At 51.3% G+C, this 43,455-nt stretch carries 30 protein-coding genes (1 of these 30 running past the window's edge); 23 read left to right on the top strand and 7 right to left on the bottom strand.

Annotated elements, in window-relative coordinates; all coding sequences use genetic code 11:
• The first annotated feature begins 120 nt into the window (after nt 1-120).
• The 3 genes from SV7mr_RS09125 (at nt 121) to SV7mr_RS09115 (ending at nt 4,002) form a co-directional block, all read left to right on the top strand.
• Nucleotides 121-1,449: a hypothetical protein gene (locus tag SV7mr_RS09125; RefSeq protein ID WP_145271274.1), complete on the top strand. Its 1,329-nt coding sequence runs from the start codon at nt 121-123 to the stop codon at nt 1,447-1,449.
• Nucleotides 1,450-2,254: 805 nt separating this feature from the next.
• A complete protein-coding gene (locus SV7mr_RS09120) occupies nt 2,255-2,953 on the top strand; it encodes a ParB N-terminal domain-containing protein (protein WP_145271272.1) in 699 nt (232 codons plus the stop codon).
• The gene (locus SV7mr_RS09115) at nt 2,926-4,002 is read left to right on the top strand and encodes an IS256 family transposase (protein ID WP_473163681.1); all 1,077 of its coding nucleotides are present in this window, start codon (nt 2,926-2,928) and stop codon (nt 4,000-4,002) included. The genes SV7mr_RS09120 and SV7mr_RS09115 overlap by 28 nt, the downstream gene beginning before the upstream one ends.
• Nucleotides 4,003-4,396: 394 nt before the next feature.
• On the opposite strand, the gene SV7mr_RS09110 is transcribed toward SV7mr_RS09115, so the two are convergent.
• Nucleotides 4,397-5,155: a phosphoenolpyruvate carboxykinase (ATP) gene (locus tag SV7mr_RS09110; protein ID WP_145271267.1), complete on the bottom strand. Its 759-nt coding sequence runs from the start codon at nt 5,153-5,155 to the stop codon at nt 4,397-4,399.
• A gap of 471 nt (nt 5,156-5,626) precedes the next feature.
• Entirely contained in the window at nt 5,627-7,441 is a 1,815-nt protein-coding gene (locus tag SV7mr_RS09105; protein WP_419188302.1) for an ABC transporter ATP-binding protein, read from the bottom strand.
• Nucleotides 7,442-8,176: 735 nt separating this feature from the next.
• Between SV7mr_RS09105 and SV7mr_RS09100 the strand changes: the two genes are divergently transcribed.
• The 3 genes from SV7mr_RS09100 (at nt 8,177) to SV7mr_RS09090 (ending at nt 12,884) form a co-directional block, all read left to right on the top strand.
• Nucleotides 8,177-9,736: an NAD(P)/FAD-dependent oxidoreductase gene (locus SV7mr_RS09100; protein WP_419188301.1), complete on the top strand. Its 1,560-nt coding sequence runs from the start codon at nt 8,177-8,179 to the stop codon at nt 9,734-9,736.
• 92 nt (nt 9,737-9,828) lie between these two features.
• A complete protein-coding gene (locus tag SV7mr_RS09095) occupies nt 9,829-11,004 on the top strand; it encodes a glycosyltransferase family 2 protein (RefSeq protein WP_145271263.1) in 1,176 nt (391 codons plus the stop codon).
• The gene (locus tag SV7mr_RS09090; protein ID WP_145271261.1) at nt 11,001-12,884 is read left to right on the top strand and encodes an ArnT family glycosyltransferase; all 1,884 of its coding nucleotides are present in this window, start codon (nt 11,001-11,003) and stop codon (nt 12,882-12,884) included. Before SV7mr_RS09095 ends, SV7mr_RS09090 begins: the two co-directional genes overlap by 4 nt.
• 216 nt (nt 12,885-13,100) lie before the next feature.
• On the opposite strand, the gene SV7mr_RS09085 is transcribed toward SV7mr_RS09090, so the two are convergent.
• Nucleotides 13,101-13,967, bottom strand: a complete 867-nt coding sequence (locus tag SV7mr_RS09085; protein ID WP_419188300.1) for a hypothetical protein — start codon at nt 13,965-13,967, stop codon at nt 13,101-13,103.
• A gap of 601 nt (nt 13,968-14,568) precedes the next feature.
• Here SV7mr_RS09085 and SV7mr_RS09080 point away from each other — a divergent pair.
• From SV7mr_RS09080 to SV7mr_RS09065, 4 genes are all read left to right on the top strand, one after another.
• The gene (locus SV7mr_RS09080; RefSeq protein WP_145271257.1) at nt 14,569-15,687 is read left to right on the top strand and encodes a nucleotidyltransferase domain-containing protein; all 1,119 of its coding nucleotides are present in this window, start codon (nt 14,569-14,571) and stop codon (nt 15,685-15,687) included.
• A gap of 316 nt (nt 15,688-16,003) precedes the next feature.
• Complete coding sequence (locus tag SV7mr_RS09075) at nt 16,004-16,618, top strand: putative nucleotide-diphospho-sugar transferase (protein WP_145271255.1); 615 nt, start codon at nt 16,004-16,006, stop codon at nt 16,616-16,618.
• Between the two features lie 128 nt (nt 16,619-16,746).
• Nucleotides 16,747-17,601, top strand: coding sequence for a polysaccharide biosynthesis protein (locus tag SV7mr_RS09070; RefSeq protein WP_419188299.1), 855 nt, complete (start codon nt 16,747-16,749; stop codon nt 17,599-17,601).
• A gap of 556 nt (nt 17,602-18,157) precedes the next feature.
• Nucleotides 18,158-18,838 carry a glycosyltransferase family 25 protein gene (locus tag SV7mr_RS09065; protein ID WP_145271251.1) on the top strand — a complete coding sequence of 227 codons (681 nt, stop codon included), beginning with the start codon at nt 18,158-18,160 and terminating at the stop codon, nt 18,836-18,838.
• Nucleotides 18,839-18,875: 37 nt separating this feature from the next.
• Here SV7mr_RS09065 and SV7mr_RS09060 read toward each other — a convergent pair whose 3' ends face one another.
• A complete protein-coding gene (locus SV7mr_RS09060) occupies nt 18,876-20,234 on the bottom strand; it encodes a hypothetical protein (RefSeq protein WP_419188298.1) in 1,359 nt (452 codons plus the stop codon).
• Between the two features lie 801 nt (nt 20,235-21,035).
• On the opposite strand from SV7mr_RS09060, the gene SV7mr_RS09055 reads away from it, so the two are divergent.
• Complete coding sequence (locus SV7mr_RS09055) at nt 21,036-22,583, top strand: 4-alpha-glucanotransferase (RefSeq protein WP_145271247.1); 1,548 nt, start codon at nt 21,036-21,038, stop codon at nt 22,581-22,583.
• A gap of 780 nt (nt 22,584-23,363) precedes the next feature.
• Here SV7mr_RS09055 and SV7mr_RS09050 read toward each other — a convergent pair.
• Entirely contained in the window at nt 23,364-24,278 is a 915-nt protein-coding gene (locus SV7mr_RS09050; protein WP_145277861.1) for an IS3 family transposase, read from the bottom strand.
• A gap of 47 nt (nt 24,279-24,325) precedes the next feature.
• A complete protein-coding gene (locus SV7mr_RS09045) occupies nt 24,326-24,640 on the bottom strand; it encodes a transposase (RefSeq protein ID WP_145271091.1) in 315 nt (104 codons plus the stop codon).
• On the opposite strand from SV7mr_RS09045, the gene SV7mr_RS09040 reads away from it, so the two are divergent.
• The 9 genes from SV7mr_RS09040 (at nt 24,634) to SV7mr_RS09000 (ending at nt 35,936) form a co-directional block, all read left to right on the top strand.
• A complete protein-coding gene (locus SV7mr_RS09040) occupies nt 24,634-25,182 on the top strand; it encodes a hypothetical protein (protein ID WP_145271243.1) in 549 nt (182 codons plus the stop codon). The genes SV7mr_RS09045 and SV7mr_RS09040 overlap by 7 nt on opposite strands.
• Entirely contained in the window at nt 25,179-27,878 is a 2,700-nt protein-coding gene (locus SV7mr_RS09035; RefSeq protein WP_145271241.1) for a GAP1-N2 domain-containing protein, read from the top strand. The genes SV7mr_RS09040 and SV7mr_RS09035 overlap by 4 nt, the downstream gene beginning before the upstream one ends.
• Nucleotides 27,875-30,778: a hypothetical protein gene (locus SV7mr_RS09030; RefSeq protein WP_145271239.1), complete on the top strand. Its 2,904-nt coding sequence runs from the start codon at nt 27,875-27,877 to the stop codon at nt 30,776-30,778. Before SV7mr_RS09035 ends, SV7mr_RS09030 begins: the two co-directional genes overlap by 4 nt.
• Nucleotides 30,775-31,707 (top strand): DUF4339 domain-containing protein, encoded by a 933-nt coding sequence (locus SV7mr_RS09025; protein WP_145271236.1) that lies wholly within the window; start codon nt 30,775-30,777, stop codon nt 31,705-31,707. Before SV7mr_RS09030 ends, SV7mr_RS09025 begins: the two co-directional genes overlap by 4 nt.
• Before the next feature lie 8 nt (nt 31,708-31,715).
• Nucleotides 31,716-32,597 carry a MotA/TolQ/ExbB proton channel family protein gene (locus tag SV7mr_RS09020; RefSeq protein WP_419188297.1) on the top strand — a complete coding sequence of 294 codons (882 nt, stop codon included), beginning with the start codon at nt 31,716-31,718 and terminating at the stop codon, nt 32,595-32,597.
• Nucleotides 32,598-33,428: a hypothetical protein gene (locus SV7mr_RS09015; protein WP_145271232.1), complete on the top strand. Its 831-nt coding sequence runs from the start codon at nt 32,598-32,600 to the stop codon at nt 33,426-33,428.
• Complete coding sequence (locus SV7mr_RS09010) at nt 33,425-34,330, top strand: hypothetical protein (protein WP_145271230.1); 906 nt, start codon at nt 33,425-33,427, stop codon at nt 34,328-34,330. The genes SV7mr_RS09015 and SV7mr_RS09010 overlap by 4 nt, the downstream gene beginning before the upstream one ends.
• Before the next feature lie 397 nt (nt 34,331-34,727).
• Nucleotides 34,728-35,279: a vWA domain-containing protein gene (locus tag SV7mr_RS09005; protein ID WP_419188296.1), complete on the top strand. Its 552-nt coding sequence runs from the start codon at nt 34,728-34,730 to the stop codon at nt 35,277-35,279.
• A gap of 435 nt (nt 35,280-35,714) precedes the next feature.
• Nucleotides 35,715-35,936, top strand: coding sequence for a hypothetical protein (locus SV7mr_RS09000; protein ID WP_419188295.1), 222 nt, complete (start codon nt 35,715-35,717; stop codon nt 35,934-35,936).
• A 399-nt stretch (nt 35,937-36,335) separates the two neighbouring features.
• Here SV7mr_RS09000 and SV7mr_RS08995 read toward each other — a convergent pair whose 3' ends face one another.
• The gene (locus SV7mr_RS08995) at nt 36,336-37,115 is read right to left on the bottom strand and encodes a hypothetical protein (RefSeq protein ID WP_145271224.1); all 780 of its coding nucleotides are present in this window, start codon (nt 37,113-37,115) and stop codon (nt 36,336-36,338) included.
• A gap of 1,482 nt (nt 37,116-38,597) precedes the next feature.
• Here SV7mr_RS08995 and SV7mr_RS08990 point away from each other — a divergent pair.
• The 3 genes from SV7mr_RS08990 to SV7mr_RS08980 all read left to right on the top strand — a co-directional run.
• Complete coding sequence (locus tag SV7mr_RS08990) at nt 38,598-39,146, top strand: sigma-70 family RNA polymerase sigma factor (RefSeq protein WP_145271222.1); 549 nt, start codon at nt 38,598-38,600, stop codon at nt 39,144-39,146.
• Entirely contained in the window at nt 39,143-40,696 is a 1,554-nt protein-coding gene (locus SV7mr_RS08985; RefSeq protein WP_145271220.1) for a FecR domain-containing protein, read from the top strand. The genes SV7mr_RS08990 and SV7mr_RS08985 overlap by 4 nt, the downstream gene beginning before the upstream one ends.
• Nucleotides 40,697-41,371: 675 nt before the next feature.
• A protein-coding gene (locus SV7mr_RS08980) for a 3-keto-alpha-glucoside-1,2-lyase-like domain-containing protein (RefSeq protein ID WP_145271218.1) crosses the window boundary here: on the top strand, nt 41,372-43,455 show its 5' portion. It continues 1,144 nt past the right edge of the window; only the first 2,084 of its 3,228 coding nucleotides appear in the window; its start codon is at nt 41,372-41,374; its stop codon lies beyond the right edge, outside the window.

Raw genomic sequence — 43,455 nt, 5'->3', positions numbered from 1 at the left:
CTTCGATGTTTCCACAATGCGAAAAACCTTCGGGCAGGATGCCTGATCTTCACGGCAGGAAGCCGCCATCCTGTACTACTCGCCGGTTAGCAAATTCCAATTCCCGTTGAACCAAGACACGTGGTGATCCGCAATGAGAACATCGACCCCGTGCTCTCTTCTGCCGAGCTTACAGGCTTACTCAATCAGCACGTCGAGTTTAAGTACATCTCGCACGAGGGAGCCGAATACAAGCCTCTGTCGCCTATCTACGCAAACACTTGGCTTAATAATGCTACGCAGCGTGAAAGGCTGCCCACGGTAAAGCTATACAGCCACAGCCCGATCTACACCGACGATTGGAGACTACTTAAGCCAGGTTACGATGAAGAGTCCGGATTCTATTACGCTGGACCGGAAATCAAACCCATCGAAGGCACGAAGCATTTGGATAAATTGCTGCTGGATTTTTGTTGGAAGGAGCCTGCAGACCGCACCAATTACATCGGGATCCTACTCACTGGTCTTCTGGTATCACGCTTCTTGGGTTCCAAGCCAGCCGCCTTATTCAATGGCAATCAGCCGGAGTTAGGGAAATCCATTCTCGCACAGATCCTTGCTATCTTGCGTGATGGACAGCCCGTTGAAACAGCATCTTATAACGCTAACGATGAAGAATTTGAAAAGCGTCTTGGGGCTATCGTGCGCCGCGGTGTGACCACGATTGTGATTGACAATGCAAAAGCCCGTGGCAAACGCAACAAGATCGACTCCGCTTGTCTCGAGCGATCCATTACCGACCCGATTCTATCGTTTCGGCTTCTTGGCTTTTCACAAGAAATCAGAGCAGAGAATTCACATCAGTTCTGCATTACAGCCAACTCTCCTGACGTAAGCCGAGACCTGATCACTCGCTCGGTCATCATCAATCTTCATCACGAAGGCGATCCAAGACGTCGTGCATTCTCGATGAATGATCCCGAAGGCTATGTCCAGGAGCATCGCGTTCAGATTCTCGGTGAACTCGTCAACATGGTCGAACGCTGGAAGTTGTCTGGCATGCCGCTTGCCGAAGTGCACACCCGTTTCAATAAGCGTGGCTGGGGCAACATCGTCGGTGGAATACTATGTGCCAATAACAATCCCGACTTTATGGAAAACGCCGAGGAGGCAGCTACAGAGATGGATGACACCCGTCGTGAATTCGATGAGCTTGTGACTATCCTTGCAGACCATCCACAAGGGTTGTGGACGTCTTCTGAATTAGTGGATCTGGCGATCTCAGAAGGGTTACTACGCGAAGATATTGGTGAGGGCACACCGAGGTCAAGGAGCACACGTATGGGCATCCTGGCGGGCCGATTTGTCAATGATCGATTCAATATCGGCGAACACAGAACTGCCAGCTTCAGACGCCAATCAGACGGCCGTTTGACCTCTTATCGAGTAGCTATTGAAGACGCTCCATAGTCGCAAACACGTCTGCGCACCTTGGATACCAAGGTCTGCAACGTCTGCAGATTTCTGGGCTTTAAATGACCGTCTTCCACACCCTTTTTACTTGTTGAGTCACCTGACGAAAGAATATGAGACTGTACACTAACTTTCACGAAAATAGTTTGCAGACGTTGAGCATGCATGCGAACGTTTGCGGACGTTGGACTCCCAAACGTCCGCGGCGGTTTCAGCCCGTTATTTCCAGTATTTTATTGCTTGCTACAGACGTTGCAGACGTTAAATGGTTATCGTTGACAACCAGAGGGTATCTGTCACACATTTACCCCTATAAGGATCTACTAGGACAAACGTACGCAACGTTCACAACGTCCGCACAAGGTCAGTTAGATCCCGTCGAATTTGACTGGCTCGCTACCCATCAATCGGGGGCACCCAGCAGCTGTGCATTCGGCGGTGATGGATGCAACGGCAGCAACCAACCTGTGGACAAAGCCAGGGCAGCATCAACGGTTATCCCATTGCCAAAGCAATGGCGCAAATCACGCCATCTACCTGGCTCATGGGCGTCAATCGCGCCAATGCAAGTTAGTGGAAGATTTCGCGCCAACCATGGGCCCTACCGACGCAAATGTCGCCTTTATGGGCACACGGAACGGCCACCTTGTTACTCAGAGTTTGTTTTAGTCCGTGGGGCACAATCACACACGCAGCGTGGGCCTCCAGAGACCACGGAGAAGTCTTTCAGTTGGAGACACGCAGCCCGCATCGAAGCCATCTCTTTTTGAACAAGCCCTACAGTTCTATCACGGAAGAAACCATGCAAACGGAATTACGCTCCATCGCTAACGTCCATCCTTACGACGCCAATCCGCGTACCAATGACAAAGCTGTGGACTCGGTAGCTTTATCGATCACCGAATATGGTTTTCGACAGCCGCTGGTTGTTGATGTCGAGGGTGTCATCATCTGTGGACATACGCGGTACAAGGCAGCGGTGAAGCTGGGACTCGAGAAAGTACCTGTTCATGTCGCGAAGGACCTCAGTGATCAGCAGATCAAAGCCTATCGCATTGCGGATAACAAAACTGGCGAGCTTTCAGAATGGGACTTTGACTTACTGCCCATTGAGCTTGGTGGCTTGCAGTCGGATGGTTACGACATTGAGCTTCTGGGGTTCAATGCAAACGAACTAGCTAAACTGCTCGACCCGGAGCTCCAGGCAGGTCTAACCGATCCTGAGGATGTGCCTGAGCCGCCAGACGATCCGGTAACGCAGCCCGGTGACTTATGGATTCTTGGTGAGCATCGCTTGCTGTGCGGTGACTCGTCAAACGCTGAGGACGTGGACCGGCTTCTTGATGGCGCGAAGATCCATCTTGTGAATACAGATCCGCCTTATAATGTGAAGGTTGAGCCTCGCAGCAAAAATGCGATCGCCGCGGGAAACAGTTCTTTTGCCAGCAATGGCAAGAAGGAATGGCCAACGCGATGCAAATTCTCTTCAACGAAGCCATGAAGATTGAACGCACCGAGCACCTCGGCGCTGAACCCTACGAGCGAACCGACCAACGTCGTACCTATTCCAATGGATTCAAGGCGAAAACCGTTGAATCGCGACTCGGCAAGCTTGAGCTGAAAGTTCCTCAAACCCGAGATGGAGATTTCTATCCATCTGCTCTGGAACGCGGAGAACGAAGTGAAAAAGCTCTGAAACTTGCCGTCGCAGAAATGTATGTCCAAGGCGTTTCCACGCGAAAAGTCGCCAAAATCACATCCGAGCTGTGTGGCCTGGACGTGACCAGCACCCAGGTCAGCCGCGCCGCAAAGTTGCTTGATGAAGAACTCGAAATCTGGCGAAATCGCCCTCTCGATAAGATCGAATATCTCATCGTCGATGCTCGCTACGAGAAAGTCCGCGTGGCAGGAAGTGTACGCGACTGTGCAGTGTTGATCGCGATCGGTATCCAACCAAGTGGCCATCGCAGCGTTTTGGGCGTGAGTGTGTCACTCTCCGAAGCAGAAGTGCATTGGCGTGAGTTTCTTACATCACTCAAGCAGCGCGGCCTGCACGGAGTAAAGCTGATCGTTAGTGATGCACACGAAGGACTTAAGGCAGCTCGCCAAGCGACTTTCTCAGGTGTTCCCTGGCAGCGTTGTCAGTTTCACCTGGCCCAAAACGCGATGCATCACACCCCCAAAGTCGAAATGCGAAAGCGAGTCGCTGATGATATTCGGAACATTTTCAGTGCAACCGACCCGCACCACGCAGCGGAAGAACTGACTCGCTTCGTCGGTCGCTACCAACTAAAAGCGCCAAAGCTTGCTTCGTGGGCAGAAGCAAATATTCCTGAGGGCCTAGCGGTCTTCGGCATCCCAAGCGAGCACCGCAAACGGATGCGAACAACCAACATGCTTGAACGACAAACCAGGGAACTGAAACGTCGCACTCGAGTCGCGACACTGTTCCCCAATGAATCTTCCCTGCTAAGACTCGTCACCGCTGTTCTCGTAGAACTCAGTGACGATTGGGAAACCGGAATGAGATACCTCACATTCCAAAACTAAACCGGAACCGACTGGACGAATTTACAGAAAGACTGTTGCTCTATCAAAAAAACGAAGCGGCCAAATTATTAAAGTACGAGTTTGCGTGTGGCTTTCATGATTCGCTGTTACGCAGCAGGCTGGTTGTAAATCTGCTCGGCAAATAGCCCCCCTCAAGAAAACGTAACTAATCGTGAAGTCGGGGGGCGAACCGACTCGGACGCAGACAAATCAGCTCTTTCGATCCTTTTGATGCAAGTGCAAAGTACCACACACAACTAGTTCAAACTGTCACCGAAAACCGTCGGAACCACATGCGCGGGTTCGGCATCCGGTCCGATTCATCGGCGTGGATGCTGGGCATCGGTAGCGCTGCTAGACGATGATTGACTAAGTCTTGGCTAAGGAATCTTCTTCATTCAGTTTTCGGTGGAATCTGCTTTAGAAATGTTTCAAGCGTATTCGCGGTTTGCTCAATATCAGTGCCCATCTCAAAGCGGTAGACGTCCGCACGCCGCAGGACGCCAAGGCTGTTCCGCAAACGCGCGAACGCGAGTCTGCCCTTGCCGAGCAGTTCCAGTGCAGAACTTTGAAGGACAAATTCGACGCCTTGGTACAGCCCCAAGCCGACAACGGCATCCGAGATCAGCGGTCTTAACGCTTTGTGGCGGCTCACTTTCATGATGCGTGATTCACCGGACGAAAAACGTGTTCCCAAGAGGATTGCGCAAATTGGCACAGGTCCCGAAATCCTGTCGTGAAAGGCTTCGATGTCGATCAGTTTCTTTGGGCCAAATTCCATACGCTCAATGTCCAGTTGAAGAGCGGACGGGATGTCGGGAACTGCTGTCCCCGGTCGCACACCAATACGAATTGGGAATGGCTCAATTACGCCATTTCGCGTCATGAGTGGGGAGTCTTCAGAAAGGAGCCTGACGCCATCCACTTGCAGCATCTTGAGTGCCATTGTTGTTTTTCCGCCCGAGCTAGGGAGCATTAGCAGAACTGCTTGCCCGCCGGTTTCAAGGCCTAACGCATGGACTCGAGTCCGCCCCGTGCGGTCAAAGTATTCACCCGTGTATGAGAGGATCGTTAGGTAAACAGCTTCGTGTGCTAAGTGGCGGTCGTCTGAGTAGACGTCAATTTGACTTCCCCTGTTTGAAATCTTTGCCAAGGCGCGTCCACTGTAGTCAAGGTAAGAAGTCGCATCGTCACGGTAGACGACATTTCGCGGGGTGTGTTGCGACGCAGGGAGTCTCGGTAACTGGGGACGGCTTGAAAAATTGTGAAAATGTATCTCTAGATCGGGCTTCGTCGATTCAGGCGTTTCTGGAATGTGAAAGTGGGAAAAGTCAGTTCGGACATCCGAGATCCGTTGTGCATTGTCCGAGCAGAGTCGCACATGATACCCATGAAAGGAGAAATCAGAGCATTTGCATCGCGGATGAAGGTTCATTTGGGAATTTGGGTGGTAACGGCGGTGAGGTTAGTGCAGGGGACTCGACGGGCTGCGTGCTCGTAACGTGACCGTGTTCTCGAAGGGTGTGCGTTAGTGGGCTAAAAGGCGTGAACAATGTTTGTACTCTTCGATCCCCTGTCAGGAGAAAAGCCCCCAAACAGAAGTACAGCTGAGATCAAGCCTGTTTTAGAAGGGTAGGGCATTTTCTGAATTTTGAGCTTGGACCAACTTTTTGTAATGGCTTTGGTATGCCATCAATTCCATGTGAGTTCCCTGTTCCACAATCTTTCCGTGTGACAGTACGACGATGTTGTCCGCATCACGAACGGTTGAGAGACGATGAGCAGATATGACAGCGGTACGGCCCTCTGAATACAGATCGACAGATTTCTGTATTAATTGCTCCGTCTCTGAATCCAATGCACTGGTTGCCTCATCCATGATCAGAAGTTTTGGGTCCGCAATAAGTGCACGGGCAATTGCCAGGCGTTGACGCTGGCCGCCGGAAAGAAGAATGCCTTGATCCCCGATCACGGTGTGATAGCCCTTGGGCAAGTGTTCTACGAAATCATGGATCTGAGCAAGTTTCGCGGCAGCATATGCTTCTTCATCACTCGCGTCGGGGCGTGTGTACTTGAGATTGTCCATGATGCTGCTGTGAAAAAGCAGGTTTTCTTGGCTGATAACGGCGGTGTCTCGCCGCCAAGAGGCTAAGTCCAGTTCTCGCAGGTCGAGCGTGTCAACGCTGATCAAACCCTCGTCCGGATCATAGAGGCGAGAGATCAGGTTAATGATGGTTGACTTACCAGATCCTGAAGCACCGACGATTGCAGTTTTCTTACCGTAAGGTATCTCAAACGAAAGGTTCCGCAGTGCCGCTTCGTTTTGCTCAGGATACCAAAACGAAACATTCTCGAACTGAATTCCACTTTCCATGTTTTCGAGTTTGATACTTCCGCTTTTTATGTATGGTTTGTTCTCACGTTCAAGGAACTGTTGTATGGAGAGAAAGGACGGGAAGAAGTTTGCAAATTGCGCGTGGCTCCGATTCAGTTGCGTTGCAGGATCGAGCAGCCGAAATACGATTAATAGGAAAATCGAAGTGTTGGCTAACCATGAGTCATTGTCGTTCTCCGCAAAAAAACTCGCTGCGATTAAAAGCGACACCAAGCCAAGCACCGCAAAGACACTCATCAGAGGTTTCATTCGGCATATGTTTTGCTCGCCAACGTACCATTCATGCAAATAGTCGTCGGTTGCCTGTTTTATCTTTCCTTTGTTGTGTTCTTCCAATGAATGCAGATGAGCAAGTTTAATTGTCGCAATACTCTCGGCTGCGGTCGCGTGCAAGCGTTTCTGGCTGTCAACGATCTTCCCGCCAGTACTGTGTAATTTTGAGGTGGGGATGAGGAGGCGACTGGGGTAAGAAAAAACGATGAGAAGAAAGCCAGCGAGTAACGTCAACTTCCAAGACAAAGCCAGCATGATAATCGTGTACATCACAAGGATTGCTAGCGATGATCCCATGTGCGCAAGTTGACACAGTAGCTGGGCGGATCGCGCTGTCTCGGTCAGTAATAACGAGGTCAGGTGAGCCGCGGGCTGACGGTTGATGTATCGAAGTGAGACGTCGTAAATCTGGTCGGTCAATGCCAATTTTAGGCCCGCATTAACTCGCACTGCGAGGCGGAGAGCGAGGATTTCCCTCGCGTATCGAAGCGTCGCCTCTGCAATAACGATACCGAGCAGAACCGACGCAATGAGTCGTACTCGGTGGGTTAGTGTTAACGCGTTTACCTTCTGTCGCAACTCGCCGATAATTGGAAGGCTGTCAGCAAAGCCACCCTCACCCCATGCATCCAGCATGGAAACGACCGCTCCCACGCCTAAGCCCTCGATTGCCAGTGAGCCAAGAGTAACAGTAATGAAGAAGGCTACGATCCGGTAGTGTTGCCGAAGAACGGGCAACAATAAAAAGTAAGGGTGCGAGGGATCGGCCATTTTTGGGCATTTCATATCAAACTAATGTCAGGCGCCACGGAGTCTCACTCTAATGACCAAATAGCTTGTGAGAAGGTGCGAAGGCATAGATTTTTTAATTTGTGTTGCCGGCCCTTACCTAGGCAACGGCACCTTTGCGCAAACTTCGGCATGATTGTGCAGGCAAGCTCGGGCGGCTGGTGGAAGTATCGGGCAAGGGACATGCTCGTGTACGCAAAGACACTTTGAGTTTGCCCAGTTGCGAGATGTGACGAGGCTGCTGAGTGGTGCTTGTGTTTCGTGTCCCTGAGCGGACTGTAAGTGGAGGCTGATGGCCCTTAAGTTGGTGCTTGGGCACCAATGGTCTGCCAGAAAGCTTCAGTAGGAGGCAGTGGGTCAGTTTCTTACAGTGTCGCTTGCGACCCTTTGTCTCAGGTTGGTGCTTCGTTTTTTAGCAGAGTGGTTAGGTCTTGATTGTCGAGCAACACGATGAAAAGAACTGCAAATAGCGAAGGAATTGCTTCCAAAGGCCGGTTTGCGGAATAGACTGACAGCAGGGCTCTTACGGGTAAATGCGACTGCAATTGTCTTTGCGCCCTCGGGGGCTTTACGGGGCTTTACGTCCTTGTAGGATTGCGCGCGGGTCTAGGCCTGAGCTCCATGGTTCAACGTTTGCGTGAGCTAGGATCTGTAAACAAACGCTGAGATGTCGTCGAAAAGGATGAGAGATGTTTTATCTGATGGTCATGAGAGTTGATGAGCAAGATAGCTAATATGGATTCTGCGGATACGAAAGAGGTAGTTGTTGTCGGTGGTGGGCCGTCGGGATTGACTGCCGCTTTTCTACTGGCTGACGCTGACATAGAGGTGACAGTGCTTGAAAAACACTCGATCGTTGGAGGCATTGCGCGAACTGAGTCGTATAAAGGTTTTTTGTTTGATATGGGAGGGCATCGTTTCTTCTCCAAGTCGGACGCCGTGAATGAATTTTGGGAGAAGTTGCTTGCCGATCGGTTCCTTGTTCGACAGCGGAAGTCACGTATCTACTACCGCCGCAAATTCTTTGATTATCCCCTGCGAGCGTTAAACGCTTTTCGCAAACTCGGGGTGATCGAATCTTGCACGATTATGGCAAGTTGCCTGCGTTGGAAGGCATTTCCCTACAAGGAAGAAAAGACGTTCGAGCAATGGGTCACAAATCGGTTCGGCAAACGACTTTTTAAAATTTTCTTTGAGTCTTACACGGAAAAGGTGTGGGGGATCAGTTGCAGTGAATTGAGTGCCGACTGGGCTGCGCAGCGAATTAAAGGCCTATCGCTCAAGACGGCTGTGTTAACCGCTTTGGGAAAGAAAGATAAGGGCATCAAGACCCTGATCGAATCATTCAAGTATCCCGAAAAAGGTCCCGGAATGATGTGGGAGACTGTAGCATCGGAGGTCACAAGTAGGGGAAGTAAAGTCTGCCTAAACTCCGATGTAACGCGAATTAATAGGAGTGGAACCAAGATCGAAAGTGTTGAGACGCTGAGTGAGCCATCTGCCCATATCGCTAGGTTTGATGGATCTCATTTCATCTCGAGCATGCCATTGCCGGATCTCGTCCTGAGGCTAGACCCGCCGGCACCGGAGAGCGTGCGGCAAGCCGCCCAAAAACTGCGTTACCGAGATTTTCTTACCGTTTGTCTGATCATTGATGTTGCGGAACTCTTTGACGACAACTGGATCTACATTCATGACGCGAACGTGAAAGTTGGACGAATACAGAATTATAAAAACTGGAGTTCGGAAATGGTTCCCGAGAAAGGGAAAAGTAGTCTGGGGCTGGAATACTTCTGTAATGAAGGAGACGCGATCTGGAATATGGAAGACGATGAGCTTGTCGAACTTGCAAAGCAGGAAATGAAGGAGTTGGGATTGTTGCAGGTTGATGACGTCATTGATGGTTGTGTGTTCCGTGTTGAAAAATCTTACCCTGTGTACGACGCCACTTATCGTGAACACTTACAAGTGCTGCGGGAGTTCGTTGAGGGTTTTGAGAATTTGCAAACAATCGGACGCAATGGGTTGCATCGATACAACAATCAAGACCATGCAATGCTCACTGGTATCATTGCAGCAGGAAATGTGATTAACGATACAAATAATGATGTTTGGAGCGTTAACGAAGATAAGCGATACCACGAAGAAATCTCCAGTGAAGAGCGGGCCAGTGAATTCAGCAGCATTGCGAATGCAACAACGGGCAAGGTGCGGCTTAGCCAAAGCGACGAGAAGTCTTCGAGCCAAGCGGAAGATAATGCATGCAAAGTTGGGTAGCCAGTTTTTGAGGTCATCCGTCAGTACGTTGTAGGCCTGTTCCGGTTTGCACTCTGTTCATTGATCATCTGCTTTGTATTCAAAAATGCTCCATGTCCGATTTGAGCGAGAAAATTAAACATTCGCCCTCTCCCGATGTTTCTGTTGTTGTTCCGGTGCGGAACGGCGAAAATGACATTGAGGAGTGCTTGCGCCGAATCAAGCGTTCTGTTGGGTGTAGCTTTGAAATTGTGGTGGTAAACGATGCATCCACGGATCGAACTAGGGATATCGCGGAGGGGCTTGGCGTACGCGTGATCACATTGCAGGAACGAAGCGGACCTGCAGTCGCGAGAAACCGAGCGGTCAGGGAGTGCGAGGGCGAAGTTGTTGTATTCGTCGATTGCGATGTGATGATTCGCGGGGATACGCTCCTGCAGTTGAAAAGTAAGCTCGCGGAGAATCAGTGGACGGCTGTGTTCGGATCGTATGACCGACATCCAAAGGCAGGCAATCTCGTGTCTGTTTACAAGAACTTGATGCACCACTTTTATCATCAGGGATCGAGTCGGGAAGCACAGACTTTCTGGAGCGGTTGTGGAGCAGTGAGAAGAGACGTGTTTGACAAATTCGGGGGATTCAATGAGGCGTTTGTAATGCCGAGCATCGAGGACATTGAGTTTGGAATGCGAATTTCAGAGGCAGGTTACGTCGTTGGCTCAGTGCCGGAAGTTCAGGTGCAGCACACCAAGCAGTGGACCCTCAAAAGTTTGTTATACACGGATGTTTTCCTTCGCGGAATTCCTTGGACGCGTTTGATGTTGCAAGCTGGGAACATTCCAGATGATCTGAATGTTGGTCGTGCCCAGCGTGTCAGCGTAAGCATCGCCGGCCTGATAGTTTGCGTCTTCACTGTGCTCGTGTGCTTGCAGCCTGCGTTGTTACTCCTGCCACTCTGTGCGCTTGGGTTGCTGTTTGTGACCGATGTTGCAACGGTTCGTCAAACAGGTAGACAGTTGATTCTTTGGATCGGTGCTTTTTTGTTATTGGGCCTTGTCGTGTTCGCTCTCGTGTTGCAGCCTCTTCTTGCGATAGTGTTTCTGGGCGTAGCGTGTATCGGTATTATTAGCCACAAGAGCCTGCGGTTTTTATCAGCGGTGGGTGGGGTTCCGTTTGCAATTTTGTGTCTTGCACTGCACGTCACCTACTTTCTTTATTGTGGTTTTTCCTTTGCTGCGGGCACTGTGCTTCACTCATTGGGGATTCCATTCTTTCGCGAGAGTACGTGAATAAGGGGGCGGATGGCAAAAAATTGAAGTCTTGGGGATGCGTAATCATCCGTGTTTGTTCATTTGCAAGGAATGAAATTCGATGGCAGCGATTAGGCTATAAAAAAGTTGGATTCTGCTTCGAGGAAACTGACAGAGTTAGGCACATGTATTTCAGGTCCAATGAAAGAGCGGAAAGTGAGTCAGTTGCCAAAGAAATTCGTCCGGCTGCTGCGATGATTCAGTCTCTAAGGTTTCAGTTTGTTTTGCTCCTTGGGCTGTGGGCAATTCCTCTTTGGTTGCATTGGGGTAACGACGGTATCTGGTTTCAGGGGGACTCTCCTAGGCATGCACTGAATGCTGTTTTCTATTTGGACTTGGTAAAGGAGGGCTTGCCCAATCCAGTTGAGTACGCCCACCAATACTACGTGCGGTATCCTGCGATTTCACCGCAACGTTATCCACCGCTGTTCCATTTGCTGCTTGCCGGAGCATTCGCGGTTTTTGGTGTGAGTGGTTTTCTTGCCAAGACTATCGTGCAGCTCTTTGCCCTTGTTTTGGGCGTCTATACTCTGCTGGGGCTCCGGCGTTGGGTTTCAAGTGATGCTGGAATTGTGGCTGGGCTGGTTCTTCTGATGCCAGGCATCATGAAGTGGTCTGGTGCCGTCATGCTAAATGTTCCTGCATTGGCATTGGGAGTCGCTTGTCTTTTTCACCTGCGATGTGTCCTCGAGCGGCCCGATAGCAGCAGCGATTACAAGCAGCTTTGCTTAGCCCTGGTTTTCGCGGCTTTGAGTATTTGCATACACCCCACTGTCGGTGTTGTGATTCCTATTGCTGGCTTATGGCTGCTATTAGACAGACGCTGGCGTTGCCTCTTGAATCCACGAGTATTGGCTGTGGTGGTCGCATGCGTGGTTACATGCGGCTTGCTCTATTGGTTGCTGTTCCGAATGAGTTCCGCACAGTTTTCGCAAGCAGCGGTGAGCAATCAGGGGTTGGAATCGGTTCTTTGGCCACGTTTCTACTTGCATGCCATCCCCAACTTGATTGGCTGGTGGAGTATTCCGGCGGTGGTTGTTGGAGTGATGTGGTTACTGATGATGCCCCGAACTAGGAAGGATGCGATTCGGATTGTTCTTGCTTCATTGCTTACGCTCGGCTTGTTGCAGAGCATTTGGGCCAAGGACGAGAGATACTTGTTGTGGGCATGTCCCGCGGCGACCTGGTTGATCGCTTGCGCGTTAGTTGCATTGAGCGGTAGTCGGTTATTTGGTGGGTTTAGGAAGAAGGTTTGGGCGATACCTGTTGTGGGCTTGATCATCTATTCCACTTACTACGTTGCGATAACAAAAGATAAGTTGATCAAAACTGTGAACGGTTTCACAAGGGTTGCCGAACACGTGATCAGGGTCGCGCCGGGAGAGCCTGTTCTTTATCATGGAACGTATGATGGCACTGTTGCGTTTTATCTTCGTTGTTTAGACGATGACCTACGCCAGCAATTGGTAATGGTTCGAAAGCTGCAGCTTCAACCCGATCGGCCTGCTGGCAAGCCTAGTTTGCAGTGGTTGGCCGACAAGTCTCGGGAAAGGCAGCAAGAAATTTCACGAAATCAGAAATGGATAGCTGCTGAACTCCGTCGAACGGGCTGTAACTGGTTGCTGCTCGAAGAACCATCAGGAGGCAAGGGTGAAGCCTTAGCGGATCTACTAGTGACTTTGGCCGAGTCTCAGAAGTACGAGTTATTAGAGGTGTTTAATGTCGATATGAAATCTCGGACTAGGCGAGTCATGCTCTACCGAATTCGTTATCAAGAGGCTCAGGGCCAGGGTGGGACAAAGCGTTCTTTGCCAATGCAGCTTGAGGGGCGGACCTATTGGCCGGTAAGCTCGCGATGACACCGGTGTTTGCATAGTGACTTCATTTCGGGGGTTTGTAATTGCGGCGAAAAGAATTTCACTAAGTTTGGCTCTGATTGACGCTGGAAAGCGTCGCTCTCACACGGTAGACGGCTGGTGAGGGTGGAGGAGTTGTTGGCCTACTCTCGGGTGTTGTGGGAGTGATTAGTGCATGGATTGGTTCCTTGTTCGTTATTCGGCCGAGCAATTTGTCGTCTAATTCATCTTGCGTTTTATCTGGCGTAGTGGTGCGATTCCCCACTTGTGCCAGTGACGATACCAGTTTCGATTGAACTGCCGAGTACGTTCCACGCTAACGCTGAAATCTGGTTGCAGTCCTGCTATTTGATGATCAAAACGTTGTTCCGCGTATTCATATAAACTCCTGTCGAGCTTATTCCTTTCGTCTATCAGTTGGCTGGTTGCGACTGAACTTTCGCTTTTGTTCTGGGTTTTGGGAGCGACGTTCCAAGGCATGTAACCTTTGCGGGGCCAACCGAATGTAATGCGGAGAAGTTCGACAGTCTCGTCAAATCGCTCGGTCAAACCGACTACAGCGAAGTCCTCGTTGAGATTGTGTTTGGCTATCTCAAGATGTTCTTGCGTCAGGGGCCCGATGTTGGGTGGTAGACCTGCGATTCGGCGTACTTGTCCATTTTCAAGTTCCGGAATTGCACGTTCTTTGAGTGCATCATGCAGTGACATATTTATTGCGGTGGAGTGGTATCCGTTTTTCGGATCTCGCCTCATGTTGTTGTATGCCGAGATGACGCGTGCACTGGGGAGTCGGAGCATGGAAAACACGCGGGGGGTGAACGGGAGATTTTCTAGTATTGCATAACTGCAGTGTCCACTGATGAAAGAAATGGGGCGGTCCCGGCGATTGGCTATCGCTTGTGCGATCGCGTCCGCGTCGTCAAATTCGTGCCAATTTAATGGTAATTTGAATATGCGTGGATCAATACGCCCGGGGATCCGCCCATAGACCTTTGCCGCGAGCGCAAATAACGCGGTGCCTGCCGTTTTTGGGATGTGCACAAACAAAACAGGGTTGGCTGCAGAATGCTGTTGGTAGAGTTGCACGGCGGCTATTGGGGGCGGTCCACTGAAATGTTAACGGCCGCGCTTCGGTGAGCATCGGCCTCCTACAAGCCACCATAGCACAAACATATAAAACTTCTCCCGGGTATCCGCAGTTGTTGTGGGGAATTTAAATGCGTCCGTGGTTGTACCGGTTTCGGTAGCGTTTAACATGTTGCGATGCGATGCGATTTGTGTGGCTAACTAAAAATGGGCATGATCGTCTGAGAGCGCTGAGCATGTGAGTGCACTGAGTACACTCAGTACATGAGTGCACTGCCCAGATGTGCATGCTGATTACTTTGCAAAGCGAGGCATGCTAATCAAGCCTGAACAGTTTTAGCGAGTCGTGTCCGAATTCTCTGTTGGAGGCATCTAGTCAAAATTCCGGTGCATCCTACGGTGCATGATTGAAAGCAAGTAGACTGCTCTGAATGAGGCAGTTAGCTGACGCAGTTACTTGCGGAACTCTGTTCACCCTCAATGTGGTTGGATGGATAGTAAGTACTTTTGTGAGTTGGAATTGAGTGAAGAAGTGACAGTGACGTCACTTCGACATTGTCGCCCTTGGTTTTATCTTTTTGATCTTAGGTTTTTGTGAATAATGCTACAGGAGTTTGTGCAAGCTACGCATCGGGTGCCGTTCCTGTCGCACGGTTATCGTATTTTCTACGCTGCTGTGCTAAATCGTTTCATTGCGATGGTCCGCAAGCATGCTGCAGTAGAAACAGTGATGCTCAAAGGTTCGTACGCTCGGAATGAGCATGTTCCGGGAATGAGCGATATTGATCTGGCAATTGTCATTCGTGACAACACGACCTTTGATGAGATGTGTGAGATAGCGAACTCGATCTGTTCGTTCAAGCAAGGGAAGGTGCTGTCTAAGTGTCCCATTGTGGGTGAAATTGAAATTTTTACCCGTGCGGATGTGACGAGTCGGATGTTTCAGGCGTATGGAAGACGCTTTTCTTGGCGCGTTGTTTCAGGGCAGCCAGTCGCGATCACAAACTGTTCATCAGATGCAGTGGAAAAGGTTTGGGCTCAGTTTGGGAAATTTGCTTTCTTTCATACGGTTGCGCGTAGTATTGCCGGGCCCAAGTCGCTGTTGCACCGAGATTCAGGGCTTGCCAATGCGTTAGGTGTTCGCGAAGTTTCGAATGATCACCTGCAGGCGTATATCAGTTTAGTGAGGCGGTTTGAAGAGTTGCTCGCGCCGTTTGTGTCGGCGGATGATCCGTATCCAAAAGAGTTCGTTGCTGATCATGTTGGGCCATTCACTGGTTGCGGAGACATGATCAAGAAGCAGTATATTCTCGTCGAAGATTTTGAGATTCCGGAAAATGCTACGGAGATTGTGCTCGACGCTGCTTGGAGTGAATGTTGGTTTCTCCCGCCATCATTTGTCGGCCCTAATGCGATGCGTTTTGTGATCGGGCCATTTGGCGACCGAGGAAATCGAATGTGGTCGGAGATGAATCTGCAGACGGTGCGATATCAATGGCGAGGTGGTTTCCTGAACAATGTCACCTCTGAGGGTTTTCTGTCTCGGTATGCCTACAACGACCTCGTTCGCCTAATGCGAACTCTCTCACTAAATTCTTTAATGCCGGATTGTGATTTTGAGGTCCCGGCAATGGTGCGGGTTGGCGAGAAAGTTGATCGGGCAGGATTTCAAGAACTATACGAGGTACTTGCCTCGGTGCAATATCCTGAGGAGCAGTGATGACACTGCGCCGCCGTAAAGTTGCAGTGGTTCGTTATATACCCGGTGCTCTCGTGATACTCCGGTTTTGGGTGGTTGAATTGACAGAGTGTTTCGCTTAACTCAGCATCGTTTTTATTGGGCTTTTTTACGCTTCGTAGCTATACTTTTGGTCGGCGCAATTCCGGAAGAAATAGAAAGTGCTTGCAGAAAGTTGTGCGGAGATTCGGAAGCGATTGTGATTAGTGTGGTCAAAGTGAAATAGGTCGGATCCCGGTGGCAAGTAGTCCAATGTTGTTCACGAAAACAGTGCGTAAGTTATTTTGGAAACGAGAGAATGAGAGTCTACACATTATTCACACCTTCTCATAAAGGGTTGTACGAAGATTATTTTCTAAAGACTCTTCCGGATGAGTTTGAATTGCACGCCACTGAGTTGTTCGAACAAGAGTGTCCCACGGGAAGTTTTTATCACGAGGGCTGGGACAAAATTTGTTACAGAAAAGTCGAGTTGTTCGTGGCTGCGTGTGAAGAGAGCATGGGCGAGCATTTTTTCTACTGTGACGTTGACGTTCAGTTTTTTGGAAATGTGGTTGATCTGCTTGTAAGGGAAATAGGTGATTTCGATATCGCGTGCCAAGATGATGTGACCGCGTATTGTTCCGGCGTTTTTGTATGCAAAGCAAGCCACACTACGTTGGCAATGTTCAAAGCAATGAAGCGTAACTACAATAGAGAAGATCAGACAACGCTGAATGAACATCTGCATATGTGTCAGCACAAAAAACTATCACCGGCGTTTTTTACGTATGGCCGCGTTGCAGCACGACCCTGGTCTGGTGAAAGGTTCCGTGTGCCAGAGAACGTACTTCTTCACCACGCAAATTTTGTGATCGGCGTGGAAAACAAAAAACAGATAATGGATTACACGCGAGAGAAAAATTTTTCCTAGCGATGGTGTTGTATTGCACGCGGCTTCTCTTTGATGTGAGCAGAGTTGGCCATTGGCGTTACCTGCCCAAGGTGGATCCTGCATATTTCCAGGAACGCATCGGTTGGTAAGGACGAGGAGATGGGATTGTGAAAGTATTTATAACGGGAGTGTCTGGTTTCCTGGGGCGTCATTTATCTCGCTACCTTGAATCCAAAGGGCATCAGGTTGCCGGTGTTGACATCAACGTGAAGACAATTGCGGAGCTTGATAGAACCAACCCTTCTATACCCGTCCTGCATGGGTCCATTTGTGACTCGGGCATAATCGAGGAAATAAAGAGCTTGTTGGAGCGTGAGTGCATCACGCACGTCGTTCATGCTGCAGCCAATAAGTACATCGATAGGAATGAGGAAGACCCACTCGAAGCGATTGGGGTCAACGTTACAGGCAGCGCTAACGTTGCAAGGATTTGCAAAGATCTGGGGTTGCCCGTTCTAGGCATTAGTACTGATAAGGCTGAAAATCCCAGTTCGATTTATGGGTACACTAAACTACTGATGGAGCAATTGTTTGTGGGGATGGGGTACGGTTGCTATCGGGGGGTGAATTTTTTTGGCAGTGACGGCAGTGTCGTACCAGTTTGGTGTGCTCAGGTACAAGCATCGCAGTCGTTGTCTGTTAGGGATCTAAATTGCATTCGATATTTCACACCGATTCAGCAGGTTGCTCGCGAGATTGTTTCGTTGCTTGAGCAGGAGGAACCGACTGGCTCGCTAAGCTATCCTGAAAGTGTACATTTGTTGTCGTTGGGAGACTTGCTCGAATCTTTTATATCGTTTTACGACTACCATGACTATGAAGTGGGAAAGATGCTGGAGTGCGAGAAGATTGAGGAAGCAATCAGCAAAGAGATTCAGGTCTCTACTGCGACAAAGGCCACTGTTCACGCATGGTTGTCTGGCATGAACGAGTTTGATTTGTTGCAGCATAGGATGTGCTAAGAAATTTGGTGTTGGTCGGACAAAAGGAATTGGTGGGCAAGCTTGCCAATTCGTTTCTGATGGCGATTCTTTTCAAGTAGAAGATTTGTCATTGCTGAATTGTCGCGGGTGGATTCTCGCGTGCACTCTTTTCGCGGTAACTTGTCGCGTAGGGCTTTGTATTTGATCGTTCGTAGCCTGCCAATGATGTCGTTTGATGCATGTTTGTGAACCGTTTTCTTTTTGGTTTGGAGGATTTGTGCGGATACGGCGGAAAGGCTGGGGGCTTGAACACGCTCGGAACTTCAGATTTGTGTTGCTGAGATGAGTGCTTTGTTTCTACGTTCGTTTCAATGGGAAATTATTTACTCATGCAATTGACCCGTTAGAATTGGCGTGTTTAATAGGACTCGGTGTCATCGTCAGTTGTTAGACGGTCATCTTCAGGATTTCAATCATACGGAAACCGCTGAGGGGACTTTGGTCATGGTCTTATAAAGCCAAGAGCGTTCTTTCAGTGACCTGATCACTGTCCTAATGATGTGGATCGTGTCAAAGTTTTATCCCGTGTTTTCGTATGCGAAACTCAATTAAGATCGATCTCCGTGCAACGGTTTGCAGCTGGATCAATGTGGATGCGGACGTGGAAAAGGCTTCGCAGATGGAGTCGTTACTCGGGCGAGTGCAGATGCAGCAGCATCGGCGTTTCAGTGGTGTCACTGGGATTGCACCGCACGCGGGGGTCAACCATGGGGAAGAGCATTACCGCAATTGTGCCGAGAGCCATTTTGGCGTGCTGAGGGCGGCTCTGCGAGATGACACCTTTCCGCTACTGGTGCTCGAGGATGATGTAGAGGTGCAGGGATTTCCAGATTCGGCGATTGAATGTCCTGGCGATGCGGACGCTTTGTATCTTGGTACTAGTCATGGCAATCCTGACTATGCTGCTACTCCTGTTTCAGAGGACTTGTTCAAGATTGAACGTGTTTATGCGGCTCACGCTATCGTCTATTTAACGCGGGCCTTTGCAGAAGCGGTGATCACCGACGGGCTACACTCAATCTATGAGCGCGATGAACCCTTTGACGTCGCGGTGGCATTCCAGACACAACCTCGATTCCGCGTCTACGGATTGCGAACTCCAGTCTTCTACCAGAGCAATGCGAAGAATAAGGTGAATCAGTGGGAACACATGACGCGAACTCCGCTTTCTCCAACCTGTTTAAACGAGGTTGAGGCGGGAGCGGTTGGTCTTTAGAAGGTGGAGAAACCTGTTGGATTCGACAGGTGTGGGGTCAATCAATGTAGCGTTTGACGGGAAAGCGGTCTTTACGAACCATCTCATCGATGATGTATCGCCTGACACGCGGGTACCACAGCAGGACATCGCGATAGAAGCGTAGTTGGTCCCGTGCCTCTATATCAAGCTCTGCCTTGAACACAGAGAGGTTGAAGTCGGCTAGCCGACGACTAAGATCTCCGTACATTGCCTCGCACCAAGTGATCGTATCAGGGAGACTGGTTTCCGCATTGGCGACCCGAAGGCAACTTGTCGCGAGTGACTCAAGTTGTTCGAAGACGCCGACGGCTGCGTCTTTGGGAAGTTTGTAGGAATCGGAAATCTCGGGTAGCGAAGCGACCCCTCCCGGAGAAAATTCCAGATGTCGTTGGACTTGCACGGCGATCATCGCGCCAACGAGTGACGCCGCGGCCTGTTCTGGAAGGTTCGGGCGGTGACCAGTGTTTGCCGGTTGGTGGAGTACGCGTGTGGATACCCCCTGTCCGTACGCGAGTGGTTGACCGATCGCGGTGGAAAGTGGGAGAAGTAAATTGGCGATCAGTTCATTGTCGGATCGATAGCTGGTTCGAACCGTTTGTAGTGGGTTTCGTCGTGAGATGCGATCGTCCGTCAGGAACCACCACGGAAAGTTGTCGAGCCCGATCCGAAGATTTCTCGCTATGCACGATGAAATGTGGGTCTCGGAGTGCCGAAATGCGAAGAAGCCATTTTCACCGGCTGGGATGGTTCTATGTTCGATCGGTCGCCCCGCATTTGAAATGGTTGCGTCGACGATCGCAACGGTTCGGAAGTCTGGGATTCCGTATTCGGTTATAGCAATCGCTGCAATCTCGATGTTGCGAGACTCGTTTTCGTGGACCGGTTCCGCGTGGCTGATTGAGAATCGTGAGGGTTCGCCTTTCTGCAGCATTCTTTCGAATGCTAAGTGCATGGTGTCGCTGCGGCCAAACGAGACAGGAACAGAGCCGAGGGCCCCCCGCCTGAGATCCGAGACTGTCCGACCGAGCGGTTCAAAGGCAGCACCAATGCGATTCGGACGCATTGAGATTTGACCACCCAGGTCGGAGAAACGATCCGAGCTGTGCAGGATTTGACTGTTCTCGACAGTGCCGGGGAAATCATCAAGGCAAATCTCCAGCACAGGGGCAGAGGCGGGAACGCTGGTGTCGTCGTCCATCGAGAGCACTTTGCCGAGCAAAGGCAATTCCGTGGCGAGACGACTTTGTGCGTAGCCGCTCCGGAGAAGCAAGTTCTCTAAAACCCTTTCGCAGGGGCGTAAGCGTTCGCGCACCTCATCTGCGACCAAGGTTCGTGTTTCGGTGTCTTGGAGGAAGATTTCAGGACGTTGTTGCACAGGGCGATCCGGGTGGTGAATTGCCCACACGATATTAGCCGTTTTTTGCTGAATGTCGCAGTCGGCGGTCTGGTCGCCAATCACGATCCGCGAGTCCTCTGCCAAGTTTTCTGACTCTAGCTTTGTCGCAATACTGCGGATCCATCGGCCGAGTTCACCCGGGGTGTTGCCCGCGGCATCTTGCCACCGACTTCGCGTTGGGCAGCAGATGGTTCGCGCAGCTTCTTCTTTTGGGAGCGTCGCCGATTCGAACCGACCATGTGCGTGCGTCATACTGCTGCTACCTCGACGGGGGACTTATCGGCTCGCCTGAGGCAAGCATGGTTCTGTGAGCATTTTTGACATGGGAGCCGGGTCCGTCGATACTCATCGCTGCGTTCTCTTTGGTTCTGCATGGAATACCGGGAAGCCTTTCTGACCAAATATGCCTTGTCGTATGGTCACTTTTAGGGATCCAAATTACACAACCATCGTCATTAGCTTTATAAGACATCAGGGGATCGAGTTGAAGGTGCAAGGTGTTTGCATTACGAGGTCAACCTCTTGTCGAGATGAACAGTTGGGCTAGATGGGCACGCAGGCTGTTCGTAAGGGCAGGGATAGTCGGGGCGGGCACTGTGGGTTGGAAAAGTAATAAGGATTGTAACTAAGCATGATTTCTCCGTGGACCTGAAGTCGATTCGGATTAACATCATCGAGAACGTCGGCTTACGGAGGCGTTCGTCCTGTAGCCGCGACGATGTTCTGTTTGCGGCTGATCAGGAAAGTGGGTGGTTGCCCTAGTGTGAGTTATGCGTCCCGATGAAATCAATGAGCGTGTCTGAAATGTCCCGCAGGCATCCGCTGTTGGCGGATCGTACTGCGGGTGTGTTGCTTCATCCTACTTCGCTACCCGCGATAGATGGTGCGGTTGGTATCGGTGATCTAGGTCCGACAGCTCGTCAATTCACCGAGTGGGTTGCAGCGGCGGGTCTGCAGAGGTGGCAGGTTCTTCCGATAGGCCCTGTGGGCGACGGTGATTCCCCCTACAGTGCCCTCTCAAGTTTCGCAATCGAACCAATGCTGGTGTCCATCGCAGATCTCGCGGAAGATGGTTACCTGCCAGACTCGGCTGTCCAGTGCAGTGGGGAAGACGAGAAGGCAGACAACCGAGGACGAGCGGGTTGGCGTCGTGCTCGAAAATGGAAGAGGCCACGTCTTGAATCCGCGTTCAAAACATTTTGTACTCGCAGAGGAACGCTTGGGATACGTGGTAGGAATTACGTGGATTTCGAGGTTCGGCAGGCAGGTTGGCTTCGGGCGTGGTGTCGCTACGCAGCAGGTCAGGCTCAAACGATGCGGGCGTGTGCTGAATGCGAACGTGATCCGAACTATCACGCTTTCCTCCAGTTCATTCTTGATCGGCAGTGGGGCAGGCTCCGGCGGCATGCTTCTGAAAGAGGCGTTCATCTCATTGGCGACATCCCCATTTTCTGCGCACCTGATAGTGCCGATGTCGAGTCAAGGCCGGAGCTCTTTCGGCTTGATCGTGCCGGGCGGCCGACGATGTTGACTGGCGTGCCGCCACCGTCTGAACCTGATGAGGAGATGTCTAAGGTTTGGGGTGCGACCGCGGTTGAAGAGGGGCAATTGTGGGGGCATCCCCACTACAAATGGGCAGCGCACCGGAAGGAGGGGTGGGCATGGTGGCAAGACCGGGTTCGTACAACCCTTGAGAGGTTCGACTTGGCGCGAATCGATCACTTTGTGGGGTTTCACAATCTCTATGAGATTCCGCGCAATGCCACTGACCTCCGTGCGGGACACTGGCGACGTACACCCGGAGCCGAACTGCTTGCATCGCTCACAGGGGTTATTGGTCCGCTACCCTTCATTGCTGAGGATCTTGGGGATCGGGTTGAGCCTGTGAATCGTCTTCGCGATCAGTTTGGTATTATCGGAATGCGAAGCTTGCAATTAGCTTTCTTTGGTACGCCATCGGCTGACGCTGAACTGCCGCACAACCATCCTCGCGAGTGTGTCGTATATCCGGGAGGACACGATAATGACACTGTGGTGGGCTGGTACCGTAGCATCAAAGCACAGACCCGCCGCCGTTTCATCGATTACGCTGGTCCTTCTGCTGCTTCTGACCCCGCCGGCGCGATGATTAGGTTGGCCTTCACTAGTCCCGCCGGCACGGCGATCGTCCAAATGCAGGATCTGCTACGTTTGGGAAAAGGTGCCCGTATGAATCACCCCGGCGATCCGAAAGGGAATTGGTGCTGGCGTATGCGGCGCGATGATACGACTTCCAAACTTGCCAAAAGTATCAAGACGCTTGCTGCCTCATCCGAGCGTGTTGTTTGATGCACGCTAAAGACGAATGGAGATTTGTCGGGGCCTTTTTAATGCAATTCCGTCAAACAGACCTCACGGGGGGAATGGCCTGCCGTGCGATTGCACACGAATCGAACGGGTAGGGGTGGCTACAGCTGGAGTTACGGTCTCGGTTGTTATGTTCTGCTTATCACTCAGCATTGTTGATCAAGCATTTAAATTGTTGAGGAACGACGGTACCCGCATTCTCGAGATGAAGGTGTGTAAGTGCCTGTCAGTTTGTAAACGAAAGTCAGGTACGCGTTATGAGGGGTCCGTCTTTAACGGTAACCACCAGTCATGTTGGCAAATTCGCATGCTTGATGATCGTGGTGATGAGATCTGGGTTGGGTCGAAGAAGGTAAGTGTGCCCAAGTCGAACGTGGGAAACAGATCGCCGGAAGTGTGAGCAGCGTCTCAGGTTAAATGGCAAATTGAGAAGTCGTTTTTTGAGTTTAAGACGATTGTTGGTGAAACCAAGGTGTTGGGCAAACTCCTCAGGGATCACTGACCAAGGCGTTGACAGCAGGTGGGGCTGTCTTGGTTCAACGGGAATTGGAATTTGCTAACCGGCGAGTAGTACAGGATGGCGGCTTCCTGCCGTGAAGATCAGGCATCCTGCCCGAAGTTTTTTCGCATTGTGGAAACATCGAAGGGAAGAGTAGCGGCATCGTCTGACACCGCTGCCCTTCGACGTTTCACTTGGCACGGCGCTCGGGTTGGTCCTCACCAGTGCCCTATCCTCCGACCAAGTTCTCTCAGTCTCTCACATCAGCTCGCGATTGCAAGTGATGCTTGCTCGCGACGGCGTGAACGAGCTTCTTCAAGCTTGCGATCACGCTCTGCATGGATCTCGCCGGACAGGCCATTCAAGCAGTCCGCTGGCGTGATGTAACCGATCCCGCTGTGCAAACGCGTCTCGTTGTAATGACACACATAAGCAGCTATTTGCTTGACCGCTTCGTCACGATCTCGCGGCGGATTGGGACGAATGCACTCCGTCTTCAACGTCCCGTAAAATCGCTCCTGCTTTCCGTTGCTTTGCGGGTAGTAAGGACTCGTCGTCACATGCGTCAAACCGTTGAAGCGAACGAATGCTTTAAAGTCTTTCGCGATGTACTGCGGACCATTGTCGCTGATGATTCGGGGCTTCACACCGGGATGTTTTTCCAGCGCTGCTTGAATCACAATCTCAATATCCACTTCCGTCATCGACTCGCGAAGTTCATGGTGCACGATGTAACGACTGAAGCCATCGAGTACCGTGATCAAGTAAAAAAACGTTCCACCAACGTTGATGTAAGAAACATCGGTATGCCAATGGCTATGCGGCTTTTTAGGCTGTTTGAAGCCTGTTCCTTTGAGCGACTTGGTCGCGGATTTGCGGTCCAAACGCCCCGCTGCTTTGAGAACGCGATAAACCGTCGAAGGGCTCACCGCAACGATGTCATCGTCAAGCATCATGAAAGTCAATCGGCGATAACCCTCCAGTGGATTCTTGTCATGGAACGCGACAATGGCTTGCCGCTCCCAATCCGCGAGCCACCAGTCGCGAGGGATCTTTCCGTTGTGGTCATTGACCATTCCGTAGCGTTTCTTCCAGGTGTGGAACTTGTTGGCCGCCAAGCCAAGCCACAGCAGCAGTTGCTTTGCAGGCAGCTCAGTTTGTTTCGTCCAATGGTTGATGTAATCGACGATTTGGTCTCGTGTATCGTGAGGAACCCAGCGACCGGTTAGAGCTCCCCATTTTCTTTTTTTGAGCGGATGTTCTCCTCCATCAGCTCAGAGATGACTTCGTTCTTAGCGTCGAGTTTCTCACGCATCTTCTGGAGCTTGGCATCGTGCTTGGACGTTTCAGCCTTCGTCGATCGCGGCGACTCAAAAGAGCGTTCAGCCTGTTGAAGCACGGAATTGATCCAGTTGTGGATCATCGTTGGCTGGACGTGCATCTCGTCAGCGATCTGCGAGACAGGAATTTGGTCTTTAAGATGCCTGCGAACCGCATCAGCCTTCTGTGAAGCGGTGAAAGATCGTCGTTTTTTTGTCATCAGAATTCTCCTCGGGGGGTGAGATTAATTCACCGGAGGCAAAATTCCAATTCCATGAGAGGCAAGACAGTCATGCAGGCCTCCGCGATGACGAGCATCATCAACGCCCGGTTACAATTGTCGTGACTAAGTGGGATAGCTGGAAAGAGTTGTTGCCAGATCTTCGCAACGACGATCCGTATAGCAAACTGGATGGCAATAAATGCTCCGTCCTGAATCTTTCTGCAATTGAGTCCGCTTCCCAAAAGTTGAAGCAGCTGCTCGCTTCGCTCTGTCCAGAGATTGTCTCGGCCGCCGAGAGTTTTGCGAAGGACCTTACTTTTATCCCGGTCAGTGCAACGGGTGTCAGTCCGGAAGTTGATGGTGAGACCGGTACTCTTGGGATTCGCCCAGGCGACCTTCGGCCGTATTGGGTGGAGGTTCCTCTTCTCCACGCGCTTGCTTTGCATTCCAAGGGCCTTGTCCAAGCTGGCACCAGTTCAGGGACAAGGCAAGCCAAAGAAAGTGTCGTGCTCAATAATGGAACTGGTGGCACGTTATGAGTTTTGAACTGCTCTACACATCGGCCCAGGCAGGATTGCGACAGGGTACTAGGGGATTTTGCACCGTGCTCAGCACGGCTGGGCTACCGGTCAATCTCGCTAATCGACTTGAGTCACTCTCTGGATATCGGCACGTCTACCAACCGCAAAGCGAGCGGGCGGACCAGAATCCGACCAATTGGTCTCACATCAAATTAAAGGCATCGGGGCGTTCTGTCTCGGTCTTGTCCCGGGTCTCCTCGTACGGTGTCGACTATACAGGTCGGACCAACAAATTGGCCCATCATGTTGTGGTTGAGCCTGATGAAAAGGTCGCAGCGGGGCCGGCATCGCTTCTAAAGAATAGCCAACTAATGTGTCGGGATTGGGACGGTGAAACCGCAATTCCTCAGCAAGGGCCTCGGATTCCTGATGTTCCGCCACCGAGTCCAGCGATTTGCAAGGCGTGGCAACAAGCAACGGGAGATGCCGGTTGGGCAGGAGTTCTTGCCGATGCTTGGATGCAATCGAGAAGTAAACCGGTCTGGGTCGTGTTCGACGTGGCTCAAGGCGGAGTCGTCTTGGACTTGCTTTGCGAGTCTATCGCACTGCTTCCAGAAGAGCATCGATGGAATGCAACCTTTAGTACTTACTACACCAAACTGCCCCCCGAAGCCGAATGCAAAGTTCGTTTTGTACTCAGCGGAAGCGAGGAAGCTCGGATGGCCCCCGCAAGTGGACGCGTCGTTAATCTGTCGGCGCCGGGGAACATCGGCCAACAGAATGAGTGGATACGCTTCGCCCGCCATGCGGCGAGCCAACCGGTGATCAAAGAAATTGATGCCGAAGTTCCCAGCCAGCGAGAAGCAGCTTTCGTAGAAGACGCGACTCTCCCTTGGGAAAGCCCAGACTTACTCTCGGACGATTCCTTACCAAACTTACTGCCACCATCGGTCAGAGCAAAAGAAGGTTCAGCTCGTGCCACCCATTACAAAACGCCCAGGGCTCCTGGTTCGAGCACGCCACCAACGATTTCGACAGAACAATTTGACAACGCTCGATGGCTATGGGGGGCTCTGGCAATTTGCTTGCTGATTTTAGTGGCTGGAGGGGCGTTCATGCTGGTGAAACGACCTCTTAAGGCAATCGCTCAGAACCGTGTCGAAATTGAGGAACCAAGTGAAACGACCGCGGTCGATCCTATGATCCAGCAGGCTAAAAAGAAGAAGGATAAAAAGAAGAAGGATGATTTGTTTATTAGTCTCCGCCTCCTTGAAGACAAATGGTCGGAGCTCGCTGGCAAAGAATATCTAGAGGTGCCTGCCGTTTCTGAGGATAGCCAAGTCGAGCTCAGCAGTATCTTGAAGGAGATTGACGTTGCAGGTGAGGAGTTAGAGAAGTTGAAAATTCAATTCCCTGACAAAGCACCACAACTCGCCGAAATGAAAGCGACTGTATTGAAAAAAATTACCAAACTGGAGTCGTGGCCTGTTCAAGAAGTTGTAAAAGAGCTCAAGGAACAGCGGAAAAAGTTAGAAGTGCAAACATACATCCGTGCTTTGCGCAAGGAGATTAGCGAGTTAAAGCTCAATTTTGAAACCGCAAAAATTTCGGCACCTAAGCTACGAGCAGACGTCGATTCGTTGAAACATAAGGTTGAACGGGCAAGCAGCGGCATGGAGCAGAACTCCGTGGATTTTGAGCAGCGTATTAACACGTTGGACCAAGAAATAAGCAAATGCGAAAAAGCGAAAAAAGACATCGGCAACTTGGCGGATAGATTTGATAAAATCAGCAAGAAACAAATTGCTTGGCCCAAGCTGATCAAAGCTGAGGAGGCCAAGCAGATCGCTGCTAAGGAGGCCGAAGAACTTCTTGCAAGGACGATGGAACTTACGGTGACGGTCGGTGCGGCAGGTGGATTTGGGATACACGGTGAGAAAAGGATAGCGATCAAAGAACTCGGGGACGCGAATAGCTACAAATGGTCATTATTTGATGAGAAGTCTTCCCATTTGGCGAAGCCCTCTCCAAGAAGCGAACTCAAATCAAAAGCAATGTCGATACCAGAGCAGCGATTCTTGCGGTTTGCGACCGAGACTTCGCCGGATGGGGCGCTCGTATTCTTCTACGAGTTAGACCTTTCGAAGCAATCTGATCAAATTGACAAGCTAAACGAGTTTGAAAAAACCTGCAATCATTTGTCGAAGGAGTTGCATCAAGCGACTTTGAAAGCCAAAAACTTAGAGAACTGGAAACGATCAAAGCTCGACCAGTTGCAAGGTGCAAAACTTCCGGATGCGGTTCAAGAACTAAAAGACAGTATGGTTACTCTGCTGAACGGCCTTCCGGGAGCCCACTCTCTTTCTGGAGACCAGCTTTCTCGAGACGAGTTTCTGGAAAAGCTTAAAAGGGACGGAAAGAACGCTGAGGATTTAATCGAGTTGATCGATGAGTTTGAGAAGAACAAAGAGGAATTACCCAAAGCTAAGCGTCTCGAGTTACCCAATCTGAGAGTGCATGCAATCGCCCTAAGGGACAATGTTAAGAGAGCAATTGATATGTCTTCAAAGCTTAACGATGGAATCGAATTGAAACTGGGACAAATAGAGCTTCTAGGACCTACACCGCAAAACATTTATATTACACGAAAGATTAGCGAAACGGTAGTAAGCCCACTCCTGCGAGTTTCGAAGTACACCAAGGCCATACCATGACAGGCATCACCCAGCGGATTCGCGAATCGCTTAGGCAGCGAGATGGTATTACAGAGGAGGCAATGCGTTTGCTGGCCTCTGAGTATTCTGAGGAAGTGTCTCGGATAAATAAGCGGCTTGCAAACGTCGGCTCCTTGTTGGACAAGGGACTGAAGTCTGAAGCGATTCATCAGGCATCCATCGCTCCTGATGTTGTTGACGATGCATCAGTTTTTGATTTTCCAGAAGCTGAAGAATGGTTTGATATCCTCCAGTTACTGGGAGTCCCCGCACCTCCCGCAGTTAATCGAGAGCGTGCTAATCAAATTAATGCAGCGATCGTCGAGAATCAGCGGCTGACAGGTCAGCTGAAGAATCATCGAAAGATGGCGTTGGCCCGGGCGCCTTTGGCATGGAGGCTGAAGGTATTGCGTCAGCTTGTCGAGAATGACCCACTGAATTTATCCTGGAAAGATGATTTGGAGAACTGGGAACGCGGTCGCCTGAAAGAGATTCGAAAGGAGGTTCGCGAGGCAAGCAAATCAGCAGATGTCAGCACGATCGTCGAGTTGAGACGGGAAATAGATGAGACAGCCTGGACTATAACGCCCGACAAAAGCCTTTCTGCTGAACTGGAGAATGCGAGTGCTAGGTTCGAATCGATCAAAGCGCAGTCTGAAATCAAGTTGATCGGTCCTCAAGTTCATGAAGCTTTCTGCCAGTTTGAGGAGGATAAGGTACGAGTACTGCTAAAGCGTTGGGCGCAGAACGCCGCAAAGCTCGACCGCCCGGCTCCGCGGGAAATCGCCGAGCAGATCGAGGCCGCTAAGGCATGGATCGCGCAACTCGACCACGATGAGGAAGAGCGTCGAAGTTGGAGTCGTGCAATCGGTAAGCTAGAAGCTACCATCGACCGCAACGCATCTCTTTCAGAGTTGGAAACCGCGTATCATGGTTGTACGAAGTTTGACGAACCGATCCCATTGGACTTGCTGCGTCGGTATCAAAGCCTCGCTGAAGAACGAGCTCTCACCAAACGTCGATCGTTTCAGTTAGGGATGGGAGGCATCATTGCGGCATGCGTTTTATTGATTGCTGCGTTTGCTTGGTGGCAGTACAAAGAAATGCGCAGCCAAAAGATCGAGCTCGCTGTCGCAGAATTTGAGACGCTGCTGAAGGAACAGAATTTCGACGGCGCAGAGCAATTCCACGCCGATCTTAAGGCTCGCGAAAAGGACATTGCTGATCATCCGTCGATTGCTTCAATCGCACTGCAGCTTGAAAAGAAGGTTCAAGAAGAAAAAGACAGAAAGAGCAAGTTTAAAGAGTACCTAGAGATCGCGGATCAGGCTGAAGCAGGGGACATTGATCGTTCCGCACTATTGCGAGCGGAAACGCTGGCCAAGACTGAATCCGAGAAAGCAGCTGCGTTTAAGGTCCAGCGGAGATGGAGTTTGTGGAAAGCTAAAGTTGAGAGTTCTCAGACCTTGAAGCAACTTGAAAAACTGAAAGCTCACCGGGGCAAACTCGACGAACTTGAACAAGGTATTGTCGCTGAAGAAACACTTCTCGGCATTGCCATCGTTGCCTCTGAGTTAGAAGCGATTCTGAATGAATTCCCCGAAGCTTCAGAGTCTTCGATTAAGCAGGTCAAAGCGGCACATGAGAGAGCAACGCATCTCCACTCATCACTGCGTTCGCGGATGGAGCAAATGCAGAAAATGGATGTCGCGTGGCAGAAGATCCTTTTGTCACCCTCGTTGGATAGCTTGGCCGAAAATCTTCAACGTTTCAGTGAAGCTTTCCCAAATTCTCCGATTGCTGATGAGTTGAATTTTGTCGCTGAAGAAAGTGACTTGTGGACTGCAGCACTGTCGTGGAACGAATTTATTGAGGCGACATCGTTGGCTTTGCGAGCGGATCTTTCTGAGGAAAGCATGAAGGCTTTCCGGGCGGCACAGGATCAAATGAATGACTCGGTAGGCGAACGCCTTGACGGCCTACCGAAAGAGATTGCATCGTGTGTCTCAGAATTAGACGAGCATCGAGAGATTCTCAAACGAGTTTTTGATGGGTTACCTGCGATTGTCTTTAACGACTTCTACACTGTTGTCGAGTCAGATGGTGATCGCGAGCGGTACTTCGTCTTCAAGTCTTACTTTGACGCTAACCGCAAAACTTTTGCGTCAGATGCCTCCGGTAGTTCGGTCCTGCGCGGCATTGAAGTTGTTGTCAATCAGTCCGGCGCCGTCGCGACCAGAGGTCTATCAGGTGACCTGCATGTTTTCCCCGAGCCCAATCAGTCAATCACGAGGTTGCTTGATGAATACCGGCGGAACGAGACTGAATTTTTAACAGATTGGTCCGGGCAGTTTTTGAAGCTCATTGCAAATCTTCAGGCTCGTGATGAGCTTGATTCGCAAGTCAAAGAGATTCTGGTGTCTTATCTTCTCAGCGGTGCGTGCGAGGGAAGTGATTGGCTGGAGACACAACTTGCGGAACAACTGCAAACACTAAGTGAGAGAAGCTCCCAAACAGAAGATTGGTTTTCACCCAAGAAGTTTGAGTCGAACCTGGCCGGCGGACTTCAGGATTCGCTGCGACAGCGACTTGCCGATGTTTACGGAAAGCGTCCGCAGCCACTTTTAGAAGTTAAGACGCTGGAAAAGATGAAATACACTTGGGTCGGAGTCTTGGGCTCTAATCGTTACGGTGAGTTTGAGGTCAGCCTTCTCCAGGACCGTCTTGACACCGTCAATGATGAAGCGGGCCGTTTGGCAGTTGTCCGATCAAGTTCGGATGGACGTGCAGACTGGGTGGTAATTGGTAATCTTCGGTCAGGCGAAGCCGAACTATTGGAAGACACAGACGATTGTGTTGTAGGACGACCGGTGTTTTTTTTCCCGAGCAAAAATAGATGAGCAGCGACCGTGTTTATATCCGCTTCAAGGGAAAGACGCTTGGCCCTCTCTCCCTTGAGAAGGTAAGAGAGCTAGTCAAACGTGGGCAGGTTACGCGACTCCACGACGTCTCTGCGGACGGCATCTCTTGGATGCAGGCCGAGGAGTTTGGTGACCTTTTTGCAACAAAGCCATCGGCCGCGCCCAGTTCACGTTTGGAATCGTCGAACAACGACAATCAACTTTCGTCACGCGGTCCTGTTCTTGCGATTCGAGAAGGTGAGCCGCATGACAACTCCGTCGAGTGGTATGCTCACATCGACGGCGAACCCACGGGACCACTAACACTTACCGAAATCGATGCTCTCATCAAGTCGGGAAGTCTAACGTCGAATACTCTGATTTGGCGAGCGGGTTTTGACGATTGGCTACCAGCCAAATCAAGTCTCCCGGAAAGGTTTAGTCAGGCACCACTGGCCTCGATGAATTCGCATGAATCGCCAGAAGCAGAAATCACCAGAGGGCGAGTAGGAATTGAAAGTCGTTCCATTTTGAAAGGCATGGTCAATTCGCGAATTTCAGTATTATTTCTAGCAATTTCAATAATGGTCTTCTCCAGTTTGCAATTGCTCTTTTTTATGGCGACTATGTTGATTGCGGATGTCGCTTCATGGAGTGTGGGAAATGAAAGAGGATCGGTACCTGCGGGGCTTTGCGGAATCACTATTAGCGGCCTAATGTTCGCGGCGGGAGTACTTTTGCTTAGATACGCGAATAGTCTCAAGGGGCTTTCAGCCGAGAGGGAGGACCTTGCAATTGAAGCTGTGCGGCGTGTTGGAGTCTTCTGGAAATACTGTGCCCTCGTGGTGCTTGTTTTCCAAGTTCTTTCGTTAGGTGGATTGCTCTTGACCACAGTGCTTGCGGCAGCAGTCGCCTCTCAGGAAATTTGATGGAATCTATGCCCCAACAATTTAATCGAAGTGATCAGTCCGTTAGTCCGGCGTTACCGCGCCCGCTAAGTGTTTTGCGTGCTGACCCGGAACGTCTGCTAGGCGTACGGGCGGGAAGCGGTACTGCAGTCAACTCAGGGTTTGCGGGTCTTGTCGCGATTGTGTTGACGACCTTTTTCTTTTATGGAGTGTACCTTTTTCCCGAAGGTCCGTTTCGCTCCATGCTGCTGGAACGTGGCCCCACCCAATACATCGCGGTCTTTCTTGGGCTATGGTGCGCTGTGATTTTGGTTTTCAAAAAACGCAAACTATCGATTCAGAGACGCGCGCTCCGCCACGCTGTCATTCCGGAAAATCATGAGTTTGTTCTGACGACCACCTCCGCCGATCAGGTGATTCGAGCGATCTACGCAATTGCTGACGATCCACAACGCTTCCTTGTTTACAACCGCATCCTTATTGCGCTCACAAGTCTAAAGAATCTGGGGCGAGCCAGCGATGTGGACGACATTCTTCGGTCAATTGGTGAACGCGACGAGTCCACGCATCAAACTTCGTTCGCGACATTGGGCGGATTTTTGTGGGCGATCCCGGTGCTTGGTTTCATTGGCACCGTTTTGGGCTTGGCGAGTGCGATTGGGAATTTCAGCAGCCTACTTGACAATCAGACGGATGTGAGCGGAATCGTTGGTTCGCTCAAAGAAGTCACTGGCGGGCTTAGCACAGCGTTCGAAACCACGCTCTTGGCGCTCGTCATCGCGCTGGTCTTACAGCTCTGGATCACCTCGCAAAAAAAGGCGGAGGAAGTGTTCTTAGACGACTGCCAGGACTATGGGCTACGGCAGATTGTCAGTCGAATCAAGGTTCAACGCGAACAGGAACCAAACTAGATGGCTAGACGACGCTCTGTGGGACCAGGCGTCTCATTCTTTGCATTCCAAGACATCATCACTGCTGTCGTTGGCATTTTTATTCTTGTGACGCTCATCTTAGTACTTGAGTTAGCTCAACGTGTAGAAACTGCAGGCGAAAAAAAATCTGCGAACGTCTCACCGCTTTTGGAAACGATCGCCAATCTGGAATCCGAGGTTCAGGATCTCAGAGAAAAGCTAGAAACACGTTCCAAACAACTTGCGACTTCCAGTGAAGTGAATCAATTTAATCGAGAGGAGACCATCGCTACTCTCAAGAACAGTGTGCAGTCCTCCAAGAGGCTAATAGAGCAGGTTCATGCCGAGATAGCTCGCCTGAACGAGCATCAAGGTAAAACCGAACATGAATTTGAAGGTCTGTTGGCGCAGGCAAGTGATCTTGGTCCACTAAAGCAGGACACCGTCAAACTTAACAATGAGTCACAGGAATTTGAGTCGCATTCCCAACGGCTTTCAAGTGACAGTTCGGAGATCTATCGCAGTCGGCTCGAGGATGGTCGGTTCCTCGTTCTGATCACAGTGTCACGAGACGCGATTAAGATCAAGGATAGCCTAACACGTTCGCAGGAGAGTTTCGTCGGCGGGGATCGAGCAGACCGTGTAGATGATTGGCTGGCGTTAACTCCATTAAACGATCGCCACGTACTCGTGTTGGTCGAACCAGGGGGGGCGTCGGAGTTTCGGGCGATCAAGTCTTCGCTTAAAAAGTCTCGTGCATCCTTTGGCTATTCCGTCGTCGAGACGCAGCATTCTGTTCTCCTCGAATTCGAGGCAGCCGACCTAAAATGAGAAATAAGGAAGATTCCGGTTCAAGTTTCGATCTGTTCCTTGATACCATTTGCAACACGTTCGGTGGCATTGTTTTCCTTGCCATACTCTTGGCAATCATGATTCAAAGTCGTTCGATCATCGAGACCAATGATCCGTCCGAGCGGGCCCCTAGTTCTGACGAACTCCGAGATTTGACGACAAAGCTAGATTCTCTTTCGGCGGAGTCTTCGAACTTACATGCGGCTCTGCAAGCATTACCGGAGACCGAACCGACCGGTGATGACCAAGAGTACCTCGATCTGCGCAATGAACTTTCTGAATATGAAGAAACTCTGCGGCAAGTTTCCTCCACTCGTTCAGATGTCGCAAAGCAACTCGCTAACTTGCTTGACAGAAACGCAAAGCAAAAAGAAGAAAACCGCGACGTTCAGACTTCGCATTCGGCTGCCATGAAAAGATACAAAGCGGCTGAGAGGCGAAATAGCGCCTTGTTTGAGAGTAAAATGATGACTCTGCAATTGCCAAAGGTGCAAAGCAGTCGCGCGGGGTCGGAATTAGCACTCGTTGACCGCAGCTATGGCTATTTTTCGGGGCCAATTGCACTTTTTTCGGGGGTTTCAAGTACCGGTCAGATTCGCTTCACCCAGCAGGATTCAGGAAGTTGGGGCGTCGAGCCGATAGTAGGCGAAGGTTGGGAACTGGCACGTTTGCAGGAAAACCCAGAATTCCAGAAACTACTCGGCGATATTGCGAGTAGCCGAAAAATCTTGACGATTGCTATCTGGCCAAACTCATATGCAGATTTCCACATCTTGAGGGGGCTGTTGATTGAAAAAGGTGTCTCTTACCAACTTTGGCTAATGGAAAAGGATCAGCCTCTGACGTTGAGTCGCGGTTCAGGAACGCAAATGGTTCAATAGTGGCGTCAGGTCCACGAGAATCTCTTTGATGCGACTGCATTCGATAATGGGCGTCAATGGAGAGAAGGCCGAGACCACTTAAATATTTGTTCTTCGGAGATGATATCGAATGAATAGGCAGTCTGGCCCGCCACCGCTGTATCGCGAAGGACCTCCGCTTGTTGAGCGGACTTCACGGGAACGGGAGGCCTACTGGTACTGGATTGGACTTGCGATATCTGCTTTGGCACTCTTGATCATTTTCACTGCGATCCTTGTTGGAAAATCGAGAGGGCTCTTAGGAAATGGGCGAGGCCGCGAGGGCGAAGGGGCAGGTGTGCACTCCGGAAACACCCAATCTGACAGGGGCGACCGATTACGATCAACCAGTCGGACGAAGCCTTCCAAGCCTTCACGGTTGATCGAGTTTGACACTAATCCTGTCCCGCTTTGTGAAGGAGTTGGCAACCCGCTTCGAGTAAGTGAAGAAATGGGGTCTGTTGTTTATGTGATCGACAAATCGGGGAGTATGTCTCTTTCCCGGTTTCAGAGTGTTTTGAAAGCGCTGAAAGACTCCATCGACGCCTTGGATTCGCAGCAGATGTTTGCAGTGTTGATGTTTGACACAAGTGCGTATGAGATCACGCAACCAAGTCTTGTTTCAGCGAGCGATTCAGTTAAGCAACGAACCAAGAGGTCGCTAGATCGTGTCACTCCAGGCGGAGGCACCTCTCCTTTGGGAGCCGTTAAAATTGCTTTGGATCTCTCCCCGGATTGCGTGGTCATCCTCACTGATGGCGAATTTGATTCTCGCGAAACTGAACAAATTACGAGTTACAATCGGAGTCGGCCAAAGCTGACGAGGATTCACACCATTGGGCTCAGCGAGGACATGCAAACGCTCGAGACTCTTGCAAGAGATAATGGCCATGGTGTCTTTACCACGGCCAAAATCGTCACCGGTAACTAGCAAACATTTTCAAGCTAAGTGAGATACCGACCGAGTGTATCATCTCTTCTTCCATGATCTGACTCACTGCATCCCAATCGTGGTAAGGGCCATGGGAAGGAACTGCGGATCGTTTCCAGGGGAAAACTTCACCGACGATTAATTCGTCTTAGAGAAACTCATGCCACTCAATCGAGGCATGGGGAGCCTCGCATTTGCAAGTCTGTTTGAGCGTTTCCCGTTTCCATCCATGACGTGTTCACTGTGATTGCCATTAGCACGTCGTCTAGACTCTTGTGTTTCCATGCGTAATGCTTCCGTTAGAACCGGACGTTTCAGTTTGGTGAGTTAATCTCTTGACTTCCTCAGGAGATTTCCATGCCTCGTAGAAAGCGAGGCACCATCAGTGGCTAGCAAATCGTCCACCGACATCCGGTCGGTCAAGTTCCGATCTCGTTGCTCTGTGAAGAATATCGAATCCAGCCCACTCTGTTGTACTGGTGGCAGAAGCAACTCTTTGAAAACGGCGAGAAAGCGTTTGAGTCGACAGGCAATCAACAACGCAAAACCAGCCACGAGCAAAAAAACGATAAGCTAGAAGCAGAGTTCGTTCACAAGAACGAAGTCGTCGATGAACTGCTAGAGGAGCACGCCACGTGCCCCCACATGATCGTCTGACCGCAAGACACAGGGGAATTCATGAAAGTCGAGACAGAAAACTAAGAGCGGCAAGACAACATCGCGCTGAACAACGTCAGCCGGACTTGGCTTGTAGCGCGTAGGCCGTTTGGAATCTGCCTTCGTCGGAGCCATCGATTGGTCGCTCGCCAAGTCTTTGGCGGCGAACTGGTGGAGACAGAGAAGGTGATTTCACTTGCCTTTGCTGGAGATTCGCGCGTGAGCGCAATAGGCACTGCTTCCAAAAGAGATTAACGACTCAGTTCGAAAAATCAATTTCACGCTGAACCAAAAAACATGACGGGAAACGTTATAAACTTCACGTCGAATGCAATGGGCATGGCAAAAGTGTTCTCCACGTCGCTGTTTTTGAACACGATTGAATCGCTTCTCACACAGCTAGTTTTGATCATTCCCACCGATCCAAGCGTTGTAGAGTGCCAAGAACGCCGACTCCAGTGCTCCGACGTCCTCTTCCATTGCGTCCAGGCTAAGCGATGACGCTTCTCGTTTGACACTCTGGATTAAGGCCAGGTACCGCGCGTAATCACGGTTCTTTGCCTTACTGATCAGGCTGTCCGCCGTGATTTTATCGAATCTATCCTGGGTGGATTCCGTCAGCGAAAGCAGGGCTTTAAACCGCACCACAACCTTTGCTGACTCCGGGTCACGCAAGTAGTCGCTGATTGTATCTGTGAGCGACAAGCAAGAGCCCGGTCGTGTGATCATTTCACTGTTGATTCTCTCCATATACAGGAGTGCAGTACGCTTATTGGCAGGATCTTTGATTTTCAAAACGAAGCGGCGGAGTTGCCCACAAGAATCCGTTAGCTCGTTCGTCAGGTTCCGTCTGTAGGCATTCCACGCCCGGCTCAATTCGTCCTCTGGCGACAGTTTCCGTTTCTTGACAGGTTTCTCCCCGTTTGCAACTGTCTGAGGGATCATCGCGTGTAGGTCTAAGAGCGCCTGCCGCTGGCTATCGAGATCCAGTTGGTCGATGTCGACTTCAATGGTCTCGGAAACTGTCCGAAGTCTCAGTTTGCCGAGAAAGGTGACGCCGACGATCTCTGCTCGGACTTCGGTTCCCGCTTTGCTTTTGAAAGTCTGCCACTCCGCGAGTGCAGTGCATGGCAGCAAGAAAATTGCCAGCGATTGGCAGATGTGGATAAAAGATCGCATGGGGTTCCTTGTTTGCGCAAAGTTCACAAGCCGACTCGACGTGTCCGAATCACCGTTGAAAGTTGTGCGAAAGAATCGCTGATGTCCGAATTTGCCTTCTGGGACGTTTTTGTTTGTCGGAGGGTGCCAACTCATCAACGATTTTAATCTTTTGCAGGCCCCTCGGCAAGTTTCATGTTGCAAACCAGACAGGGGTTCTGGAACTTTTTGCTTGGGTATGCGTTTGTTAGGGCTTATTCGGTCGTGACACCGATTTTATCGATGTTCTTCCCCGAGACACTATCTACGACAGAGTGACTATTCTTGCTCAGGCTGTCGCCGAAGCAAGTTTTCTAGTGAGTTTCTGGACGGCGAAGTGGCTGTCGCGGTACAGACTTGCGTTGGTCGGTAATCTAGCGTCGGCGGCAGGCACTGCGTTCCGCTGGAAACCTCTCCTGCAAAAAACGATTCAGGGCATCCGCTGAACCCGATCCCTCAGGCTCTGGCCTCTGAAACGACACACGCGAGATCAAATGCATTGCGTGATCCGATAGGCGAAGAACCAACGGGAGCGGCATCGGGGACAAGAGAAACGTTCGGCCTGTCGCAACCGGAGCATGCTCTACCCTGTTGTCGGTCACCAGTCTTTTTCATGTCGCGGCGAGTAGGCTCCCTTTCCAATCAGATGCTATTTGTTGATGCAGCCCTGTGTTTAACGCATCGATAATGAATGACACATGAACACAAAATGTGCGCGCCGCCCAGACGCTCTCACAACTCCTTTGGGAAAGTCACTGCAGATTGTTCGCTAGTCAGCAAGATTTGCTCAGTCCCTAACGGGCGACACCAAGCGCCGCCGCCCGCTGGTCCTGGATCCTGCATGACGCGTTTCGTTTTACATTGGTATGGTCGATGACGAAGCGGACCCCGGAAAAATTGCGTTGCGAAGAAGATTGAAATTCAGCGGCTCGGCGAGTGGATTGAATTCAGGAAAATCTCGGCTCCGTGCCTGCGGGGCAATGCTTGGTTCGTCGAGTGATTGTCGGCGCCGGGCGGACGTCCGACGTACGTTTCCGGTGTACCCGATTCAAATTCCAATGGGCCAGCGGTCGTTGCAATCAGCAGCCTGGTTTTCAGCGTTGGTGTCGACGCGTTTCGGACGGTCCAGCCCACAGCTTCAAACGCAAATGGAGGCAATCGTTGCAGATGCAGAACACCAAGACGCCCGAATCAAGCCTGATCATTTCGTGAGATTGGGTGCCGATGAGTTCTCCAGATCCGGGACCTCGGACATTGCGTCGTTTGCACGACGAACGTTTCGATCGTCTTGGGATAGCCGTCCTCCAAATCGGTCGCGTGCATTTGCGATTTCGGACTTTGTTAAGCGGGGCTCTTGTTGCGATACTGCGTGACGGCACTCGGAAGAAGAAAATTAAACAGATAAAAAAAAGAAATCTGCGTTGGATTTGGCGTGGGGCGGTAGCAGAAGGGCGAGGACTAAACATGGCAACAGCATCTGATCGGCAAGACAAGGCCCCCGATTTAAGCGAGACGTTTCTGAGGCTCTGGATGCAACATGAGTCGGAATTGCGAGCGTATGTGCGATCTTGCTGCCCCAAGGCGCAGGAAGTGGACGACGTGATGCAGGAGGTCAGCGTTGCGGCGTTGCGGAAGTTTTCGACACTTGATGACCATTCCGCGTTTGGCGCTTGGTGCTGTCTGATCGCCCGTTATGAACTGCTGTCGGCTCGGCGTCGGTTTGCGCGGGATCGGCTGGTGTTGGCAGAAGAGATTGTTGAGTTGCTGGCTGACGAAGGGGCCGAGGAATTGCCATTGCGTCAACGGCAACTGCGCGCTTTGGATCAGTGCATTAACAAGCTGCCGCGTGAGCGTCGAGAATTGGCGCTTGCTGCCTACGGCAAGGACACAACTATTCGCGAACTGGCCAAGCAGCTTGAACGAACAGAAGGTTCGCTGTATCAACTTCTTTCGCGGATTCGCAAGGAGTTGTATCGCTGCATGGAAAAGACGCTTCCGGGGGCTGAATCATGAACAACGATGAACTCAATCTGCTTCATCAATATCTCAATGGCGCAATCACTCCTGAAGAGCTGAAGCTCTTGGAGGATCTGCTGCGGACCAGTGCGGAAGCTCGGGCCACGCTGCGTTCGCTCGCGACGATTGATGCAAAGTGGCAACAGCTTGCGACCGAAGAGGTGGTCGCGGCGTCCAGGGACCGCGTAACGGCATTGCGAATGGCCAGGCGGTCGATCCCGTTGTGGCTGACCATCAGCGCGATCGCTGCTTCGGTGGTGTTCGGCGCCTTCGGCTGGTTTCGCCCTCCTGAAAAACGCGTCGGCGAGATCCGACACGGCATCGCCAGAGTCATTCGGATCGAAGGCGATGGCACCACCGGAAATGATCGCAATGTTGCCAATGGAATGGAACTGTTCGCTGGCGAAGAACTCGAAATGCAGCGAGGGCTGATCGAGCTGGCGTTTCGCGAAACCGGTGTGCATGTCGTCGCGACAGCTCCGCTTAAGCTGATGCTCAGCAGTGATCAACGCGTGTCACTTCATGAGGGACAGGTCAAGCTGGTCGTCCCGCCGCAAGGTGTCGGATTTGTTGTTGATACGGCTCAGCGGAAGTTTGTTGATCTGGGCACGAGTTTTGTCGTCACAGCTGGTGCGGAGGGCTCCGAGGTTCTGGTTCTCGATGGCAAAATTTCAGTCGATGATCACAAAGGCTCGTCTGCAGAGCTGATGCATGAAGGGGAGTTTGCAAGATTTGGTCGCGATGGCAAGTTCGAGAAACGAACACCAGCCCACCTGTCGCAGGGATTGCCCGAACTGTCGGTTCTGGCAGCGTCTCCCGGTGACGGTTCATTCCAGGGGATGGTCTTTGGTTACCAACGATCAACCACCGTCGCCAAGAAAACTCTCAGCGAGGACGTGCTGGCGCGCGAGTTGTTGCCGCTGATTCGTTCGGGATTCAACGACGACCCCAGTATTGAAGGGTTCAAGCAAGGTGATCCGCTTCGCTTCCGCGGCATTGCAGGAGGCTTTCACGAGTTCCCAGACCGAACCGGCCTAGCACCTTATGCGCGCAAAAATGGTTGGATTGCGTGGTACCAAGGGCAGGTGAATCCGCCTGCTGCAGGACGCTATCGATTCTGGGGTTATGCAGACAATCACCTGCTGGTCGCGATCAATGGAAAGCCAGTCTTTGAAGGGTCCCGGAAGGACTCGTGCTTCAAGAATCTCGGGATTGAACGCACCGATCATCCTGCGTTGCCATGTCTGATTGCACCGGCTGGTTTCGCCTGCAGTAAGTGGATCGAAGTGGGGAATGATCCGGTTCGTCTGGACATTCTGTTTGGAGAAATCGGTGGCAACATCACGTCCGGCCTGCTGCTTATCGAACGCGAAGGTGAGACCTACGAAGAGACATTCTGGGGCCAGCCAAAGTGGCCGCTCTTTCTGACTGAAACACCCAGTACCGAAGAGGCAGGGGAGTTCAAGCGGTTGGTGGATCATTTGGAACAGAGGACGATGGGCTCGTTTTCTGTATCGGAAGAAGCGGTGTGGAAGGTGACAGAGTAAACGACCCCGACAAACTCAAATCTTCCGGACGAGATCGTTCTCGATTTTGAATCCAGTGTTCATTGCTGGATGGCTTCACAACGGGAGGCCAAAGGCCTTGCTTCAGGTCCCCTGATTGAAAACGGTGTCCGCAAGGTGACGGTTTAGGCCGCTGCTTTGAACCAATGCGCATTCTGGCTTCCTGGCACCGGGATTCGGTTCGTAATGTGCATGCAAGGATTCGTAGGGTGAGTGGGCGGGTTCGTAGGGAGCGTGCTTGCAGGCATCAACAAATCGGGGCAACGCCAACCGCAGGCAGCCACAACGAAACCCTCCCCGGCCGGCCATTGAGATCATCAATGTCGCCGCCTTGCAACTCTGCACCATCATCAGCGCGCCACCACTGCAAACCGGCCGACGCTCCCGCAAGCGGGAGCCTTTCGGTTGAGGCCGACGTCACACCGTCGTTTTGGGTCCGATAAACGACCGGCCATGGCAGCCCAACGTGCGGTTGCACGAGAGCCTGGGGGATTGCGTCAAAAAAAACTTTCGATTTCCGCGTTAGATTTTTCGGGTGTCGGCAGCAACATGATACGGATTGGCCGAATAGAGTAACCTGACTCGCTGAGTCGGTTCTGCAGGGCCGACATCGGATATCAGTCTCCTCCAATGATCAGAAAAGACTAACGGGAACAAATGTTTATCAATTGTGCTGCCAGATTCGCTGTGCTTTCTATCGGGCTGATCGCCTTGAGCCTTTCGGCCAAGCCGGCTTCTGCCGAAGAAAATTTCCAGTCCCTCTTCAATGGAGAAGACCTGTCCGGTTGGGCTGGTAAGACGGAGTTTTGGAAGGTTAAAAACGGCGTGATCTTTGGGCAGACCACGAAAGACAAGCCGACCAAAGGCAACACATTTCTCGTCTGGCAGGGTGGTGATGTTGCCGACTTTGTCTTTAAGGCCAAGGTCCGTTTTTCAGGAAACAACTCTGGCGTACAGTATCGCAGTGAGTTGGTTGGAAAGCCTGAGGACTTCGTCGTCAAAGGTTATCAAGCCGATTTGCATCCCAAGCAAGAGTTCTTCGGCATGCTCTATGCTGAGAAGTGGCGGGGGATCGTTGCCAAGCGTTTTCAGCGGGTTGTGGTGGGTGATGATGGTCAGCCACAGGTCGTTGGTGAAGTTGGCGATCAAGAGCAAAAGCTTGTCGATAACGAGTGGAACGAGTTGACCATCATCGCAGTCGGCAATCGGCAGATTCATCAAGTGGGCGGCGTGACCACGATGGACCTGACTGACAATCATCCCGAAGCGAAGCGGAAAGGGATTCTCGCTCTCCAGCTTCACGCCGGAGCGCCGATGACCGTCGAGTTCAAAGACATCCGCCTGCGTCATCTCAAAGGCAAGGCCGCCAAGGCCGTGATTGATTCGGTGACGGAGAAGGCTGGCAACACGGCGACTCCCATTGATCGCATCAAGGTCGCCAAGGGGTTCAAGGCGGAACTGCTTTACTCAGTCCCCGGCGATACGCAGGGATCGTGGGTCAACCTTTGCACCGACAACAAGGGGCGATTGATTGTCAGCGACCAATTTGGCGGGCTTTATCGAATCACGCCGCCAGCGGTTGGAGAGACACTGAGTGCCTCCGAGATTGAGAAGGTGCCCGCTGATATTCGCGCGGTCAATGGGATGGTGTGGGCTTTTGATGCCCTGTATGTCGCCGTCAATGACTACGAAAAAAAGATTCCATCTGGCTTGTATCGGATCACCGACAGCGATGGAGACGACCATCTTGACAAGGTGGAACTGCTGCGAGAGATGAAGGCCAGGGGAGACCATGGAGTCCACGCAGTGGTCCCCAGTCCCGACGGTAAGTCGTTGTTTCTGATCACTGGCAACAACACCACGCCAACGGAATTGGCGAAGACGTCACAAGTCCCACAAGTCTGGGGCGAAGACCATCTTCTGCCGAGCATGCCTGATGGGCGAGGACACAATCGTGGACGACTTGCACCGGGCGGGATCATTTATAAAGTGGATCCGGATGGCAAAAACTTTGAAGCCTACGCCAATGGGTTTCGCAACATCTTCGATGCGGCATTCAATCGTGATGGGGAATTGTTTACTTATGACGCAGACATGGAGTACGACTTCAATGTGCCGTGGTACCGGCCAACGCGGATCTGCCAAGTGACCAGCGGCGCCGAATTCGGCTGGCGAAATGGAGCCGGTAAACGGCCGACGTTCTATGCAGATAATCTGCCTCCCGTTCTCGATATCGGGCCTGGGTCGCCCACGGGTGTCACCTTCGGATACGGCGCGAAGTTCCCGGCGATGTATCAGAACGCAATGTATGCACTCGATTGGAGCTGGGGAAAGCTCTACGCCATTCATCTCAAGCTTGATCCAAACAGCTCAAGTTACACAGCAACCAAAGAGGAATTTGTCACCGGAGCGCCGCTGCCCATTACCGACGCGATCATTCGTCCGAGTGACGGAGCGATGTATTTCACGATCGGAGGCCGCCGAGTGCAATCGGGTCTCTACCGCGTGACTTATGTTGGTGATGAATCCACGGAACTTGTTGAAGCGGAGCCGATGACGACGGACGCTCTTGAGCTTCGTCGTTCACTGGAGAAGTATCACGGCCGCCAGGATCCCAAGGCTGTCACCGTCGCATGGCCGCACCTTTCTAGCAGCGACCGCTTCATTCGGAATGCAGCACGAACAGCGATCGAACATCAGCCTGCCGAAACATGGGCCGGCAAGGCTCTGGCAGAGTCCGA

This window comes from Stieleria bergensis, from assembly GCA_007745635.1.
In the GTDB taxonomy this organism is placed as follows: domain Bacteria; phylum Planctomycetota; class Planctomycetia; order Pirellulales; family Pirellulaceae; genus Stieleria; species Stieleria bergensis.
The sequence above is the reverse complement of the archived record's forward strand: the minus strand, read 5'-3'. Positions and strand labels throughout refer to the sequence as shown.

What these genes read in the sequence shown, in the direction of transcription:
- SV7mr_RS09105 (WP_419188302.1), bottom strand. Translation starts at nt 7,441, where the DNA reads ATGGCCGATCCCTCGCACCCTTACTTTTTATTGTTGCCCGTTCTTCGG.
- SV7mr_RS09065 (WP_145271251.1), top strand. Translation starts at nt 18,158, where the DNA reads ATGCGAAACTCAATTAAGATCGATCTCCGTGCAACGGTTTGCAGCTGG.
- SV7mr_RS09035 (WP_145271241.1), top strand. Translation starts at nt 25,179, where the DNA reads ATGAGTTTTGAACTGCTCTACACATCGGCCCAGGCAGGATTGCGACAG.
- SV7mr_RS08995 (WP_145271224.1), bottom strand. Translation starts at nt 37,115, where the DNA reads ATGCGATCTTTTATCCACATCTGCCAATCGCTGGCAATTTTCTTGCTG.
- SV7mr_RS09080 (WP_145271257.1), top strand. Translation starts at nt 14,569, where the DNA reads ATGCTACAGGAGTTTGTGCAAGCTACGCATCGGGTGCCGTTCCTGTCG.
- SV7mr_RS09030 (WP_145271239.1), top strand. Translation starts at nt 27,875, where the DNA reads ATGACAGGCATCACCCAGCGGATTCGCGAATCGCTTAGGCAGCGAGAT.
- SV7mr_RS09010 (WP_145271230.1), top strand. Translation starts at nt 33,425, where the DNA reads ATGAGAAATAAGGAAGATTCCGGTTCAAGTTTCGATCTGTTCCTTGAT.
- SV7mr_RS09095 (WP_145271263.1), top strand. Translation starts at nt 9,829, where the DNA reads ATGTCCGATTTGAGCGAGAAAATTAAACATTCGCCCTCTCCCGATGTT.
- SV7mr_RS08985 (WP_145271220.1), top strand. Translation starts at nt 39,143, where the DNA reads ATGAACAACGATGAACTCAATCTGCTTCATCAATATCTCAATGGCGCA.
- SV7mr_RS09015 (WP_145271232.1), top strand. Translation starts at nt 32,598, where the DNA reads ATGGCTAGACGACGCTCTGTGGGACCAGGCGTCTCATTCTTTGCATTC.
- SV7mr_RS09075 (WP_145271255.1), top strand. Translation starts at nt 16,004, where the DNA reads ATGAGAGTCTACACATTATTCACACCTTCTCATAAAGGGTTGTACGAA.
- SV7mr_RS09020 (WP_419188297.1), top strand. Translation starts at nt 31,716, where the DNA reads ATGCCCCAACAATTTAATCGAAGTGATCAGTCCGTTAGTCCGGCGTTA.
- SV7mr_RS09025 (WP_145271236.1), top strand. Translation starts at nt 30,775, where the DNA reads ATGAGCAGCGACCGTGTTTATATCCGCTTCAAGGGAAAGACGCTTGGC.
- SV7mr_RS09045 (WP_145271091.1), bottom strand. Translation starts at nt 24,640, where the DNA reads ATGACAAAAAAACGACGATCTTTCACCGCTTCACAGAAGGCTGATGCG.
- SV7mr_RS09115 (WP_473163681.1), top strand. Translation starts at nt 2,926, where the DNA reads ATGCAAATTCTCTTCAACGAAGCCATGAAGATTGAACGCACCGAGCAC.
- SV7mr_RS09120 (WP_145271272.1), top strand. Translation starts at nt 2,255, where the DNA reads ATGCAAACGGAATTACGCTCCATCGCTAACGTCCATCCTTACGACGCC.
- SV7mr_RS09100 (WP_419188301.1), top strand. Translation starts at nt 8,177, where the DNA reads ATGAGCAAGATAGCTAATATGGATTCTGCGGATACGAAAGAGGTAGTT.
- SV7mr_RS08990 (WP_145271222.1), top strand. Translation starts at nt 38,598, where the DNA reads ATGGCAACAGCATCTGATCGGCAAGACAAGGCCCCCGATTTAAGCGAG.
- SV7mr_RS09055 (WP_145271247.1), top strand. Translation starts at nt 21,036, where the DNA reads ATGAAATCAATGAGCGTGTCTGAAATGTCCCGCAGGCATCCGCTGTTG.